This window comes from Leisingera sp. SA32, assembly GCF_056033425.1.
In genome coordinates, this window is record NZ_JBVYHB010000001.1 from 119,388 (window position 1) to 174,051 (window position 54,664).

59 protein-coding genes and 2 tRNA genes (2 of these 61 only partly in view) are annotated in these 54,664 nt (G+C 62.5%); 33 read left to right on the forward strand and 28 right to left on the reverse strand.

The window, feature by feature from the left end; translation table 11 throughout:
• From AC0IPL_RS00570 to AC0IPL_RS00585, 4 genes are all read right to left on the reverse strand, one after another.
• On the reverse strand, window positions 1-284 hold the 5' portion of the coding sequence (locus AC0IPL_RS00570) for an extracellular solute-binding protein (protein WP_474271177.1). The gene continues 817 nt to the left of window position 1, outside the view; the window shows 284 of its 1,101 coding nt (coding positions 1-284); the start codon lies at window positions 282-284; its stop codon lies off the left edge, out of view.
• Between the two features lie 76 nt (window positions 285-360).
• Window positions 361-1,461 carry an ABC transporter ATP-binding protein gene (locus tag AC0IPL_RS00575; RefSeq protein ID WP_474271179.1) on the reverse strand — a complete coding sequence of 367 codons (1,101 nt, stop codon included), beginning with the start codon at window positions 1,459-1,461 and terminating at the stop codon, window positions 361-363.
• 378 nt (window positions 1,462-1,839) lie between these two features.
• Complete coding sequence (locus AC0IPL_RS00580; protein ID WP_474271181.1) at window positions 1,840-3,234, reverse strand: aspartate aminotransferase family protein; 1,395 nt, start codon at window positions 3,232-3,234, stop codon at window positions 1,840-1,842.
• A 66-nt stretch (window positions 3,235-3,300) separates the two neighbouring features.
• Window positions 3,301-4,026, reverse strand: coding sequence for a GntR family transcriptional regulator (locus AC0IPL_RS00585; RefSeq protein WP_474271183.1), 726 nt, complete (start codon window positions 4,024-4,026; stop codon window positions 3,301-3,303).
• A gap of 103 nt (window positions 4,027-4,129) precedes the next feature.
• On the opposite strand from AC0IPL_RS00585, the gene AC0IPL_RS00590 reads away from it, so the two are divergent.
• From AC0IPL_RS00590 to AC0IPL_RS00610, 5 genes are all read left to right on the forward strand, one after another.
• Window positions 4,130-5,218 carry a polyamine ABC transporter substrate-binding protein gene (locus AC0IPL_RS00590; protein WP_474271185.1) on the forward strand — a complete coding sequence of 363 codons (1,089 nt, stop codon included), beginning with the start codon at window positions 4,130-4,132 and terminating at the stop codon, window positions 5,216-5,218.
• A gap of 134 nt (window positions 5,219-5,352) precedes the next feature.
• On the forward strand, window positions 5,353-6,480 hold the full coding sequence (locus AC0IPL_RS00595) for an ABC transporter ATP-binding protein (protein ID WP_474271186.1): 1,128 nt from the start codon (window positions 5,353-5,355) through the stop codon (window positions 6,478-6,480).
• Window positions 6,480-7,361 (forward strand): ABC transporter permease subunit, encoded by an 882-nt coding sequence (locus AC0IPL_RS00600; RefSeq protein WP_474271935.1) that lies wholly within the window; start codon window positions 6,480-6,482, stop codon window positions 7,359-7,361. The genes AC0IPL_RS00595 and AC0IPL_RS00600 overlap by 1 nt, the downstream gene beginning before the upstream one ends.
• Entirely contained in the window at window positions 7,358-8,173 is an 816-nt protein-coding gene (locus tag AC0IPL_RS00605) for an ABC transporter permease (protein WP_474271187.1), read from the forward strand. The genes AC0IPL_RS00600 and AC0IPL_RS00605 overlap by 4 nt, the downstream gene beginning before the upstream one ends.
• On the forward strand, window positions 8,173-9,492 hold the full coding sequence (locus tag AC0IPL_RS00610; RefSeq protein ID WP_474271189.1) for an NAD(P)/FAD-dependent oxidoreductase: 1,320 nt from the start codon (window positions 8,173-8,175) through the stop codon (window positions 9,490-9,492). Before AC0IPL_RS00605 ends, AC0IPL_RS00610 begins: the two co-directional genes overlap by 1 nt.
• Here AC0IPL_RS00610 and AC0IPL_RS00615 read toward each other — a convergent pair.
• From AC0IPL_RS00615 to fliK, 3 genes are all read right to left on the reverse strand, one after another.
• Window positions 9,465-10,265, reverse strand: a complete 801-nt coding sequence (locus AC0IPL_RS00615; RefSeq protein ID WP_474271937.1) for a phosphotransferase family protein — start codon at window positions 10,263-10,265, stop codon at window positions 9,465-9,467. The two genes, AC0IPL_RS00610 and AC0IPL_RS00615, sit on opposite strands and share 28 nt — an antisense overlap.
• 123 nt (window positions 10,266-10,388) lie before the next feature.
• Window positions 10,389-11,069 (reverse strand): flagellar hook capping FlgD N-terminal domain-containing protein, encoded by a 681-nt coding sequence (locus tag AC0IPL_RS00620; RefSeq protein ID WP_474271191.1) that lies wholly within the window; start codon window positions 11,067-11,069, stop codon window positions 10,389-10,391.
• Window positions 11,070-11,073: 4 nt separating this feature from the next.
• The gene (gene fliK, locus AC0IPL_RS00625) at window positions 11,074-13,047 is read right to left on the reverse strand and encodes a flagellar hook-length control protein FliK (protein ID WP_474271193.1); all 1,974 of its coding nucleotides are present in this window, start codon (window positions 13,045-13,047) and stop codon (window positions 11,074-11,076) included.
• A 127-nt stretch (window positions 13,048-13,174) separates the two neighbouring features.
• Between fliK and AC0IPL_RS00630 the strand changes: the two genes are divergently transcribed.
• The 5 genes from AC0IPL_RS00630 (at window position 13,175) to flbT (ending at window position 15,691) form a co-directional block, all read left to right on the forward strand.
• Window positions 13,175-13,468 carry a rod-binding protein gene (locus AC0IPL_RS00630; RefSeq protein WP_474271195.1) on the forward strand — a complete coding sequence of 98 codons (294 nt, stop codon included), beginning with the start codon at window positions 13,175-13,177 and terminating at the stop codon, window positions 13,466-13,468.
• Window positions 13,461-13,820, forward strand: coding sequence for a flagellar biosynthesis protein FlgN (locus AC0IPL_RS00635; protein ID WP_474271197.1), 360 nt, complete (start codon window positions 13,461-13,463; stop codon window positions 13,818-13,820). The genes AC0IPL_RS00630 and AC0IPL_RS00635 overlap by 8 nt, the downstream gene beginning before the upstream one ends.
• 204 nt (window positions 13,821-14,024) lie before the next feature.
• Window positions 14,025-14,834, forward strand: coding sequence for a flagellin (locus tag AC0IPL_RS00640; protein ID WP_474271199.1), 810 nt, complete (start codon window positions 14,025-14,027; stop codon window positions 14,832-14,834).
• Window positions 14,835-14,912: 78 nt separating this feature from the next.
• The gene (gene flaF, locus AC0IPL_RS00645) at window positions 14,913-15,284 is read left to right on the forward strand and encodes a flagellar biosynthesis regulator FlaF (protein ID WP_474271201.1); all 372 of its coding nucleotides are present in this window, start codon (window positions 14,913-14,915) and stop codon (window positions 15,282-15,284) included.
• Between the two features lie 2 nt (window positions 15,285-15,286).
• Window positions 15,287-15,691: a flagellar biosynthesis repressor FlbT gene (gene flbT, locus AC0IPL_RS00650; protein ID WP_474271203.1), complete on the forward strand. Its 405-nt coding sequence runs from the start codon at window positions 15,287-15,289 to the stop codon at window positions 15,689-15,691.
• Between the two features lie 147 nt (window positions 15,692-15,838).
• Here flbT and AC0IPL_RS00655 read toward each other — a convergent pair whose 3' ends face one another.
• Window positions 15,839-17,167 (reverse strand): FliI/YscN family ATPase, encoded by a 1,329-nt coding sequence (locus tag AC0IPL_RS00655; protein ID WP_474271205.1) that lies wholly within the window; start codon window positions 17,165-17,167, stop codon window positions 15,839-15,841.
• A gap of 88 nt (window positions 17,168-17,255) precedes the next feature.
• Between AC0IPL_RS00655 and AC0IPL_RS00660 the strand changes: the two genes are divergently transcribed.
• From AC0IPL_RS00660 to AC0IPL_RS00700, 9 genes are read left to right on the forward strand one after another with little or no spacing between them, the layout of a single operon-like run.
• A complete protein-coding gene (locus AC0IPL_RS00660; protein WP_474271207.1) occupies window positions 17,256-17,645 on the forward strand; it encodes a FlgB family protein in 390 nt (129 codons plus the stop codon).
• Window positions 17,646-17,659: 14 nt separating this feature from the next.
• Entirely contained in the window at window positions 17,660-18,052 is a 393-nt protein-coding gene (flgC, locus tag AC0IPL_RS00665; protein WP_474271209.1) for a flagellar basal body rod protein FlgC, read from the forward strand.
• Window positions 18,053-18,081: 29 nt separating this feature from the next.
• A complete protein-coding gene (fliE, locus tag AC0IPL_RS00670; RefSeq protein WP_474271211.1) occupies window positions 18,082-18,378 on the forward strand; it encodes a flagellar hook-basal body complex protein FliE in 297 nt (98 codons plus the stop codon).
• A 3-nt stretch (window positions 18,379-18,381) separates the two neighbouring features.
• Window positions 18,382-18,654, forward strand: coding sequence for a flagellar biosynthetic protein FliQ (locus AC0IPL_RS00675; RefSeq protein ID WP_474271213.1), 273 nt, complete (start codon window positions 18,382-18,384; stop codon window positions 18,652-18,654).
• A complete protein-coding gene (locus tag AC0IPL_RS00680) occupies window positions 18,654-19,370 on the forward strand; it encodes a flagellar hook-basal body complex protein (RefSeq protein ID WP_474271215.1) in 717 nt (238 codons plus the stop codon). Before AC0IPL_RS00675 ends, AC0IPL_RS00680 begins: the two co-directional genes overlap by 1 nt.
• A 10-nt stretch (window positions 19,371-19,380) precedes the next feature.
• Complete coding sequence (gene flgG / locus AC0IPL_RS00685; RefSeq protein WP_474271217.1) at window positions 19,381-20,166, forward strand: flagellar basal-body rod protein FlgG; 786 nt, start codon at window positions 19,381-19,383, stop codon at window positions 20,164-20,166.
• The gene (flgA, locus tag AC0IPL_RS00690) at window positions 20,166-20,588 is read left to right on the forward strand and encodes a flagellar basal body P-ring formation chaperone FlgA (RefSeq protein WP_474271219.1); all 423 of its coding nucleotides are present in this window, start codon (window positions 20,166-20,168) and stop codon (window positions 20,586-20,588) included. Before flgG ends, flgA begins: the two co-directional genes overlap by 1 nt.
• Complete coding sequence (gene flgH / locus AC0IPL_RS00695; protein ID WP_474271220.1) at window positions 20,588-21,328, forward strand: flagellar basal body L-ring protein FlgH; 741 nt, start codon at window positions 20,588-20,590, stop codon at window positions 21,326-21,328. The genes flgA and flgH overlap by 1 nt, the downstream gene beginning before the upstream one ends.
• A gap of 8 nt (window positions 21,329-21,336) precedes the next feature.
• Window positions 21,337-21,831 (forward strand): flagellar basal body-associated FliL family protein, encoded by a 495-nt coding sequence (locus AC0IPL_RS00700; protein ID WP_474271221.1) that lies wholly within the window; start codon window positions 21,337-21,339, stop codon window positions 21,829-21,831.
• Between the two features lie 72 nt (window positions 21,832-21,903).
• On the opposite strand, the gene AC0IPL_RS00705 is transcribed toward AC0IPL_RS00700, so the two are convergent.
• The 9 genes from AC0IPL_RS00705 to AC0IPL_RS00745 all read right to left on the reverse strand — a co-directional run bounded on the left by AC0IPL_RS00705 (window position 21,904) and on the right by AC0IPL_RS00745 (window position 31,595).
• Window positions 21,904-22,302: a hypothetical protein gene (locus AC0IPL_RS00705; RefSeq protein WP_474271223.1), complete on the reverse strand. Its 399-nt coding sequence runs from the start codon at window positions 22,300-22,302 to the stop codon at window positions 21,904-21,906.
• Complete coding sequence (gene flhB, locus AC0IPL_RS00710) at window positions 22,299-23,387, reverse strand: flagellar type III secretion system protein FlhB (RefSeq protein WP_474271225.1); 1,089 nt, start codon at window positions 23,385-23,387, stop codon at window positions 22,299-22,301. The genes AC0IPL_RS00705 and flhB overlap by 4 nt, the downstream gene beginning before the upstream one ends.
• On the reverse strand, window positions 23,384-24,163 hold the full coding sequence (locus AC0IPL_RS00715) for a flagellar biosynthetic protein FliR (RefSeq protein WP_474271227.1): 780 nt from the start codon (window positions 24,161-24,163) through the stop codon (window positions 23,384-23,386). Before AC0IPL_RS00715 ends, flhB begins: the two co-directional genes overlap by 4 nt.
• Window positions 24,160-26,193, reverse strand: a complete 2,034-nt coding sequence (gene flhA / locus AC0IPL_RS00720) for a flagellar biosynthesis protein FlhA (protein ID WP_474271938.1) — start codon at window positions 26,191-26,193, stop codon at window positions 24,160-24,162. The genes AC0IPL_RS00715 and flhA overlap by 4 nt, the downstream gene beginning before the upstream one ends.
• A 353-nt stretch (window positions 26,194-26,546) precedes the next feature.
• Entirely contained in the window at window positions 26,547-29,030 is a 2,484-nt protein-coding gene (locus AC0IPL_RS00725; RefSeq protein ID WP_474271229.1) for a hypothetical protein, read from the reverse strand.
• Window positions 29,027-29,896 (reverse strand): flagellar motor stator protein MotA, encoded by an 870-nt coding sequence (gene motA / locus AC0IPL_RS00730; RefSeq protein WP_474271230.1) that lies wholly within the window; start codon window positions 29,894-29,896, stop codon window positions 29,027-29,029. Before motA ends, AC0IPL_RS00725 begins: the two co-directional genes overlap by 4 nt.
• Window positions 29,897-29,973: 77 nt before the next feature.
• Complete coding sequence (locus AC0IPL_RS00735) at window positions 29,974-30,594, reverse strand: MotE family protein (RefSeq protein WP_474271232.1); 621 nt, start codon at window positions 30,592-30,594, stop codon at window positions 29,974-29,976.
• The gene (locus AC0IPL_RS00740) at window positions 30,594-31,061 is read right to left on the reverse strand and encodes a hypothetical protein (RefSeq protein ID WP_474271234.1); all 468 of its coding nucleotides are present in this window, start codon (window positions 31,059-31,061) and stop codon (window positions 30,594-30,596) included. Before AC0IPL_RS00740 ends, AC0IPL_RS00735 begins: the two co-directional genes overlap by 1 nt.
• Before the next feature lie 9 nt (window positions 31,062-31,070).
• Window positions 31,071-31,595, reverse strand: coding sequence for a flagellar basal body-associated FliL family protein (locus tag AC0IPL_RS00745; RefSeq protein ID WP_474271939.1), 525 nt, complete (start codon window positions 31,593-31,595; stop codon window positions 31,071-31,073).
• A 119-nt stretch (window positions 31,596-31,714) separates the two neighbouring features.
• Here AC0IPL_RS00745 and fliF point away from each other — a divergent pair, with 119 nt between their 5' ends.
• From fliF to fliP, 4 genes are read left to right on the forward strand one after another with little or no spacing between them, the layout of a single operon-like run.
• A complete protein-coding gene (fliF, locus tag AC0IPL_RS00750; protein WP_474271236.1) occupies window positions 31,715-33,394 on the forward strand; it encodes a flagellar basal-body MS-ring/collar protein FliF in 1,680 nt (559 codons plus the stop codon).
• Entirely contained in the window at window positions 33,394-33,993 is a 600-nt protein-coding gene (locus AC0IPL_RS00755) for a FliH/SctL family protein (RefSeq protein ID WP_474271238.1), read from the forward strand. The genes fliF and AC0IPL_RS00755 overlap by 1 nt, the downstream gene beginning before the upstream one ends.
• Complete coding sequence (locus AC0IPL_RS00760) at window positions 33,986-34,282, forward strand: FliM/FliN family flagellar motor switch protein (RefSeq protein ID WP_474271239.1); 297 nt, start codon at window positions 33,986-33,988, stop codon at window positions 34,280-34,282. Before AC0IPL_RS00755 ends, AC0IPL_RS00760 begins: the two co-directional genes overlap by 8 nt.
• A complete protein-coding gene (fliP, locus tag AC0IPL_RS00765) occupies window positions 34,279-35,022 on the forward strand; it encodes a flagellar type III secretion system pore protein FliP (protein WP_474271241.1) in 744 nt (247 codons plus the stop codon). The genes AC0IPL_RS00760 and fliP overlap by 4 nt, the downstream gene beginning before the upstream one ends.
• Window positions 35,023-35,451: 429 nt before the next feature.
• Here the strand turns inward: fliP and AC0IPL_RS00770 are convergent, their stop codons facing one another.
• The 6 genes from AC0IPL_RS00770 to hemN form a co-directional block, all read right to left on the reverse strand.
• Window positions 35,452-36,558, reverse strand: a complete 1,107-nt coding sequence (locus AC0IPL_RS00770; protein ID WP_474271243.1) for a flagellar basal body P-ring protein FlgI — start codon at window positions 36,556-36,558, stop codon at window positions 35,452-35,454.
• Entirely contained in the window at window positions 36,555-37,562 is a 1,008-nt protein-coding gene (locus AC0IPL_RS00775; RefSeq protein WP_474271245.1) for a flagellin, read from the reverse strand. Before AC0IPL_RS00775 ends, AC0IPL_RS00770 begins: the two co-directional genes overlap by 4 nt.
• Window positions 37,563-37,565: 3 nt before the next feature.
• Window positions 37,566-39,014: a flagellar hook-associated protein FlgK gene (gene flgK / locus AC0IPL_RS00780; protein WP_474271246.1), complete on the reverse strand. Its 1,449-nt coding sequence runs from the start codon at window positions 39,012-39,014 to the stop codon at window positions 37,566-37,568.
• 46 nt (window positions 39,015-39,060) lie between these two features.
• On the reverse strand, window positions 39,061-40,368 hold the full coding sequence (locus tag AC0IPL_RS00785) for a flagellar hook protein FlgE (protein ID WP_474271248.1): 1,308 nt from the start codon (window positions 40,366-40,368) through the stop codon (window positions 39,061-39,063).
• Between the two features lie 123 nt (window positions 40,369-40,491).
• Window positions 40,492-41,328 carry a flagellar motor protein MotB gene (locus tag AC0IPL_RS00790; protein ID WP_474271941.1) on the reverse strand — a complete coding sequence of 279 codons (837 nt, stop codon included), beginning with the start codon at window positions 41,326-41,328 and terminating at the stop codon, window positions 40,492-40,494.
• Window positions 41,329-41,582: 254 nt separating this feature from the next.
• Window positions 41,583-42,938: an oxygen-independent coproporphyrinogen III oxidase gene (gene hemN / locus AC0IPL_RS00795; protein ID WP_474271249.1), complete on the reverse strand. Its 1,356-nt coding sequence runs from the start codon at window positions 42,936-42,938 to the stop codon at window positions 41,583-41,585.
• Window positions 42,939-43,155: 217 nt separating this feature from the next.
• On the opposite strand from hemN, the gene AC0IPL_RS00800 reads away from it, so the two are divergent.
• A tRNA-Leu gene (locus tag AC0IPL_RS00800) sits at window positions 43,156-43,242 on the forward strand.
• A 170-nt stretch (window positions 43,243-43,412) separates the two neighbouring features.
• Window positions 43,413-43,488: transfer RNA gene (locus tag AC0IPL_RS00805), tRNA-Thr, on the forward strand.
• Between the two features lie 42 nt (window positions 43,489-43,530).
• Here AC0IPL_RS00805 and urtE read toward each other — a convergent pair.
• The 5 genes from urtE to urtA form a co-directional block, all read right to left on the reverse strand.
• Complete coding sequence (gene urtE / locus AC0IPL_RS00810) at window positions 43,531-44,226, reverse strand: urea ABC transporter ATP-binding subunit UrtE (protein WP_474271251.1); 696 nt, start codon at window positions 44,224-44,226, stop codon at window positions 43,531-43,533.
• A gap of 3 nt (window positions 44,227-44,229) precedes the next feature.
• Window positions 44,230-44,970, reverse strand: coding sequence for an urea ABC transporter ATP-binding protein UrtD (gene urtD / locus AC0IPL_RS00815; protein ID WP_474271253.1), 741 nt, complete (start codon window positions 44,968-44,970; stop codon window positions 44,230-44,232).
• The gene (urtC, locus tag AC0IPL_RS00820; protein WP_474271255.1) at window positions 44,967-46,193 is read right to left on the reverse strand and encodes an urea ABC transporter permease subunit UrtC; all 1,227 of its coding nucleotides are present in this window, start codon (window positions 46,191-46,193) and stop codon (window positions 44,967-44,969) included. Before urtC ends, urtD begins: the two co-directional genes overlap by 4 nt.
• A gap of 3 nt (window positions 46,194-46,196) precedes the next feature.
• Window positions 46,197-48,149: an urea ABC transporter permease subunit UrtB gene (urtB, locus tag AC0IPL_RS00825; RefSeq protein WP_474271257.1), complete on the reverse strand. Its 1,953-nt coding sequence runs from the start codon at window positions 48,147-48,149 to the stop codon at window positions 46,197-46,199.
• 72 nt (window positions 48,150-48,221) lie between these two features.
• Entirely contained in the window at window positions 48,222-49,502 is a 1,281-nt protein-coding gene (gene urtA, locus AC0IPL_RS00830) for an urea ABC transporter substrate-binding protein (RefSeq protein ID WP_474271259.1), read from the reverse strand.
• A 431-nt stretch (window positions 49,503-49,933) separates the two neighbouring features.
• Between urtA and AC0IPL_RS00835 the strand changes: the two genes are divergently transcribed.
• From AC0IPL_RS00835 to AC0IPL_RS00870, 8 genes are all read left to right on the forward strand, one after another.
• Window positions 49,934-50,731 (forward strand): urease accessory protein UreD, encoded by a 798-nt coding sequence (locus AC0IPL_RS00835; RefSeq protein WP_474271261.1) that lies wholly within the window; start codon window positions 49,934-49,936, stop codon window positions 50,729-50,731.
• Between the two features lies 1 nt (window position 50,732).
• Complete coding sequence (locus AC0IPL_RS00840; protein WP_474271263.1) at window positions 50,733-51,035, forward strand: urease subunit gamma; 303 nt, start codon at window positions 50,733-50,735, stop codon at window positions 51,033-51,035.
• 20 nt (window positions 51,036-51,055) lie between these two features.
• Complete coding sequence (locus tag AC0IPL_RS00845; protein ID WP_474271265.1) at window positions 51,056-51,217, forward strand: hypothetical protein; 162 nt, start codon at window positions 51,056-51,058, stop codon at window positions 51,215-51,217.
• Window positions 51,214-51,519 (forward strand): urease subunit beta, encoded by a 306-nt coding sequence (locus AC0IPL_RS00850; RefSeq protein ID WP_474271266.1) that lies wholly within the window; start codon window positions 51,214-51,216, stop codon window positions 51,517-51,519. Before AC0IPL_RS00845 ends, AC0IPL_RS00850 begins: the two co-directional genes overlap by 4 nt.
• A complete protein-coding gene (gene ureC / locus AC0IPL_RS00855; protein WP_474271268.1) occupies window positions 51,519-53,228 on the forward strand; it encodes an urease subunit alpha in 1,710 nt (569 codons plus the stop codon). The genes AC0IPL_RS00850 and ureC overlap by 1 nt, the downstream gene beginning before the upstream one ends.
• A gap of 149 nt (window positions 53,229-53,377) precedes the next feature.
• Window positions 53,378-53,605: a DUF1127 domain-containing protein gene (locus tag AC0IPL_RS00860; protein ID WP_474271270.1), complete on the forward strand. Its 228-nt coding sequence runs from the start codon at window positions 53,378-53,380 to the stop codon at window positions 53,603-53,605.
• Between the two features lie 43 nt (window positions 53,606-53,648).
• Window positions 53,649-54,089 (forward strand): urease accessory protein UreE, encoded by a 441-nt coding sequence (ureE, locus tag AC0IPL_RS00865; RefSeq protein WP_474271272.1) that lies wholly within the window; start codon window positions 53,649-53,651, stop codon window positions 54,087-54,089.
• Window positions 54,073-54,664: the 5' portion of an urease accessory protein UreF gene (locus AC0IPL_RS00870; protein ID WP_474271274.1), read on the forward strand. Its footprint extends 62 nt past the window's final position; 592 of the gene's 654 nt are visible here — the first part of the coding sequence; its start codon is at window positions 54,073-54,075; its stop codon lies beyond the right edge, outside the window. Before ureE ends, AC0IPL_RS00870 begins: the two co-directional genes overlap by 17 nt.

A 54,664-nucleotide genomic window follows, 5' to 3' on the forward strand; every position in this document is an offset into this window, starting at 1 on the left:
CGCATCGCATCCGAGGCCACGGCGTCGACCAGATCCCAGGTCACGTTGCCCGCTTCATTCATCGCGCGCAGCTTGGCAACAGCTTCCGCCGAGCTTTCGTCCCAGACGATTTTGACGTCGGGATTGGCTTCCAGATAGGGCTCGACATAGGCTTTGTTCTGGCTGGCCTGATAGGCACCACCCCAGGACACCAAGGTCAGCTCATTGGCCATTTCCTGTGCAAAGGCCGACGGCGCACACAGCGCTGTGGTCGCTACCAGTGCAGACATTTTGCTGAGTTTCATAGAGTATCTCTCCTTGTTGATTTCACGAATGTGAGACCCCCGGTCGTTCGGTTGCCGGGGGTTCGGCGCGCGCGGATCAGGCGTCCAGCGCGCGGCAATCTTCCGGCAGCCAACCGATTTCGATCTGCTGACCGGGCTGCAACCGGACCTGGTCCGGCGCGTTGCGGGTCTTGATGATGAACTCATCATTGCCCGCCACCCGAAGACGGGTGCGGAAAATGTCACCCATATAGATGAACTCCAGCACTTCCGCCTTGAGCGTGTGAACGCCTTCTTGAAGGCGCTCACGGTTGTATTCCACCCGTTCCGGGCGGATCGACACGCGGGTGCGCTCGCCAGGCTTCGAGACATTGACCGGCTTGCAGTCGATCAGACCGCCATCGTCCAGCTGCACCAGCGCAATTCCGTTGTTGATTTCCTTGACCGTGCCTTCCAGCGTGTTGTTCTCGCCGATGAACTGGGCAACAAAACTGTTTTCCGGGCTTTCATACAGCTGATCCGGCGGCGCGATCTGCTGGATGCGGCCATCGTCAAACACGGCCACACGGTCAGACATCGTCAAAGCCTCTGTCTGATCGTGGGTCACATAGACGGTGGTGATACCCAACTGGTGCGCCAGATGCGTGATCTCGAACTGCATCTTTTCCCGCAGCTGTTTGTCGAGCGCGCCCAGCGGCTCATCCATCAGCACCAGTTCGGGCTCGAACACCAGTGCGCGGGCCAGCGCGACACGCTGTTGCTGACCACCAGACAGCTGCGACGGGCGTCGGCCGCCAAAGGCGCCCATTTCCACCATGTCCAGCGCCCGCTTCACCTTGGCTTCGCGCTCGGATTTTCCGATCTTGCGCACTTCCAGCGGGAACGACAGGTTTTCCGCGATCGTCATATGCGGAAACAGCGCATAGTTCTGGAACACCATCCCGATGCCGCGCTTATGCGGCGGGATGTTGTTGATCGAGGTGCCCCCGAGGCGAATGTCGCCATGGGTTGCGGTCTCGAATCCCGCCAGCATCATCAGACATGTTGTCTTGCCCGAACCTGACGGGCCAAGCATCGTCAGAAATTCGCCTCTGGGCATGGTGAGGTTCAGGTCTTTGACGACGAGATTTTCGCCGTCATAGCTCTTTTGGACGCGTTCGAATTCAACGAACGCATCAACATTAGACGCATCAGCCAAAGCAGGCTCCCCGTGTTTTGTCAGTCTGGCAGATTAGCTCTGCACTTGTTCTGGAGTTAATCACACCAGCGCCATCCAACGCTAGATACGAAAAAATATTCTTTCCAAGGCAGGTTACCGGCACTCCAAACCGCGCACGCCTCCGTTCGACAAGACCTACCCTAACGTGATCTTAGGGCCGATTTCGAGAGCGAAAACAGACTTTTTGCGACGCAGTCGGGACGTTTTGCGCCGCTCCGGCGGTTCGTGAGACAGATTTTGACCTGCGGCACGGAAAAACCGAAACAAAAATACCCGGCCATCTCAGGCCGGGCAGTCCCGAGTCGCGGCAATTACCGCCTCGGTTTTCCGTGATAGTGCTGCCGAAGTGCGCTGTTTTCAGGCGCTGTGCATCAGATCCTGCTTCTTCAGTTCTGCGTGGCATTCATCCAGCGACCGGGTGGCGCGCTCGATCAACACGTCGATCTGTTCCGGCGTGATCACCAGCGGCGGCGAAATAATCATCCGGTCGCCGACGTGACGCATCACCAGATCATTGGCAAAGCAGCGCTCGCGGCAGATGTAGCCTACAGTGCCCGCATCGGCGGCAAAGGCCGCGCGGGCTGCCTTGTTCGGCGTCAGTGCAATCGACCCCATCATGCCGACGATTTTTGCCTCACCAACCAGAGGATGATCGGCCAACGCTTCCCATTTCCGTTTCAGATGCGGCGCCGCCACGTCGCGCACATGACCAAGGATGTTTTCCTCCTCGATGATGCGCAGGTTTTCCAGCGCCACGGCTGCCGCCACCGGATGGCCGGAATAGGTGTAGCCGTGGTTGAACTCGTCGCCGGCGATGACACCCGCGATTTCGTCGCTGACAATGGACCCGCCAATCGGCGCGTAGCCGGAGCTCAGCCCCTTGGCGATGGTCATGATGTCGGGGCGGATGTCCAGGGTCTGGCTGCCGAACCAATTGCCGGTGCGCCCGAAACCGCAGATCACCTCATCCGCGATCAGCAGGATTTCATATTTGTCGCAGATCCGCTGGATTTCCGGCCAGTAGCTGGCAGGCGGCACAATCACGCCACCGGCGCCCTGCACCGGTTCCGCGATAAAGGCGGCGACCCGGTCCTCGCCCAGCTCCAGAATTGCCTCCTCCAGCTCGCGTGCGCGTTGCAGGCCAAAGTCCTCTTCGGGCATGTCGCCGCCCTCTGCCCACCAGTTGGGCTGGTTGATGTGGTGGATATCCGGGATCGGCAGACCGCCTTGCGCATGCATGCCGCTCATACCGCCCAGCGAGCCGCTGCCAACGGAGGACCCGTGGTAGGCATTCTTGCGGCTGATGATGATAGATTTGCCAGGCTTGCCCTTTTGCGCCCAGTAATGGCGCACCATGCGGATGTTGGTGTCATTGGCTTCAGAGCCGGAGCCGGCAAAGAACACATTGTTCAGATCACCCGGCGCCAGCTCCGCGATCTTGGCGGCCAGTGCAATGGCGGGCACGTGGCTGGTCTGGAAGAAGGTGTTGTAATAGGGCAGCTCGCGCATCTGGCGGGCAGCGACCTCGGCCAGTTCGTGACGGCCATAGCCGATGTTGACGCACCACAGCCCCGCCATCGCATCAAGGATCTGATGCCCCTCGCTGTCCGTCAGATGCACCCCGTCGGCCCGGGTTATGATGCGCGCGCCCTTCTGGGCCAGCTCGCCATTTGCGGTGAAGGGATGCATGTGGTGGGCGGCATCCAGCGCCTGAAGCTCGGCCGTTGGCATGTGATTGGTGATCACGGTCATGGGAGGCACTCCTGCGAAAATCAGATTGCGCCTAGAATATGATCAAATTGCCGCGTGTCAATCGAATCAGTGCGCCACCTGCAACCCCTGCACCACCTGCTCCATGCCCTGGCAGACGTCCCGTTCCATGGCCAGCGCCGCCATTTCTGGGTCCTGACGCCGCAGTGCCTCTAAAATGTCCTTGTGCCTATCCGGGAAGCTTTGCGTTCCCAGGCGGCCACTGACCACCCGCAAAGAAGGGCCGAAGCGCAGCCAGAGCCGGTCAGCGATATCACTGAGAACCGGGGAGTCGGCATGGGCGTAAAGCGTCGAGTGAAAGCTGTAGTTCTGCACCAGGTACCCCGCCACGTCGCCCGTTGCGATGGCCGTATCCAGAGCGGTGTCGATGGCGGTCAACTGCGTGACGACAGCGGGGGTGACATGCGGGGTCGCCCGCCGAGCAAGCTCGCACTCTATTGTTTTTCTTGCGAAAATAAGCTCTTCTAGATCCTTTGGACCAAGCAGAGGCACCGAAACGCGGCGGTTGCCCTGGAACATCAGCGCACCATCAGAGATCAACCGGCGGATCGCTTCGCGCACCGGCGTCATGCCGGCCTCCAGCGTTTCGACCAGCCCCTGGATGGTCACCGCCTGACCCGGCACCAGCTCACCAAACAGAATCTGCGACCGCAGTTTCTGGTACACAATCTCATGCGCGGGCAGTTTCGCCGCGCTGTCCTGCGTGCTGCCGACCCCTGAATGCGTCTCGCTCACCTGTGGAAATCCTCCTTGGTTTTCGTCAGCTTGCACCATCCCGAACCAAGTGAAAACATAAAGAGTATTGCCGAACGCGGCAAAACTTGATCAAATCCTTCTACAGCCGGACATTGAAGCCGGCACCCACAGGGAGAACTTCATGACACTGAAAACGATGACCATGACCGCCGCTGTTGCCCTGGGCGCAGCTGCCGCCGCTTCTGCCGAAGAGGTGCGGGTCTACAACTGGTCCGACTATATCGACGAAGGCCTGCTGGAGAAATTCGAGGCCGAAACCGGCATCGATCTTATCTATGACGTCTTCGACAGCAACGAGCTGTTGGAAACCAAGATGCTGGCGGGCGGCTCCGGCTATGACGTTGTGGTGCCCTCCGGCACCTTCCTGCAGCGCCAGATCCAGGCCGGCGCCTTTCAGAAGCTGGACATGTCCAAACTGCCCAACCACGAAAACATGTGGGATGTGGTTTCCAGCCGGACCGAGCAGTACGATCCGGACAACGCCTATTCCATCAACTACATGTGGGGCACCACCGGCATTGGCGTGAATGTCCCGAAGGTGAAGGAACTTCTGGGCGACGACGCGCCGATCAACTCGCTTGAGCTGGTGTTCAACCCGGAGAACATGGAAAAGCTGGCCGAATGCGGCGTGCATTTCCTGGATGCCCCGGCAGAGATGATTCCCGCGGCGCTAAAATTCATCGGCGAAGACCCCGACAGCCATGACCCCAAGGTCATCGCCAAGGCCGAAGAGGTCTTTATGCCGGTGCGCCCCTACATCCAGAAATTCCACTCTTCGGAATACATCAACGCGCTGGCCAATGGCGATATCTGCGTCGCGGTCGGCTGGTCCGGCGACATCCTGCAGGCCCGCGACCGCGCCGCCGAGGCCGACAACGGCGTTGAAATCGCCTATAACGCACCGGTCGAAGGCGCCCAGATGTGGTTCGACCAGATGGCGATCCCGGTCGACGCCCCGAACCCCGACGGCGCCCACAAGTTTCTGAACTTCATCATGGATCCCGAAAACATGGCGGCGGCATCCAACTACGTCTACTACGCCAACGGCAACAAGGCCTCGCAAGAACACCTGGTCGAGGATGTGATCGACGACCCGGCCATCTACCCGGACGAGGCGACACTGAACAACCTGTTCACCACCACGCCCTACCCGCCGAAGGTGCAGCGTGTCGTCACCCGCCTGTGGACCAAGATCAAATCCGGTACCTGATCGCGCTTCAGCAGACCCGCGGGGCGGTTACGCCGCCCCGCACCGCTTGACACCCCGCATCGCCTGACGCGCCCGGTCATCTGGGGCGCGGTAATCCCAGACATGCTTGCGAGACATCGCAGAAGAGGCCCGGCTTGACTGCTTCCGTATTCGAACCCTGGAACGATCCTGAGGCTAAGCCCTTGATCCACTTCCAGAACGTCACCAAACGATTTGGTGAATTCACCGCCATCGACAACCTGACCATCGACATCTACGAGCGGGAATTCTACGCGCTGCTGGGCCCCTCGGGCTGCGGCAAGACCACGCTGATGCGGATGCTGGCGGGGTTTGAGACCCCGACCGAGGGCAAGATCTTCCTCGCCGGGCAGGACATCGCGCCGGTGCCACCGAACAAGCGCGCGGTGAACATGATGTTTCAGTCCTACGCGCTGTTTCCACACCTGTCGATCTGGGAAAACATCGCCTTTGGCCTCAAGCGTGAGGGCATGGCCAAGCCAGACATCCAGAACCGGGTCGAGGAAATGCTGCGGCTCACCCGGCTGGAGCAGTTTGCCCGACGCAAGCCGCATCAGATTTCCGGCGGCCAGCGGCAGCGGGTGGCGCTGGCGCGCTCGCTGGCCAAGGCACCGAAGCTGCTGCTGCTTGACGAACCGCTGGGCGCGCTGGACAAGAAGCTGCGCCAAGACACCCAGTTCGAGCTGATGGACATCCAGGAGAAGACCGGCACCACCTTCGTCATCGTGACCCACGACCAGGAAGAAGCGATGACCGTGGCCTCCCGCGTAGCGGTGATGGACCATGGCAAGATCAAGCAGGTGGCCACCCCGGACAAGATCTACGAGACACCGAATTCCGTCTATGTCGCGGATTTCATCGGCGATGTGAACCTGATCGAAGGCACCGCCAAACCCAATGGCGCAGACTCTTACACGATGGACTGGCACGACGGCCTGCCGCCTTTGAACGTGCAGTCCCCGAACGTGCTGAGCGAGGGGCAGAAATGCCATCTTGCGATCCGCCCCGAAAAGGTCGCGATCAGCGCCGAACAGCCCGCCGGCGCCGACAACGCCGTGCAGGGACGCATTCTCGACATTGCTTACCTCGGCAATATCTCCACCTACCACGTGGAGCTGCCGACCGGCGCGGTGATCAAGGCGCAGACCGCCAACACCCGCCGCATCGCCCGCCGCGCCTACACCTGGGAAGACCCTGTCTGGCTGTCCTGGACCGCCACGGCAGGTGTTCTGCTGGCTGAATGATGCGCCGTTTTTTCCTGATCGCCATCCCCTATGCCTGGCTTCTGGCGCTGTTCCTGGTGCCTTTCGCCATCGTGCTGAAAATTTCACTGTCGGATTATGCGGTGTCGATCCCGCCCTATGTGCCGCAATTCGACTGGACCGAGGGCATCGCCGCCTTCATCGCCGAACTGGATTTCGAGAACTTCATCTGGCTGACCGAAGATGACCTCTACTGGAAGGCCTATCTCAGCTCGCTGAAAATTGCGCTGATCTCGACCTTTCTGACGCTGCTGGCGGGCTATCCCATCGCCTATGGCATGGCGCGCGCCCCGGATGAGTGGCGCCCGACCCTGATGATGCTGGTGATCCTGCCGTTCTGGACCTCCTTCCTGATCCGCGTCTACGCCTGGATGGGGATCCTGTCGAACGAAGGTTTCCTGAACCAGTTCCTGATGTGGACCGGCGTGATCTCCGAGCCGCTGACCATCCTCAACACCAACACCGCCGTCTACATCGGCGTGGTCTACACCTATCTGCCCTTCATGATCCTGCCGATCTATTCGGCGCTGGAACGGCTCGACGGCTCGCTGATCGAGGCGGCCGAGGATCTGGGCTGCTCGCGGCTGACGGCCTTCTGGCTGGTCACCATTCCGCTGTCGAAGAACGGCATCATTGCCGGCAGCTTTCTGGTGTTCATCCCGGTGCTGGGTGAGTTCGTGATCCCCTCGCTCCTGGGTGGCTCTGATACGCTGATGATCGGCAAGGTGCTGTGGGAAGAATTCTTCTCCAACCGCGACTGGCCGGTGGCCTCGGCGGTGGCGGTGGTCCTGCTGCTTTTGCTCATCATTCCGATCGTGCTGTTCCAGCGCAACCAGCAGAAACAGCAGGAGGCCGAGCAATGAACCGCCTAAGCTGGTTTAACACCGTGTCGCTGACACTTGGTTTTGCCTTTCTTTATATCCCGATGGTGATCCTGGTGATCTTCAGCTTCAACGAGAGCAAGCTGGTCACCGTCTGGGCCGGGTTCTCAACCCGCTGGTACGCCGAGCTGATGCAGAACGAGGCGTTTCTGAACGCCGCCTGGGTGACCATCAAGGTGGCCGTGTTCTCCTCGACGCTGGCCACCGTGTTGGGCACCATCGCCGCCTATGTGCTGGTGCGCGGCGGACGCTTCATGGGGCGGACGCTGTTTTCCGGCATGATCTATGCCCCCCTGGTGATGCCAGAGGTGATCACCGGCCTATCGCTTCTGCTCTTGTTCATCGGCATCGGGTTGGACCGTGGCGTGCTGACCATCGTGCTGGCGCATACCACATTTTCGATGTGCTACGTCTCGGTCGTGGTGTCGTCGCGGCTGGTCAGCTTCGACCGCTCGTTGGAGGAAGCGGCGCTGGACCTTGGTTGCTCGGCCGCCGAGGCCTTTCGCCTGGTGACCCTGCCGATCATTGCGCCCGCAGTGATTTCCGGCTGGCTTTTGGCCTTCACCCTGTCGCTGGACGATCTGGTGATCGCCTCCTTTACCTCCGGCCCCGCCGCAACGACCCTGCCGATCAAGATCTTCTCGGCGGTGCGTCTTGGCGTCAGCCCCGAGATCAACGCGCTGTCGACGATCATGATCGCCGTGGTGACAGTTGGGGTCATCACCGCCTCGCTGGTGACCAAGCATCAGGTCGCCCGACAGCGGCGCGAGGAGACGGAAGCGGTGCGCAACTGATGCGCCGGATCTATTCCGACTACGCCTATGGGCCAGGCCCCCGCAGCAACTGCTGGTGGGATGACACCATCGCCGCACCGGACTGGCCGCGTTACGACGGCGGGACCAGCGCCGATGTGGCGGTGATCGGCGGCGGCTTCACCGGCCTGTCGGCGGCGTTGCACCTGGCGCAAAGAGGCGTGTCCGTCGCGGTGCTAGAGGCTGGCACGCCCGGGTGGGGCGCGTCGGGGCGAAACGGCGGTTTCTGCTGTCTGGGTGGTTCAAAACTCTCCGGCCCGGCGCTACGGCGTTTTTTCGGCCCGCAAGCCAGCGAGACCTATGAGGCCAGCGAAAGCGCGGCCATCGAACTGGTGCGTGGCCTGTTGGATACGCATGGCATCAATGCCGATACGCACTCGCACGGCGAAACCCAAATGGCCCACAGCCCGCGCGCCGCGCGACGGCTTGCAGCGCAGGCAGAGCAGCTGAGCAAGGCCGGCGAGACACCGCAGTTCGTTCGCCGCGACCAGCTGGCCGATCACGGGCTCAACGGCCAGTTTCACGCCGCCCTGACCACCCCGGAAGGTTTTGCGCTGAACCCGCGCAAATACCTCTTCGGTCTGGCGGCAGCGGCCCGGAAGGCCGGCGCGGCCCTCTACCAACGAAGCCCTGCCCGCCGTGTGGAGAAATCCGGCGACGGCTTTGGTATAGACACTGATAGGGGCATTATGCGGGCTTCTCAGGTGGTCATCGCCACCAACGGCTACTCTAGCGAGGATCTGCCCAGCTGGCTGGCAGGCCGCTACATGCCCGCACAATCCACCGTCATGGTGACCCGCCCGCTGACCGATGCAGAGCTGCAAGCGCAGGGCTGGTTCTCTGACCAGATGGCCTATGACACGCGCAACCTGCTGCATTACTTTCGGCTGATGCCGGACCGGCGGTTCTTGTTCGGCATGCGCGGCGGCTTGCTGGCCTCCCCCCGTGCAGAGGCCGGGATCCGGCGCAAATTGCGGTGTAACTTCGAGGCGATGTTCCCCGCCTGGCGCGACGTGGAAGCCACGCATTGCTGGTCCGGCATGGTCTGCCTGTCGCGCAACCTGGTCCCTTTCATCGGGCCGCTGCCGGGCCAAGCGGGCCTGTTTGCGGGCCTGTGCTATCATGGCAACGGGGTGGCGATGGGCAGCTATGCGGGGCGGCTGCTCAGCGATCTGGTGCAGGGGCGACAGCCCGACTTGCCGTATTCGGCAGCGGTGCAAAAGATGCCGCGCTTCCCCTTCGGTCGGGCGCGGCGGGTTCTGATGCCCCCCGCCTATGCGGCCCTCGGGCTGATGGACTGAAGCGCCGCGCGCTCCAGCTCCAGGGCCTGCCGGTCGGCCGCACTGCCCTGCTCCATCCGCCACAGGCAATAGGCCGCCATGCGCCAGTGATACCAAGGGCGCAGGGACAGATAGCGGCCAACGATACGCGGATCGGGATAGGCGCGCAAAAAGATGTCCTCCTCGGACCGGCTCAGCGGTGCACCGCGGTACGTCAGCTGCATGGCAGGTGACAGGAACAGTGCCAGATCTTCCGCCGGGTCGCCGATTTGGGGACACTGCCAGTCAATCAGCGTCAGGGTGCCGTGATGCGCCAGCAAGTTGCCCGGCACCGGATCGCCATGGATCAGCACCGGCTTCGACAGCGGCGGAACCCGACCCAGCGGCCGCAAATCCGCCAACTCATCGCGTCCCCTGCAATGTCGCAGAATGTCGGCGACCTGCGCCTCCAGGGCCAGGCTACCATTCACGCCCTGCGGCAAACCCGCAGGCGGTGCGCAATCATGCAGACGTCCCAGAACCTGCGCCACATGACCGGGATCTTCGCGCCAGGGCTGGCCATTGATATGCGCATAGCTCAGCCATTGATGCCCCTCGAACGAACCGGCCTGTATCAACGGCGGCACCATGCCGGTACCGGACAGCGCCGCCAGCACCGCATGTTCCCGTGCCGGATCATTGGCGAACAAGGGGTTTTCCCGGCGGTCGGCGTAGAGCTTGATCACCACTGCCCCGGCGCGCCAGACGTGGTTCGACCGGCCGCCTTCGAGACGTCGCGGCGCCGGAACATGCAGCCCCAGCGCGGCGAGATGCGCGAAAAAACGGGCTTCGAAATCTGCGGAAAGGGGTTGCAGGGCGGTCTCCGGTGTCTGACCGCCCCGTTCTAAACCGATTTACCGGCAGCGCCTACCACCCAATCAGGATCCAGGATCGCGCAGCGCGCTGACCGACGACGCCTGGACCACCGAGCCACCCTCAGTGATCAGGCCGACCTCGCCACCCTGCATCCGGGTTTCGTTCACCTTGAAATAAATCTCGGCGTATTCCTGCAACAGCACGTCATCACCTTTGAGGCTTTCCACCATAAAGGCGTACTCTCCGGCTTCCAGCAGGTTCCCGTCATCATCCATGCCGTTCCATTCATAGGGTTCGGCGGAAACTGGGAGGGTGACGCGCTGGACTTCCTGGCCGTTTTTGTCCTGCACAACCAGCGACACGCTGTCCGCCGCCGCTGCGGGGTTGGGCGCAATCGTGATGGCGCTGCTGCCATCAAAATATCCGGGCGCCACCGCCCGCGCCTCCATCCCGACCCAGCCCGACAAGGCGGCCATATTGGCCAAGCCCAGCTGGGACTGAAGCCCCTCCAGCAGGGTGTTGCTCTTGGTTTGCTGTTCCACCATGGAAAACTGCGCCAGCTGCGCGGCATACTCGGTGGAATCCAGCGGCTCCAACGGATCCTGATTCGTCGCCTGCGCCGTCAGCATCTTCACGAACGTCTCAAAGTCTGACGACAGACCAGAGGTTTTCGCAGAAGCGGACGAAGACGTCTGCGTCTGTTGCAGCGGATTGGCGTTTACGGAAGTAACTGCTGTTGTCATGTTCTCAGACCCTCATGTCCAGCCCGGCGGCGCCAAGCTGCAAATTTTGCGTGTTGGCGTTGGCGTTCGCGGTGACGTCATTCTGAGACGATTCGCCCATGCCCCGAGACGCTGAGTCCGACCCCTGTCCGGACCCGCTGCCGCTCTGGCCTCCATCCGCCTCGCCGCCGCTGAACTCGAAAGAGATGTCCTCATATCCCATGCGACGGAATTCTTCTGCCAACTCGTTGATATGGCGGCGCATCAGATCACCCGTTTCCGGGCGTTCAGTATGGATGATCATCGTGATACCCGTTTCGCTGGCGGCAACGCGCATCTTCACTTGGCCCAGCTCCTGCGGATTCAGTGAGATTTCGACCTTTTGCTCACCCTTGGCAGCAAAAGCCTCGGCCATCTGGGCGGCGATCATGCGCGGCGTTTCCGGCCTGTGACTGGCCCCTGATCCAATCACAGCCTCGGTCAGCATCTGCGACAGCCCCGGCATCTCGTTGAAACGATCGAGCGGAGTGTCCAGAAGGTCCCGCACCTCCCCGTCCATCAGGCCATTGGCCAGCATCGCCTGAGACATGACGGGCGAAGCCTGCACGGCCGGGGACGCCATGATCGCAGCCCCAGCGCGCACTGCATTGGCCCGAGCGTTGGTTTCAGCCGCGCGGATGGACTGCATTGCACTATCCAGATCCGCAGCCGCTTCATCTATGGCATCAAGGGCCGCAGCCGCTTCCACTTTTTGCGTCGAGGCACCGGGTCGGTTCTCCACCGAGGGCTGGCGCATCAGGGCCGCCTGCGCGGTCGCCATTGTGTTGGTTTTTGTCTGTTGTACAAAGCCCGTGACCGGCTCCTGCGCGACCTCGGCCACCGACGTCTCACGCGCAATGGCCGCTTCCGCGGTCGCACCACCGGCGATGGCACTCGCCAACGGCCGCCCTTGTGTGCTCAGTCCGGCTTGGGTGAATTGCGCTGGCGTCATGACCTGGGCGCTGGTGTTGTGCCGCGTGGGTTCTGGCGCGCCGTCCAAACTGGGCCTCGCTCTCAGCGTGTCCGCATCCGCCGCCGGGGTCTGCCTGCCGGTCATATCGGGTTCAACCCCAGCCATACGGGCGGGTTGAGTGCGCCGTGCGATCGCTGCATCGGCCTGCTGCCCGGCCTCAGACCGGGATCCGATGGTCTGCGATGTACTCTTTGCAGACGCTGCGTCCGATTCGCCGACCGGGGAGGTTTCCCCAGCAAGGCGCGGTTCGCCCGCGGCCTGCGCGACCTTGGCCGCATCGGCGCGCTCTGGCGCAACCGCCGCGGCGTGTTGCGCGGAAAGTGCTGCTGTCCGTTCGCCCACAGGCGCGCGTGTTGTCTCGCGCCCACCAGCTTGCGCCGTGACCTGGGAGCCGGTGGCGTCAGGCGAACTGGCGGAAACAGGGGAAGCAACCGCCCTGTCCGTAGACTTAGGGGTAATAGCAGAGGCCGCGCTCACTGCGGCAGTCAGACCAGTCATCGGCGCCCGTTGCGCCAGGCCATCAGACTGATCCGGTTTCATAAGGCCAAACATCGCAGAACCGGACATGTCGGTGTCACGACGTGCAACGTGCCTGTGTTCACCGGTGACCGGGTAACCTGCTCCCTCTGCCACATCCGGTGCAGCGGGCGTGTCGGCAACGTCTGCCTGGTCCGCTGCCACTGGCTGACCAGTTTTTCCGGGCTCACCCTCGGTAACGATATCAGAGGTTTCCTTGCCAGCGGCGGTTTGGGCGGCCTTGTCGCCCTGCACCGTGACCGCCGCACCCGATTTCGCAGGGGAAGGAGAATCAGCCATCTCAGCCTGCCCTTCGGCATCGCCAGATGTCACGTCTCCCTGTCCTGCCCCATCGGACAATACATCTTGGAACGTCTTACTTTTAATAGGTTTTTCAACTTCACTTACGGAAGGCGATCGCGCTTTTCCGATTGGGCCTGCTTCCGGGCCAAGGACTGAATTCATCATCATGATCGGCTTCCAGATATTCTATCTCGACCCGGTCAACTTACTTCAAAGCGGTTACGGCAATTTTAACCGGTTCCGCCGCAAACTGTAAAAACTCGATGAAATTCGATGAACAACCGGAGAACCGGCCATGTCAGACCCTCTGACCACCCATATACAAACTGCGCATTCGTATACCCCTGTGCGCAAGCCCCCCGCCGACCCGCTGCGCGAAGCCGCGGTGGAACTGGAGGCATCGTTTCTCGCGCAAATGCTCAAATCCGCAGGTCTTGGCGAATCACGCGAGGGCTTTGGCGGAGGCGCGGGCGAAGATCAGTTTTCCAGCTTTCTCGTCCGCGAACAGGCCAACCAGATCGCCAGATCCGGCGGCATCGGACTGGCGGAATCCCTATACCACGCATTGAAGGAGACCCAAGGTGACTAACTCCGAAGCTCAAAAGCTCATTGATGAACTGGATCAGATCCTGGACCGCGAACGCGCGGCGTTGATGAAGGGGGATCTCGGCAAGCTGGAAGATTTTCTGGCGAAGAAAGAAAAGATCATCGCCAAGCTGAACTCCATGTCGGACCTGGAACGGGACGCGCTGGAAAAGGTCCAGACCAAGGTAACCCGCAATCAGGATCTGCTGGACAGTGCAATGGAGGGCATCCGCTCCGTGGCCACACGCATGGGTGAGCTGCGCCGGATCCGCAAAGGCCTGGACGTCTATGACCAGACCGGACGCCGCGCCCGCTACGGCACCCGCAACATGGGAAAACTGGAGAAGAAGGCCTGAATGCAATTTGGAGAAAATTCTACGGAAGCAAATCTCCGCATTAGCACTCCTTTAGCAACTGATGGGCCAATGTCTCCTTGCACCTGATGATGGGTGGCGCGGAAGCCGGACGGCGGAACGCACAGTCAGAAAGACGTCACAAAACGCCCCTTAGGGGCACAGAAAAATAGGGGCCAAAGCGCTCCACAGCTAAAGGAAAAAGCTATGACCAGCATTCTGACCAACAACGGCGCAATGGTTGCTCTGCAGACCCTGAAGTCCGTGAACAACAACCTGGAAGACACCCAGAACCAGATCTCGACCGGTAAAGAGGTTGGCACCGCAAAAGACAACTCCGCTGTCTGGGCAATCTCCAAATCCATGGAATCCGACATCCAGGCATACGAAGCCGTGTCCGATTCTTTGGACTTTGGTGAAGCCACCGTTGCTGTTGCGTCCTCCGGCATGGAGCAGATCGTCGACACCCTGAAAGAAATGCGTGAGCTGGCGGTTGCCGGTGTTTCGCAAAACGTCGACCACGCCAAGATCGAAGCTGACCTGGCCAAGAAGCGCGAGCAGATCGACTCGATCATCTCCTCCGCTTCGTTCAACGGCGCCAACCTGCTGGACGACACCGTCACCGCGCAATTGGATGTTCTGGGCGGCCTGGAAGCCGGCACCGACAACATTGTCATCACCGGGATCGACAGCGCTACCAACCTGAGCACCGGCGGCATGACCACGCTGACCGCCGCCACCGCCGAGACCGTGATGGGCGAAATCGAAACAATGCTGGCGTTCGCAATCGACAGCGCCGCGCAACTGGGTGCTGACAGCAACCGTCTGAGCGACCAGAACGATTTCGTGTCGAAACTGAACGACTCGCTGAAGTCCGGTGTCAGCTCCATGTCCGACACCAACATGGAAGAAGCGTCGGCGCGACTGAAGGCATTGCAGACCCAGCAGCAGCTGGCGGTGCAGTCGCTCTCTATCGCGAACCAGGCGCCTTCGACCCTGCAGCAGCTGTTCCGCTAACAGCTCCAACCGGGGCGCTAATGGCGCCCCGGTCTTCCCCTCTCAGAGAATCTGAAGAATAATACGTTAGGAAAACACGTGAATGCCCTTCTGAAGGCGAAGAGTGCCTATTCGGCGGCAAAGGCCCCGACCCGGACAGCAAAGAATTTCGAATACGAAGTGATCGCCCGCATCACGCGCCGCATGATCACCTCTGCCCAACAAGGCAGCGATGGGTTCCAGGATCTGGTCGCCGCCCTGAACGACAACCGCAAACTTTGGTCCATTTTCACAGTCGATCTTGCCTCCAAGGGAAACCCCTACCCGGATGAGCTGAAGCTGAGCCTCTTAGAACTGGCGGAATTCACGAGACAACACACCAGCAAAGTGCTGCAACGCAAGGCGAACGTTCGTCCGCTGGTGGAAATCAATACGGCCATCATGCGTGGCCTCCGCAGCGGAGCAACCTGAATATGAGCGGACTTGTCCTGAAACTTGCCCCCAAGGAGCGTGTCCTTGTGAACGGCGCGGTGATTGAAAACGGCGACCGCCGCAGCCGCCTGTCGATTGTCACCCCGGACGCCAACATCCTGCGTCTGCGCGATGCGATCCACCCCGAAGAGGCCAATACCCCGGTGCGCCGGGTGTGCTATGCGGCCCAGCTGATCCTGACCGGTGACGTCGACCCCGAAGAGGAGCGCCTGCCGATGCTGCGCCGGATCGAGGAACTGAGCCAGGTCTTTACCGACCCCGACAGCCGTGCATCTCTGGCCGAGGCAACCGAAGCGCTTATTGGCGACAACCATTATCGCTGCCTGAAGGCACTGCGCACCCTGTTGGCGCGCGAAGACCGACTGTTCGCGGTCCGCCCCGCCTGACGCGCACCCCGGCCGCAGCTGAGGCTGCGGCACGGGCGTCCCCAGCGCCGGTTTTACGTCCCTGAATGAAAAGGGCTCCCAGTTCACACCGGGAGCCTTTTTGCTGTCTGATGGGGGGCTGCGCCCGTCTCGCCGCGGGCCTTTGCCTCAGCGACCCGCCTTGGCGCGGCGCAAGAGCAACAGCAAGCGGTTGAAGCTGCTGGTGATCCCGTCCGGATCTTCGCGGCCGAAAAACGCGTCCAGCTCCGGCCACAGCTTGACCGCCTGATCCAGCACCGCGTCGTTGCCCTCGGCATAGAGACCGGCCCGGATCATCACCTCAGATTGTTCATACGCGCCCAGAAACTTGCGCACGTCCTGTATTGTGGCGTTCTCCTCCGCCGTCGCCGCGGCTGGCAGGCTGCGCGAAACCGAACGCGAGACATCAATGGCCGGAAAGCGGCCACGCTCGGCGATTTCACGGTTCAGCACGATATGGCCATCGAGCACCCCGCGCAGGATGTCCGCGATCGGCTCATCCATGTCGGACCCTGCCACCAGCACGCTGAACACTGCCGTGATGTCACCCTGCTTCGCACTGCCTGGCCCGGCGCGTTCGCACAGGCCGGTAATCAGCGGCGTCACCGAGGGCGGATAGCCGCGCAGGGCTGGCGCCTCACCGGAGGCGGCGGAAATCTCGCGGTGGGCCTCGGCAAAGCGGGTGACGCTGTCGGCCAGGAACAGCACATGTTTGCCCTGATCCCGGAAATGTTCTGCCACGGTCATGGCTGACCAGGCGCAGCGTCGGCGCACCAGTGCGGACTGGTCGGATGTGGCTGCCACAACAATTGCGCGGCTCATGCCCTCCGGGCCCAGCACGTCCTCGACAAAGTGATTCACTTCGCGGCCCCGTTCGCCGACCAGCGCCATCACCACGACATCCGCGTCCATGCTCTTGGCCAACTTGGCCAGCAGCGAGGATTTACCGACGCCGGAACCTGCAAAAAGGCCGACTCGCTGCCCCCGGACGATCGGGAGAATCGTATTCAGGACGGCCTGCCCGGTGGCCAGGCGCTCTCCCAAGGGGCGCCGCTCGGCGGCTTTGGGCGGCGCGGCCATCAGGTCCCGCGGGGCCGCGCCGGGCAGCAGCGGTCGCCCGTCCAGCGGCTCGCCGAAGGGGTCGATGACCCGACCGATCCAGTGGTCGCTGGGTGCAAAATCTGGGGAGGGGCGCAAAAGAACCGGATCTCCGATCGCCACGCGATCTGGCGCACGATCTGGTAACATGCTGATTTTTCTACCGCTAATTTTCAGAACTTCGCCGTGAAGCTCATCACCGGGGCCGCGGCGCAGGATCAGCCTGTCCCCGATTCGCGCCACCGATGCCAGGCCGGAGATTTCAATCTCTCCACCGGAGATTCCGGCGACCCTGCCCATCTGGGTGGTCAGCCGCTTGCCAGCAATCTGACGGGTCAGTGCATTCAGCTCTGCTTTCATCGCGGCAGTCTCCATTCCTGTCCTGAAAACAATTTCTAAAGGAATCGGGGTTAAGCCTTGATTGAAATCGATCAAGGGAGAAACCCTGGTGTTCACAGAATTGAACGTATTCAAAATTGCCTACTCCATGGCAACCCATGCCGGCACCCGCCAGGCACTGGTGTCGCAGAATATCGCCAATGCCGACACGCCTGGCTACCACGCCAAGGACATCAAGCCCTTCACGGAAGTCTTTGCCACGGGCGAACGCCCCGGCAACATGGTCGCAACCCGCAGCAGCCATCTGAACGGCTCGGCAGGTAGCGGCATGGATTGGGCGATCACCAGTTCCGACGCCGGCAGTGACCCCAACGACAACTCGGTCTCGGTTGAAACCGAGATGCTGAAAGGTGTCGAGGTGGCCCGCCAGCACAAGCGCGCCATGGCGATTTACAAGTCTTCCATGAACATCCTGCGCGCCAGCCTGGGCAAGTCCTGAGGAGGATCTGATCGATGAGTGAATTTTCCCGCGCTCTTTCCGTTACGGCCAGCGGCCTCAAGGCACAGGCTGCACGTCTGCGCCACGTGTCGGAAAACATTTCCAACGCCGACACGCCCGGCTACCGCCGCAAGACGGTTCCGTTCGAATCGGTTCGCGAATTGCAGACCAACGTGGAACACGTGCGGACAGGCCGTGTCTCCCTGGATCGCAGCGATCTGGATAAAATCTACGATCCCTCGCATCCGCTGGCCAATGAAAGCGGCCATTACGAGGGCTCCAATGTCGATCTGATGATCGAGATTGCCGACGCCCGCGAAGCACAGCGCAGCTATGAGGCGAACCTGAAGATGTTTGAGCAAACCCGCTCCATGTCCGCCTCTCTCATGGACCTTTTGAGACGTTAACCCCCCCCCGAGCCAATTGGAGATCCAGAATGGATATTCGCAGTCTTTCCGCCGCCACCGGCTATGCCGCGGCCCGTCCCGCCACCAAGGTCGACCCTGACTACACCGGCAACAGCGCCGGTGCCCAGCTCAAGCAGAGCTTTCAGGATTTCGCCACCACCCTGCAGCAAAGCGAGCAAGTCTCGGTACAGGCGATGACCTCGCAGGCGGATCCGCATGCTCTGGTGCAGGCGCTGGCGCAGACCGAACTGGCAGTCGAGACCGCGGTAACCGTGCGCAACAAGGTGGTCGAGGCCTACCAGGAAATCCTGAGAATGCCGGTCTGAGCCATGATGAGCGAGAGCCTGTTCTACGACACGCTGCGTCAGGCCCTGTGGGCCGCCGTCACCATGTCGACGCCGATCCTGCTGGTGGCCCTGATCGTGGGTCTGGTCATCGGCCTGTTTCAGGCGCTGACCTCGGTGCAGGAGATGACGCTGACGTTCGTGCCGAAACTGACCGCGATTCTGGTCGTCTTCTGGATGACCATGGGGTTCATGACCCAAACTCTGGTCGCCTTTTTTGACGGTCACGTCGTTCCGATGATTGCTGGAGGTCTGTAATGGAAACCACAGGTTACGCCACGCTGTCTCGCCAGTCCGGCCTGATGCGCGAAATGCGGGTGATCGCAAACAACATCGCCAACTCCGCCACCACTGGCTACCGCCAGGAGGGGCTGATCTTCTCTGAGTTCGTGAAGACCTCGCCGGGCGAGGAGTCGCTGTCGATGTCGCGGGCCAATATCTTCAACACCTCCATGGAGCAGGGTCAGCTGACCCAGACCGGCGGCGATTTCGACTTTGCAATCGAGGGCGACGGCTTCTTCATGGTGGAAACCCCGCAGGGCGAGCGGCTGACCCGCTCGGGCGCCTTTTCCGCCAATGCGGCAGGCGATCTGGTCACCATGGATGGCCACCGGGTGCTGGATGCAGGCCGCGCGCCGGTCTTCGTGCCGCCGGATGCGGGCAAGATCGAGGTTGGCTCAGATGGCTCGCTCAGCGCCAATGGTCGCCTTTTGGGCCAGCTGGGCCTGTTCCAGCCGGTCGAGCAGCACACGCTGGTGCGTGAAGACGGCGTGATGTTCCGCGTCGAAGGCGACATTGAAGAAAACTTCGACTCGAAGGTGCTGCAAGGCTTCCTCGAAGGCTCGAACGTGAACGCGATTTCAGAAGTGTCGCGCATGATCGAAGTCCAGCGGGCCTATGAAATGGGCCAGAGCTTTTTGCAGGCGGAAGATGAACGCGTCCGCAATGCCATCAAAAACCTGATCAAGACCTAGGAGAATCCAGATGCGCGCCTTGAAGATCGCAGCAACCGGCATGAGCGCCCAGCAACTGCGGGTGGAGACCATCTCCAACAACCTCGCCAACATGAACACCACCGCCTACAACGCTCGGCGGGCCGAGTTCGCCGACCTGCATTACCAGCAGGTGTCGCGGGCAGGCTCGGTGAATGCCTCGGACGGCACCGTGCTGCCAACCGGCGTTCAGGTCGGTCTGGGCGTACGCCCGGCAGCCGTCTCCGTGCACCTGTCTCAGGGGGCCCTGCAACAGACCAACAACGATCTGGATATTGCCATTGATGGCAACGGTTATCTGGAAGTCACCCTGCCGTCGGGTCAGGCGGCCTATACCCGCGATGGCTCGCTGAAACGCTCTGCCGAAGGGCTGATCGTCACCTCGGACGGGTTCCCGGTCTCCCCCGAGGTGACCATTCCCGACGATGCAAAAAGCATTTCGATCAACGCCGAGGGGGAGGTTTACGGCTATTTCGATGAAACCTCCGCAGGCCAGCTGCTGGGTCAGTTCACCCTCGCCGGCTTTACCAACCCCAAGGGGCTGGAAGCGATCGGCAGCAACCTGTTCACCGAGACCGAGGCCTCTGGCCCGGCAGCCGTGGCCACCGCGGGTGAGGACGGGCTCGGCACCCTGCGCCAGGGCTACCTCGAGGCCAGCTCGGTGGATGCGGTGCGCGAAGTGACAGAGCTGATCGCGGCGCAGCGCGGTTATGAAATGAACGCCAAGGTCATCTCGGCAGTCGACCAGATGATGAGCGCAACCACGCAGGTCCGCTGATGAAACAGATCTTCGCCCTCCTGATCGCCGGCGCCTTTTGCGCGCCCCCTGCCCTGGCGGACTATCTTGTCCCGCTGCGCACGATCCGCGCCAAGGACATCGTCAACCCCGAGGATCTGGCGTTGAAGAAGGGCGAGATCATGGGCGCGCTGAGCAACCCCTCCGAGGTCATCGGCATGGAAGCGCGCGTCGCGCTTTATGCCGGTCGGCCGCTGCGGCCCGGCGACATCGGGCCCCCCGCTATCATTGAACGCAACGACCTGGTGACCCTGACATTTCGTCAGGGCAGCCTGACCATCGCCGCCGAAGGCCGCTCGCTTGGCCGCGGCTCCGTCGGCGAAGCTGTCCGGGTCATGAACCTTTCTTCCCGCACCACCGTCACCGGCCGGGTGAAACAAGACGGCTCCGTAGAGGTAAACTGATGACCATGAAATTCTCCCCCGTCAAACCGCTGCTTCTTGGGCTGGTCGTACTCGGCGCCTGTGGCCGCATGGACCATTTGGGCAAGGCACCCTCCTTCACCCCGGCCAACGAATCGAACGAGCATGTTGCGATGCTGTATCAAGGGCTGCCCACCGACACCCAAACACGGCGTTCTGTCGATGGTGCCTCGTTGTGGAGCGGCGGACAGCAGTCGCTGCTGGGCGATCGACGCGCGATCAAACGCGGCGACATCATGACCGTGGTCATCGAAATCGATGAAGAGGCCGAAATCTCCAACGATACCCAGCGCTCGCGCTCCGGTTCCGAAAGCCTGAACATGCCGCAACTTCTGGGCCTGCCCCAGCGCCTGGACGAGAAACTGCCCACCGGCGCCTCCTCCGCGGATGCGGTGGAGCTGGGAAGCTCCAGCTCCTCGGGTGGCAAGGGGTCGGTCAAGCGCAGCGAGAAACTGGAGCTGCGGGTTGCGGCAACCGTTGTCGATGTGCTGCCAAACGGGGTTCTGGCGATCAGCGGCACCCAGGAACTGCGGGTAAACTTCGAACTGCGCGAGCTGTTGGTGACCGGCTATGTCCGGCCCCAGGACATCAGCCGCCAGAACGAGATCACCTATGACAAGATTGCTCAGGCACGGGTTTCCTATGGTGGCCGCGGCCAGATCACCGACGTACAGCAGCCGCGCTACGGCCAGCAGCTGCTCGACGTCGTCCTGCCGTTCTGAGGTTTGTCATGTTGTCCAAACTTTTACCTGTCATCCTTCTGATCCTCGGAACCGGGGGCGGTATTGGCGCCGGCATCATGCTGGCGCCTGCCCCGGACCCGGTCGAGGGTGCCGACGCGAGCAAAGCCGCCGCGCCCAAACCCAAAGCTGAAGAACCCGAGGAAATCAGCGAGGAGAACCAGCGCGAGTACATCAAGATCAGCAACCAGTTCGTGGTGCCTGTGGTCGAGCGCGACAGCCTCACCTCCCTGGTGGTGATGTCGCTGAGCCTGGAAGCCAAGAAAGGCACCTCAGAGAAAGTTCACGCCTATGAGCCCAAGCTGCGTGACGTCTTCCTTCAGGTTCTGTTCGATCACGCCAACATGGGCGGGTTTCGCGGTGCCTTTACCCGCTCCGACGTGTTGGAGCCTTTGCGGACGGCCCTGCGCGAAGCGGCCCAGAAACATCTCGGCGAGGACGTTTATGACGTTTTGATCATGGAGATCTCCCGCCAAGACGTCTGAGCGCGAAGCTGCCCCAAGAAAAAAGGCCGACCCGGAATGCGGTTCGGCCTTTTTCCGTTTTCCCACAAAGGTTTATTGCCCCAAGAGCTGGTCCAGAAAGGCCTTGGACTTCTCCGCCTTGTGGCGCTTGCGCTCTTCTGTTGCCATGGTTTCCACCGCATGTTTGCGGCCGAACGCCTGCCGCAGCTGGTCCATCATGCGCAACTTTTGCGCCGTGGCCTTGGCCAGGTCCTGGTTCAGCTGGCGGCGCGTCCGCGTGTGCCAACCCTGCCACAGCAGATCGGCGCCCAACGCCTTCATGGCGTGATCACCCGCGCCCTGCTCACGCGCCGACTGAACTTGCGTGTTCAGCTGCGCCAGCTGTCCGCGCAGCTGCGCCTCGCGGGCCAGAACGGGCTGCACCTTGGCGTGTTCTTTCATGTATTGCGCGGCGGTGACTGCCGCCATCTGATCCAGCATTTTCTGCTTCATGTGACTTTCCCCTTGGCGCGCTTGCGCATCTCCTCAGCAAAGCGGATGGCTGCTGCGACCGGTGCGTAATGTTCTTCCTGGACTTCATCGCCGATCTCGATTGTCGCGTGCAGCGCCCGTGCAGTCGGCGGGTCGCTGTGGATCGGAACGCCGTTTTCACTGGCCACCCGCCGGATCGCCGCGGCCACCTCGTCGACGCCCTTGGCCACGCAGACCGGGGCGCTGCCCTTGTCGCGGCTCCATTTCAACGCCACAGCGTAGTGGGTCGGGTTGACGACCACGACATCGGCCTTGGGCACATCGGCCAGCATCTGGCCCATGGCAATCTCCATGCCGCGCTGGCGCCGTTGGCTCTTGGTGTGCGGATCGCCCTCGGAATCCTTCATCTCGTCCTGGATTTCCTTGCGCGACATCATGTTCTTGCGGTGATGTTCAGCATGCTGAAAGACCGCGTCGATGATGCCGATGGACAATGCGATGATCAGGGCCATAAACAGGAACTCCAGCGACAACTGCGCCAGCATCATCACCACCGACTGCGGCCCGGTTCCGGCTGATGCGATCATCTCTGGCAGCCGATACGACAGATAGACCCCCAGGCTGATGGAATAGAGCACCAGCTTCACGAAGCTCTTGAAGAACTCAAACAGGCCGGAGCGGCCGAACTTGTTCTTGGCGTTGGAAACGATTGAGATCCGGGACAGTTTCGGTTCCAGCTTGGTGGGTGCAAAGACCATTGCGCGCTGGCCGATGATCGACAGCAGCACCAGCACGAACGGCACCAGGAACCAGGGCAGGATCGGCTTGATCGCACTGGTGGCAAAGCCACCGGAAGGGGCCGCAGCTGAGCCGTCAAAAAACAGCGGAGCCAGCCGGTCGGGCTGGTCCAGAAACGCCATCAGCGCCGTGCCGAACCCCTCCACGCTGCCGCTGCCAGCTGCGTAGAATGCCACGATAAGACCGAGATAGGCCGCAGCCACCGACAAGTCAGTGGATTTTGCCACCTCGCCTTTCTCGCGGGCCTTGCGGAGCTTCTGTTCCGTTGGCTCGAATGACTTGTCTGAGTCGTCGTCCTGACCGCTCATGGCATGCCGCCTCCCGGGTTGGCGAAGAATGTCATCAATGCCCGTGACCAAACGTCCAGGATCATCGGGCTTCCGATCATCAGAATGAACAACCCGCCAAAGGTGATGACCGGTGCGCCGACCATGGCCACCATCAACTGCGGCATCGCCCGGTTGATGACCCCCAACGCCAGGTTATAGATCACCGCAGTGATCACAAAAGGTGCCGCCAGGGTAAAGGCCAGCGAGAAGCTCTGGGAAATTCGGTACACGCCCCACTCCGCCACGCCTGCCGCAGCCGGCAACTGGCCGGCGGGAAACAGCTGATAGGAGCGGATCATCAGCTCCGCCACCCGCACATGCAGGCCCATCATGACGGCCAGCGTAACGCCCGCGATCATCAGCACCGCGCCCAGCGCGGGCATCGGCTCGGCCCCGATGCCGCCCAGAACCTGCGAAAGCGACGTGCTTTGCGCCGCCATCGTGCCCGCTGTCTGCAAGGCCAGCACGAACAGCCGCACCCCCAGACCCAACGCCAGACCGATGAGCGCCTCTGTCGCGGCAAAACGGGCGAAGCCCATCACCCCGTCAGGTTCCGCAAAGGCCGGCAAGGCCGGCGCCACGATAAAGGTGAACGCGATTGAAACCGCCAGTTTGACCCGTGTGGGCACGTACAGCTCTCCCATCGCGGGCAGCACCGACACCATCGCCGCCACCCGCAGAAAAACAATCGCCGCGTGCCAGAAACCGGCCCCCAGCAGCATGATCAGCTCCGGGGGCAAGAAGTTCAGGGTCATGCTTGCACCATGCCGACCAGCGCCGGCTGTGCCTCCAGTCCGATTTCCTCGAAGGACAGGACCGGATTGCTGATGCCGCGCGATTTCAGAATGGTGCGCAGGTAGCGACGGCGGCGGGTAGAGGTGACCACCGCAGCAAAGACACCCTGATCGGTGATCCCCGACAGTTTTTCGGTCAGCCCGTCTGCCAACCGGTTGAACAGATCCGGCGGCAGCGCGATGTCCAGCCCGGCGCCATGGCCATCCACCTGGTAGGTCGAGAACTTGTCCTCCCATTCCGGTGCCAGCTGCACCAGCGGGATGCTGCCGTCCTCGCGCTTCATCTCCGCCACCAGCTGGAAGCCCAGCCGCTGACGCACATGTTCGCAGATCAACTCCGGCTGCGTCACATGCTGGCGTGCCTCGGCGATGGCCTCCAGGATCAGCGGCATGTTGCGGATCGAGACCCGTTCCTCCAGCAGCAGACGCAGCACCGCATGCAACGTGTCCATCGGCACCTTTTCCGGCACCAGCGCATCCAGCAGCTTGCGGTTGGCCTCTGCCCGGTAGGTGTCGGACAGCTGGGTCATCTCGTCCAGCAGGCGGCGCAGCGATTTCAGGGTCAGCAGACGACCGAAGTTCTGCTTGATGATCTCCAGCAGGTGGGTCGCCAGGATTTCCGGCGGGCTGACCACCGTGGCGCCGGACAACGCCGCCTGTTCCTGCGCCTTGGCCGGGATCCAGCGGGCCGGTGCCCCATAGACCGGTTCGGTCACATCGGTGCCAGCCGGCAAGGAGTCATGATCGTCGGGCATCAGCGCCAGAACCATGTCGGGGTGCAGGAAGCCGCGCACCTGCTCTACCCCCTGCACCTTGATGACATAGGTGCCCTTTTCCAGATCATGCTGGTCGGTGAGGCGGATCTCCGGCAGGATCAAACCAAAGGAAGTTGCCACATGCGAGCGCATGTTGGCGATGCGCGCATCCAGACCGGTACCTGCATCCAGAACCATGCTGACCAGGTCCGGCGCGAATTCCAGGTGCAGGTCATCCAGATCAAGGATGTCACCCAGGGGCCGCGTCGTTGTCGGATCGGAGGCTTCCTCGATCTTCTCCTCAATCTCGGCTTCCGCATCATCCTGCTTTTTCTTGGCCATTCTGAATGCCGCGTACCCCAGCACGCTCCCGCCCAGAACAAAGGGCAGAAATGGCAGGCCCGGCACCAGCCCAAAGAGCACCATCAGCACCGCCACGGTTGTCAGCGCCGCGGGGTGGCGGCCAAACTGTTCCAGCAGCGCGGTGTCGGTGGCCCCGGTGGCACCGCCGCGGGCCAGCAGCAGCGCCGCCGCGATCGAGATGATGACCGAGGGGATCTGCGACACGAGCCCGTCGCCAACCGTCAGGATGGCGTAGGTCTCAAAGGCAGTCCCCACCGGCATGCCATGGATCAGAACGCCCATGATCAGCCCCATCACCAGGTTCAGCAAGGTAATAAGGAGACCGGCGACCGCATCGCCCTTGACGAACTTCGACGCACCGTCGAGCGAGCCAAAGAAGGTGGTTTCCTGTTGATCGCGCTCGCGGCGTTCCTTGGCGGTCTGGTGGTCGATGGCGCCGGCCGACATGTCGGCATCAATGGCCAGCTGCTTGCCCGGCATTCCGTCGAGGGCAAAACGCGCGCCCACTTCGGCCATCCGCGCCGCACCTTTGGTGATCACCATGAAATTGACGATCAGCAGCACCCCAAACACCACAAGGCCCAGGAACACGCTGCCGCCCATCACGAATTGGGCAAAGCCTTCGATCACATTGCCGGCGGCGTCGGTGCCGGAGTGGCCCTGGCCGATGATCAGCTTGGTCGAGGAAATGTTCAGCGACAGCCGCAACATCAGCGAGGCCAGCAGGATCGTCGGAAAGGACGAGAAATCCAGCGGCCGTTCGATGAACAGGGTGATGGTGAAGATCAGGATGGCCAGCGCAAAAGAGGCCGCCAGCCCCACATCCAGCACCCAGGCAGGCATTGGAAGGATCATCATCACGATGATCGCCATCAAGGCCAATGCCAGCAGCACCGTGGGACTGAACAGTTGTTCTGTAGACAGCTTAGGCAAAGCACTGCCCCCGCTGGTTCTCTGTCGCGGCCACATTCGGCAGCCCTGGTGCGATTCTCTGCGAAGCTGCACCGGTGCAAACATTGGCCTGCGCGCGCGGCTCAGCGCCCGCTACACACAGATTCGGCCCATGCAGGCCTTGTTTTGAATAGTTTTCCGGCATTCTGCCCATTCCAAATCAGGATTCACCCGATCTTCAGATTACCGACAGGCCGTTGACAAAGTGTTATCACAACGATTGCAGGCCGCCCTTGCGGTGGCGGCCTGCGGGATAAGATTGCGGGTGAGACGGATCAGTTTACTTCGGCCGCGCCCTGCCCGGCGCCGACCTTTCGCAGCAAGTCGGTTATGCCGCCGCGTGTGCCTTCGCTGCTTTCCACCAGCGCCCGCGCATGGGCCAGCGGCGACAGCCCCTCCGGATCGCGTGCCGTCTCGCTGATCTGGGAGGTCACAGTGGCAACCGCCTCGAACTGCGCCTCGCCCCCGGTTCCCATCGCCTCGATCGCGTCCAGATCTTCAGAATGCCAGAACCCGCGCGCTGCTGCATTGGCATCGTTCTCGGCCAGCAAGTATTCTCCGGCCCGGCCGTATTCCCCATTGCGCCACAGCGCTTCGGCGCGCAGACGGTTGGCCTCTGGTCCTTCCAGGCCCATCAGCTCCACCAAGGCACGGTGGGGTTTGCCCAGCTCCAGCGCCGCTTCCGCCATCATCAGGCGGCGGCGCTCGTCCTCCGGCTCCAGTGCCAGCTTGTTCAACATCGACTGCGCCTGTTCGGCGAAGCCGAGATCCAACAGTCGGCGGGACACATCTGCGGCAAAAGGTGCCGCCTCAGCAGCCGGAGCCTGATTGGCGTACACCAGCGCATATTGCAAGAAAGTCACATCGTCGGCGCGTTCAGTCAGCAGCAACATCAGCGGGTGTATCGCGGCCGCCCGCGCCGCCGGTCCATCCCGGTCCGACAGATCTTTCAGCTCTTCGAAGGCCTCATGGAATTGCCCCATCAGCGCAAGGGAGGAAACCAGCGCCAAACGAAGGTCCGGACCCAGTTCAGTGTCGCGGTTTTCAAGCTCGTAGGAAGCCACCAGGTCGGGCACGTCCGGCGACAACGCCTTGCGCTCCTTGACGCTCAGCGCGACCAGCTCGACCAATGCGGTCGGCGCGCTGCCAGAGCGTTCCGCCACCTCGTCGGTCAGCTCTTCGGCAACCTTATCGGTGTCGCCCTCCAGCTCGGCAATGGCGGCCTCGGCCAGGTTGATCTCTGGCACATCTTCGACCCCCGTGCGGTCAACGGCGCGCAGGATGGATTCGGCAACATGGTGGTCGCCGGTCTTTGCAAACATCTTGCTGACCCGCGGCCCCAGGTGGACGCGCAAATGCGTCGGCAGCTTCGAAAACGCCTGCTGAATGGCGTCGGAGCTGGCGTTTTTCTTGATTTCACCATCCGCCAGCGCGCCCCAGAGCGCGCTGTCGCCCTCGCAGCTTTGCTGGCCGGAGAACGGGTGATTGACAGGCAGCGATGCACCGTCGATCAGCCGGGCCATTGCAGTCAACAACTCCGCGTCGGGATCACCGCGGCCGGCCTCAGGCAGAATTGTCAGCATGGCCCGGGATTCGGCACCGAAGCCGAAGTACAGGTAAATGCGCGCCAACGCATAAACGCTGGCCGGGTTCACATCGTCAAATTCCCGCACCAGCGCACTGCGCAGCGCAGAGACCTGATCCGCAAACGGGCTGTCGTTGCCCCACCGGTGAATGGCGACCGCGCGATTCGGCAGACAGTGCATCTGCTGGTTCGCCGCCGTATCCAGCCCCGCTGTCAAACCGGTTTCCCGGTCGATCGCAGATGAAACAGCTATGTGATCCAGCGGGTTCAGCGGCCGGTCGCTGCGGCCCAGTGGGTCCAGCCCCGCAATTGCGGCATCGGGCAGCCCACCATCGCCGATCTCCAGCAACCCCTGGCGCGCGGCGCGGCCGATCTGCTGCAAGAGACGCTGCTCGGATTCGTTGACCACCGCGGCACGTTCGGTTTCCACCATGTCCAACAGGAACCCGGTGTCCGGCAGCGCGGTTTCCGTGGTTTCCACGGTGTCAGGCTCGGCCAGAGGCGCAGGTCTCGCAGCGACCTCATCCGCGCGCTGGCTGCCACGGGCCTGGGACAACATCACATCGCCCAAATCCTCAATCCGCGCCTCCGGCAGGTCCGCGGCGGCCGGTGCGGGCACGGGCGCAGGCCGGACAGTCGGTGCGGGCGCGGGCGCGCTTTGGGTCGTGGTCGCGGCAAGTTCAAGCGCCATGCGCGCATCTGTGGCCGCCGTTCCGGGAAACCGGAAGCGATAGCCCGAACCGGGCGGGGTCAGGGGCAGAACGCTGCTGCCGATCGAGACCGACGCCACGGTCGCGCCGCGCGGCACCGGTACGCCATCGTCGCGGATGTCCACCACCAGATAGCCGTTCTCCTGCACATAGGAGGTCACCTTGCAGTCACACCCCAGTTGCAGCCGCAGCGGCTGGCCGGGGCTGATCTGTCCCAGCGACTGTAGGCGGGTGCGCGGGATCATATTGAACACACGGGACGTGTCAAAGACCACCTCCGGCGCATCAATGTTTACCGTCGCGGTGGTGCCGCTTTGGGTCAGGGACCAATCCGCGCTCGCAGGCAGCCGCATGACGAGCCGGGTAAAGCCGTCATGCTCTCCCGACCGTGTCACGATGGTCTGCGCCTGGGCGCTCGCGGCCGTCAGAAGGGTGGCCGTTATGGCAAGTGCACGCCAGATCATGCTGCGTCCTGTTTCACCGATTTAAGCGCCTCTTCCAGCTCCGAGAAGCCAGGGCGGAAATGCGAGGGTGTGTTCTGGCGGCCCACTTCGATGCAGATCGCCGCCGCGTGGTTGTGCAAGTTTGCCACCAACACCTCGCGGATGAGTTGATAGAAATGCGCATCTTCTTCGACCACATTCTTCACCTTGCCGGCAAAAGGCGCGGCCAGGCAGTAGGCCAGAAAGATGCCGAGGAAGGTCCCCACGAGGGCGCCACCGATCATCTTGCCCAGAACCTCTGGCGGCTGGTCGATGGACCCCATGGTCTTGATCACGCCCAGAACCGCCGCAACGATGCCCAGTGCAGGCAGGCCGTCGGCCAGCGTTTGCAGCGCGTGGCTGCCATGCATGGCATGGTGATGGTTGGCCTCGATGCGTTTTTCCAGAACCTCCTCCACCTGATGCGGGTCGTCATAGTTCATGGAGGCGGACCGCATGGTGTCGCAGATCAGGTTGATGGCTTCCTTGTCGGCCATGATCTTGGGGTACTTGTTGAACACGGCAGAGTTTTCCGGGTCTTCGATATGCTGCTCCACCTCAACCGGGTTGGCGCGGGCGATCCGGATCAGGGCAAACAGCAGACACAGCAGATCCCTGTAGTCATCCGGCTTCCACTTGGGCCCCTTGAAGACCTTGCCGACATCCTTGAGCGTGTGCTTGATCCCACCCATGTCGTTGCTGATCAGGAAGGTGCCGACGGCAGCGCCCCCGATCATCATCATTTCAAACGGCAGCGCCTTGATGATGATCGCCAGTTTACCGCCAGCCAGAAGGTAGCCGCCAAATACCATGGCAAAGATCACCACGATGCCTACAATACCGATCATAGGTCCACTCCAAATTCCATTGGTTTTTATCAGTCTAGGCGAGTCGTCCTAAGGAAAGACTAAACCGGCGCCTGCTGTCATTCCTTGGGTACGGCACCATTGCGCCCGGCCAGGACCACGCTGATCGTATAGGCAGCTTCCGGACTCAGACCCGCCATGATGCCCGCAGCGGCCTCCGGTTGCATCCGGGCGAGAAAGCCTGCCGCGAATCCGGGATCCATTTCCTCGAACAGGGCAGCAGCGTCCTTGGGCTTCATCTGCTCATAGACCGTGGTCAGACGCGTGACATCCGCCTCGGTGGCGCCATCGGCCATCGACAGGGTTTCCCGCAGTCGTGCTTCGGCCTCTTCCAGCGCCGCCAGTTTCGTTTCGATCGCCTGATCCGCGATCTCCAGCGCCTTGGTCCGGTCCTGGATCTCCGCCTCACGCGCGGCCAGCGCGGCCTCGCGCTCCTTGAAGGCGGACAGCATGGTTTGCAGCTCCGCCGAAGAAGGCATCGATTCGCGCTGCGGCGCGCCCTTGTGGTCCACCACGTCCTCGTTGGTGTCCTGCAGGCTCGCGACCTCGCGGGCGATGGCCGGCCCTGCCTCCAGCGCCAGGCGAACCGCCGCCGAGCCCATCAGCAGAATTGCGAGCATCATCAGGGTGCCGCTGCGCCGAAACCGGCGCGGCTTTTTTGTCTTGGTCTTGCTCGCCATCACGCCACCCGATTCTGACTGCGGTTGTGGCGGACAAACATCAGGCCGGCAGGTTTTGCTTCACCCGCAGCATCCTGTTCGCCGTCCTGCGGCTTCGATTCGGCCTCATAGGCGGCCGCCATCGCGGCATCTTCCGCTGCCGGAGCAACCGGAGCAACCGGAGCCTGCGCCTGCGGGGCGGCCTCGTCGATGTCGTGCATCGACGCCATCATCAGCTCCAGACGCTGCGCCACCGTTTCGGCGCGGCCCGTCAACTGCTGCAGCGCCTTGCTGGAGCCATCGGAGATCTGCTGCGCCGATTGCAGAGATTTGTTCAGGTCATCAACCTGGGCGGACAGTACGGCAACCGCACCGCCAACGCCTTTTTCAAGGTCATTGAACCGCTTAAGCCGGCGCGACAGCACCAGGCAATAGAATCCGGCGCCCAGCGCGCCGGCCGCAAGCAGGATATCAGCAATAATGTCCATCCCGTCCTCCTAGTTCAGTACGAAATCCATAATCAGCAGATCGCGCACCCGGCCCTGGCCGGTGGCAATGTTGATCCGCCGCAGCATCTGCGCTCTCAGTTTTGGCAGAGCCATCGGATCGGTCAGATCGTCAAGCTCCAAGGCTCTCAGGTAGCTGTTCAGGACATCGACAACCCGCGGGAGGATTTTTTCGACCTCGGCCTGATGGACCAGGTCGACCTCAAGTTGCGCGCGGAACCGCAAATGCTTCAAACCACTGGCTTTGCGCAGGGTTATCACAATGGGGTCCATTTCGATAAAAGCGAGATTGGCGATATCCTCCGCCGACTCACCCGTGTCCACGCCTTCTGGCGCCTCTTCGGTCGCAGCCACCGGTTCTGGTGCTGCTTTTTGACCAAAGGGAAGAAGGCCTGACTGAACGGCGAAGAATCCTCCGCCTGCGCCTGCCAGTCCCAGCACCACCCCGATGATCAGGGGCAGTTTGCTTTTCTTGGTCGGTGCTTCTGCGTTTGTGTCTACTGCAGCGTCTGTCATGGCTATCCCTAAAACGTCGTGCAGCATCTTCATAACCTGCGAGGGACTAACCGAATGTTAAGGCCGATCCGTCAAAAGGGTTGCAGACCGGACAGAACGCCGGTGCGACGGAGGTTAATGTGCAGCAGATCAAGAATGTCTGGGCAGAAATGGATATGCGGAAGCGTCTGATTGTCGTGGGGGCCACGGTCATCATGTTTCTCAGCGTCATCGCCATGTCCCATGTGGCAAGCAAGCCAACAATGACACTGCTTTACGCCGGGCTGGAAAGCGGCACGGCCGGAGATGTGGTGCGCTCGCTGGAACAGCGCGGCACCCAATATGAAGTACGCGGCGGCTCGATCTACGTGCCGTCGGTGCAACGCGACGAACTTCGCATGACCCTGGCCAGCGAAGGCCTGCCCGCGAATGGCGGCAAAGGGTACGAACTACTTGATTCTCTTAGCGGTTTTGGGACGACATCACAGATGTTCGACGCCGCTTACTGGCGCGCCAAGGAAGGCGAACTGGCCCGCACCATCGTGGCCAGCCCGCATGTCAGCCAGGCGCGCGTGCATCTGGCCAACACCGGGTCGAATCCCTTTCAGCGCACGGTCGAACCCACCGCTTCGGTGTCGATCGTGCCGATGGGCTCTCCGATCACCCCGCCACAGGCCAACGCGATTCGCTTTCTGGTGGCCTCTGCGGTCACCGGCCTGGCTGTGGACAATGTCGCCGTCATCGACGCGAATGGCGCGCTGATCGGATCCCCCGACGCCGCCGCAGCGGCCGGTGCAGGCACAGATGACCGCTCCCAGACGATTCGGGATCGGGTGCTGCGCCTGGTCGAAGCGCGCGTCGGACAGGGCAATGCCGTGGTCGAAGTCAGCGTCGAGACCGTCACCGACACCGAATCGATCCGCGAAAAGCGCGTTGACCCCAAAAGCCGGGTTGCCGTCAGCACCGATGTCGAAGAACGCGCCGACTCGTCCACCAACCAATCCGGCGAAGTCACCGTTGCCTCCAACATTCCAGACGGTGATGCGGCCTCCGGCCAGGGGTCCAAGGCAAACACGAGCGCGACCCGTGAACGGATCAACTATGAAATCTCGGAAACCGAGAAGGAAATCGTGCGCGGCCCCGGGGCGATCAAGCGCCTGACGGTCGCGGTTCTGGTCAACGGTGCCACGGTCACCAATGACGAGGGTCAAACCGTCTTCGAACCCCGTCCCGAAGACGAACTGAACGCCATGCGCGAGCTGATCTCCGCAGCCGTCGGCTTTGATGCGGACCGCGGTGATGTCATCACGCTCAAGTCGATGGACCTGCCCGCCATCGAACCCCAGGGCGCGGTGGCAACCAGCTCCTTCATGGACAACCTCTATTTCGACGCGATGTCGCTGATCCAGATCGCAGCGCTGGCGATCGTCAGCCTGATCCTGGGGCTGTTCGTGGTCCGCCCGATCCTGTCCGGCCAGCCTTCGGCGGCGTCGGCAGCACTGGAAGGACCCGATCCGAATGCCTTGCCGGCCTTGCCCGGCATGGGCGGCGGCGGCTTCATGACACCGCCCGATATGGGGGCTGACCTGGCGCTGGATGGCGAGATTGAAAACAACGAAACCGGCCAGTTTGAACCGATGGGTGATCTGCCCGCCATGGGCACCGCTGGTGACATGATGGGCGCCGCTGGCTTCCCCGCACTGGGCGGCGGTAACAGCGGTGACCCGGTTGACCGACTGCGCAGCATGATCGGCGAGCGGCAGGAAGAAACCGTTCAGATCCTGCGCGGCTGGCTGGAAGAAAATGAGGAGCGTGCCTGATGACCATTGCGCATCTTTTGGAAAACTTTGGAATCGACACCACGGCAGAGCCTGCGCTGCCAACCGTGCCCGAAGAGCTGGCCGAGGAGCAGCGCCTGGCCTCCTTTGAGAGCGGCTACAGCGCCGGGTGGGATGATGCCGTCACCGCCAAAGACAAGGAAAGCAACCGTATCTCGACGGAGTTGGCCAGCTCGCTGGAGGATCTCAACTTCACCTATCACGAGGCGCAAAACCAGCTGCTCGAATCGCTGGACCCGATGTTCAAGGTGCTCACCAGCGCCATTCTGCCCGACGCCATGGCCGCGTCCTTTGGCCACCACATCGTTGACCAGCTGAGCGAAATGGCCAAGGGACAGACCGATCAGCCGATGCAGATCGTGGTCTCACCCGGCGAAAGCACCCCGGTGCGCAACCTGCTGCCGCAGAATTTCTCGGTACCGGTCGCGGTGAAGGAGGACAGCGTCCTCTCCGCCGGCCAGGCCTATCTGCGGGTGGGGTCCACCGAGTGCGAAATCAACTGCGATGCGCTGCTCGAATCGATCCAGGACTCGATCGAAGCCTTTACCTATCACGCAAAAGAGGACAGCCAATATGGATGACGCTGCCGATCTCAACATGAAATCCGCCGACGCCGGCAATCCCTTTGTCTCCGTTCCGGTCGAAGTCACCGTCTCGGTCGGCAAGGCCCGGCCCTTGATCCGCGATCTGGTCAGCCTCGGCGAAAATGCGGTTCTGACGCTGGACAAACGGGTCGAAGACCCGGTTGATCTTTACGTCGGGGACCGGCTGGTCGCGCGCGGCCAGCTCGAAGAACTGGAGGGCGACCAGGCAGGCCAGCTTGCAGTCCGCCTGACAGAGATTGCCGATCTGCAAAGCGGGCTGGGATGACACACACGACCTTTGTGCGGGCGGCACTGGTGGCAGCGATCCTGCTCGCCATGCCGCAGACCGCCCTGGCTCAAGAATTGAGCCTTTCGCTGGCAGACGGCGAGTCGATTTCGGCGCGTTCGATCCAGTTGATCCTTCTGATTACCGTGCTCAGCCTGGCCCCCGGCCTGCTGATCATGATCACCTGTTTCCCGTTTCTGGTGACGGTTCTGTCGATCCTGCGTCAGGGTCTGGGGCTGCAACAGGCGCCGCCCAACATGATGATGATCAGCCTGGCGCTGTTCCTGACTTACTTTGTGATGGAACCGGTGTTCACCGAGGCCTGGGAAACCGGAATAGGCCCGTTGCTGGAAGAGCGTCTGGAACCCGGCGAGGCCATCACCCGCAGCCTGGAACCTTTCCGCGGGTTCATGGCCAATCGGCTGGATCCGGACACGTTTTACGCCATTGCAGATCTGCGCCCGGCGTCCCAGGGCATTGACCCCACGGCCGAGGCACCGCTGTCAGCGCTGATTCCCAGCTTCATGCTGTCGGAAATCGCCCGCGCTTTTCAGATCGGCTTTCTGGTGTTCCTGCCCTTCCTGGTGATTGACCTGGTGGTCGCTGCGATCCTGATGTCGATGGGCATGATGATGGTGCCGCCGGCCATCGTCTCGCTGCCATTCAAACTGGCATTCTTTGTGGTTGCCGACGGCTGGAGCTTGATCGCAAGCGCCCTTGTGCGCAGCTACTACCCCTGAACCAACTGACAAGAAGCGACGGAAAACCGGGTATCCAATACCCGGTTTTTTTGTGCCCGCACGGCTGAGCGGCACAGGGGGGGGGGCGGGTGCACCAGCCCTGTGGTCCGGTTGTCCACCGCATGACTTCATGCGTGTGACCAGTCATCGCCTGCCTCGGCTTATACAAATGCCCGCCGCTGGTGGCCTTCGTGTCCGACGGCCGGTCCGGCCATTGGACAGGTGCCACTGAGGCACATTCTGCCCGGTGACGACATGCCACGCGACGCCAGAAAGCTGTACCACACGGGCGCACCACAGCGCGACTGCGGTTGCGGACCATACCCCGCCCAGGCTGTTTTACCGCTTTGAACGGTGGTGCTGCCGCACAAAAAAGCCCCGGCTGCGATATGCAGAACCGGGGCTTTTGGGTTGGCGTCAGGCAAACACTCAGCGGACGACAAACTCCGCGTGCAGCGCTCCGGCGGCCTTCAGGCTCTTGAGGATGTCGATCATGTCACGCGGCGACACGCCCAGCGCATTCAGTCCGGATACGACCTCAGACAGAGAGGTGGTTTCCGGCACTTCGGCCAGCTGGATGCCCTCTTCCTCCTCGATGGCGGCGCCGGTGCGTGGCACTACAACCGTTTCGCCATCGGCAAAGGGGTTGGGTTGCACAACCAACGGTGTTTCCTCGATCCGCAGCGTCAGGTTGCCCTGGGCCACCGCAACCCGGGAGATCCGCACGTCGCTGCCCATGACGATGGTGCCCGACCGCTGATCAACCACCACCCGCGCCTTGCGCTGCGGCTCCACCAGGATGTTTTCGATCCGCCCGACAGCATGGGCCGTCGAACGGGTGTTGGTACGCTTGATGTCGACCTCGACCGTGCCGGAATCCCGCATCATGGCCACGTCGCGACCAAACTCATTGTTGATTGCCCGCTCAATCCGACCCGCGGTGGTGAAATCCGGTTCGCGCAGCGCCAGCCGCATGGAGCTGAGCGAGGCGAGATCGAACTCGATCTCCCGTTCAACCCGCGCCCCGGAGGGAATCACACCGGCCGTCGGCACCCCTTGGGTCACTGTTGCCGCCGCGCCTTCGGCCACGGCACCACCGGCCAGGATGGTGCCCTGCGCCACGGCGTATATCTGCCCATCTGCCGCATTCAGCGGTGTCATGATCAGCGTGCCACCCAGCAGGCTCTTGGAATCGCCGATGGCTGACACGGTGACGTCGATGGTGCTGCCAACGCGGGCAAAAGGCGGCAATGTCGAGGTGACGAAGACCGCGGCCACGTTCTTGGGGCGGAACTGCTCGCCGGTCACGTTGACCCCGAGCCGTTCCAGAATGTTCGACATGATTTCCTCAGTGAAGGGCGAGTTGCGCAGCCCGTCGCCGGTGCCGTCCAGCCCCACCACCAGGCCATAGCCGACCAGGTCATTGCCCCGAACCCCGTCGAATTCGACCAGATCCTTGAGCCGGATGGTATTGGCCTGCGCCAATGCGGGCAGCAGCAGCAGGCAGCTGAGAAGAACGCGAAAAAAGACCATCATGAGATATACTTCAGCAGGGACAGCTGGGAGCTGCGCGCGGTGATCGTGTAAAGACCTTCCAATTGCGTCTGCGCTTCCTCCAGCCGGGTGTAGGTTTCATAAGGATCGGCAGACACCAGGTTGTTCTTGACGATACTCAGGCTGGTCTTGGAGGCCTCGTTTCGGGTGTTGACCGCTTCCAGCTGGCCTTCGATGAAGCCAACATCCGCCTGCAGCTTGACCAGCCGGTCTTCGCTTTCGGTCAGCTCGGTGCTGGCCTCGATGACGAGGTCGATGCGCACGTCATCACTCAGCCCCAGGGCCGGCTCGTCGGCCAGAGCGGTAATGACATAGCTTTGCAGCGTGTGCTTCAGGTTATCATCATTGGCGCGGATCCCCATGGAGACCTGCTGCCCCTCACCCACCGTGACCGGCTGCAAATCCGTGAAGGAACCGCGATACATGACGCTGTCGAACCCGGCCGGATCGGCGAACCAATCCTTGACCTCCTGAATGATGTCGGCACTGGTTGTCAGTCCCGACACCTCGGTCAGGATGCTCGCCATCAAGGTGCTCGCACCATTCAGCGGCTTCGTGTCAGTGGCGGTACCGGCAAAGATCGTGCGGCCGCCGACCTCTGAGTTGATGAGGTTGATGGCACTGGACATGCGTTGCTTGGCCTGACCGCCAAACTGCATGGCATTGTCGATATCCATCGCCGGTGACAGTCGCAGCACGTCGTTGCGCAGCGCCTGCACCTGGTGCTGCACCGTCGACAGGCTGTTCTGAGTGGCCGTTGCGAACAGCTGAACCTCGCCGTTGGCCACCATGTAGCTGTCGAGCCGGTCCAACGTGTTTTCGAGATCCGCCAGATAGGTGAAATCGCCGCCCAGCCGTTCGGTCAGATTCGCGGACTTGCCGGTAGAAAACTCGTCCGACAGAGTGGCGACGGTATTTTTCAGCTCGGTGTTGCGGCTGCGCAGGAAGAGATGCTGCGCCATGTCTCCAAAAGAATTCAAAATCATGCATCACATCCTAATCAGCGTATCCATAAGTTCATCGATCACAGAGATCATCCGCGCATTGGCAGCGTAGTATTTCTCCACCAGCATCAGGCTCTGCAGCTCCGCATCGGTATCCACGCCCAGCGCCAGCTCGGCTTGGCTCATCTCGTTGAAACTGGTGGCCGCGAATGTCGATGTGCGCGCGGCAGTCTCGTTGTCCTGCGCAAACCGAGACAGCAGGTTCGCCGTCAGTGTCGAGGCCGACATGTTTGACGTCCCCAGACCGACCGAGGAAACGCTGCGGGTTTCGGCCAAAGCATCCGTGTAGGATTGCAGCAGGCTGGAATCGCCCGGATCGCCCGTCGTGGCCGCATAGAGCCCGTCCCGGAACCGCCAGGTCTCGCCAGTGCCGCCCAGGGACACCAAATCGTTCAGCTCGATCCGGTTGGCAATGCCGACCGTATTCGCCGGATCAAAGAAGCTGCCGTCGTCCGTGAAAATCCCCGCATCTCCAGCGCCGATGGTGGCGTCCAGTGCCGGATCCTGGAAACGTTCGATCAGGTCCTTGGCCGTGGCGTCCAGATCCTCTTGCGCGTCCACAGCGGTCACGTCTCGGATCTCGAACTGCGCGGTCAGCGTCCCGCCCCGCAAGGGCCCGTCGGCGCTGGTGTCGATCGCCTTTCCGTTGACCTCCAGACCGGAAATCATGCCGTTGCCTTGGGTCATGTGCGGCATGATATCGCGAGTGCGGCTGAAGCTCAGCTCGGAGGCTTTGCCGTCCAGCAGCATGATCCCGCCGGTGGAATACAGCGACACCTGACCATTGTCCCGACGCACCACGTTGACCGGGATAATCTCGTTCACCTGGTCAATCAGCTGATCGCGCTGATCGTGCATTGACGCGACGTCCATGCCGCCGGCCTCGACCACCATGATGCGCGCGTTCAGTTTTTCTATGTCTTTCAGCGCCTGGTTGACGGTGTCCACCTGATTGCCGATCGCGCTATCCGCATTGATGCGCAGATCACGCAGGCCCTCGGCGGTGCGCGAAATCGATTCCGCCAGCGTGTTGGCCCTCACCGACAGATCGTTGAGTCGCGGTTGCGAGTCCGGTCTGGACACGACTTCAATCAGAGACGACTGGAATTCGGACATGTGTGAGGCCAGCGACATCTCATCATCGACAGTTCCCACCAGGTCGGACATGCGCTGGAAGAAATCCGTCTGCGCCTTGGCCGCTCCGTATTCGGCCTCAGCGACGCGGCGGTTGGCCATGATGACCGGATCGGTGATGCGTTGCACATTCCCGATCCGGACACCTGATACGCCGACACCAGGGCTGTTCACGTCCAGAACCCGGCGCGAATAGCCGGGGGTGAGGGCATTGGACAGGTTCTCAGAGACCACTTGCGAGGAACGACCTGCCGCAGTCAGCCCGCTCATCGCGCTGTTAAGGGCGGAGTAAATAGACATGTTCAGCCTGCTTTCGTGAAACCGGGGTCAGGGAACATCAAGCGCGTTAGCGCTTGATGTTAGTGGTTTCCTGCAACATTTCATCGACCGTCTGGATGACCTTGGCGTTCGACGAATAGGCCCGCTGGGTCTGGATCATATTCGTCAGCTCAGTTGCCACGTCGACGGCGGATTCTTCCTGGGCATAGCTCAGGATTTCGCCGGTCGGCCCGTCGCCTGCATCCCACAGGTAGAAATCGCCAGCCTCATCGGTTGGCACATAGGTCTGGGAGTCCAGGGCAAGCATGCCATTGATGTTGGAAACATCCGCCAGCGGCACCTTGTAGATCACGCGGGTGTCGCCGGAGTCATATTTGGCAATGACTTCGCCGCTTTCATTGACTTCGGCAGAGACGAAGGACCCGACGGGTGTACCGTCTTTTTCAGTGGTGCCGGGCACAAAGTTCTCACCCAGCTGGCTCATTCCGTTCTGCTCGCCGATGACGCCGATGTTGATTTCTACCGGCCCGCCAGCCACGTTGATGGTCACCGACCCGGCCGTCGCATCGTAGGCGCCGCCGGTCGTGGTGGCCACGCTTTGCAGAGTGCCGGCCGTGGATGCGCTGTCGTCAAAGACCATCGTGTATTCACCGATCACCGCACCACCACTCGCAGAATCGGCGATTTGCATCGTCCATTCATTGCTTCCGGTTGTCGCCGGCGCGACGGCAACGGTCGGCGTGTAGGTGATCGTCAGCTCCTCGGCGCGGCCCATGCTGTCATAGTAGCGCACCACCTGCTCTTCCGGCGTGCCGGCTGCGCCGACATCGGTGGCCGAGGCCGGCAGGTTTGCGGTCAGGCTGATCTCGGTTGTCGGCTCTGCCGACAGCCGGTTCAGGTCAATCAGGATCGGCTCCAGAGAATCACTGCTGTCGCGGGCCGCATTTGTCACGCTGCCATCGGCATTGGCCGGCCACCCCATCAGCGCCAGTCCCGACTCGGTGGTCAGATAGCCGTTGGAGTCGGTCCGGAACGACCCAGTGGTGGTCAGCATCATCGATGTGTTGCCACCCGCCTCGATATCGGTGACAGAGGCCACCGGCAGCATGCCACGGCCGCGCACTGCCAGGTCAGTGGCATTGCTGGTGGTGACCAACGGTCCGCGCTCGTCGATCAGACGCACATTGGTCGTGCGCACACCACCCGCCGCATATGTTCCGCCGGAACCTGCGTTCACCATGGAATGGAAGTCGGTTTGCACCCGCTTGTACCCGCGAGTCGAGGAGTTGGCGATATTATCCGAGATGGAGGCCAACCGGCTGGCGTTGGCACTCAATCCAGAGACACCCGCGTTCAGCGACGAAGAAATGGTCATAGCGCGCCTTTCTGCTGCATCTAATCATTCTGATGCAACAGCTAGCGCATGAGCGATTAACGGGCGGCTAACAGAACCAAGATGAGTGGTCCGTCAGCCGCCATAGCCAGTGAATCCAGCCGGTTAGTCGCGCAGAAGTATGATTTCAATTCGATCGTTGCGGGCGGCCATCGGGTTCGCCACCGCCAGATCACGGTCCGCATGGCCCGTCACCCGGTCAATTCGCCGGGCCGTCAGCCCACCTGATTCGAGCAACCGACGGGTCTGATCGGCTCGCGAATGCGACAATTCCCAGACAGGACTGTTGGCCAGAACAACAGGATGCGACCGGATATGGCCGCCCACCGCGATATCGCTGCCAGTACCGCCGGCAACCCGCGCGATCATCCGCACCAGGTCGCGAAACAGTGGCGTCGGCTCGGCATTGCCGTCACCGAACAATGGCACATCCTCGGTTGCGAACAACTCGACGATCAGCCCTTCGTCCGTCACACGCGTCACGATATGGCGCGCCATCGCGATGGAGATCATGCTCTCGCCGCCGCGCCCCGACAATTCTTCCTCGATGGCCCGGAACTTGCTGTCCTCGGCATCCCGCTTGTCGCTGGCATCGATGCCGGTATCACCCTGTGCCCGCTGGGCATCCATGGGATTGATATCGGTCGCACCGGTACCGGACTGCGGCTGGATGTCCTCGGTGAACATGCTGTCACCTTGGAACGCCCCGTTGCCGCCGCCGGAGACCCGGCTCAGCGGGATCGACGGAGAGAAGTAATCCGCCAGACCCTTGCGTTGTTTTTCTGTCGTCGCATTCAGGAGCCACATCAACATGAAGAAGGCCATCATCGCGGTCACGAAGTCGGCATAAGCCACCTTCCACGCACCACCGTGATGGCCATCGCCACCACTGACTTTTTTCTTCTTGATGATAATGGGCGCCACATTGCTTTGTGCGCTCATATCCACCACCACTATTTTCACCCAACACCGGAATAGCAGCCAGGCTGTTAAATGGGGCTTAACAATTAAACTTGCCGGCAGTTCCTGATGACAGGTGTGCAGCGCACCCAAGGCGCCTGTTTCGCCGGGCCAAGCGGACGCGTGGCACTGGCAACGCCCGCAACCGCACTGCGCCCACGGGCGCAGTGCCAGTCCCAACTGTGAACGGGCATTCCACGAATGCCTTTGAACAGGCGGGAGCCCCCCGCATCAGGTCAGGACGCCCGGCTGTAGCGCGCGCCATCCGGCATATGGGCGTCGAACTGACTAGCGATGATCCGTGTCAGCGGCCGCCCCTGCGGCAGAATTTCCAGGGCGTCGCCGGTCAACTGTACCAGATCGCCAAAGCGCGCTGACAGGGTCTTCAGCGTCCCGTCCAATTCCGCTGTTGCGACGCCAAAGCGCCGCAACAATTCGGCCCGGTCCAGCCGAAAATCGCACATCAGCATCTCAATCGCACTGCCGCGCATCAGGTCATCCGGGCTCAGCACATGCCCGCGCGTGCCGCCCAGCTCGCCCGCTTCGATCCGCTGCACATAGGCAGGCGTCATCGCCGCGTTCTGGACATAGCCGCTCGGGAACCGCGATATGGACGAGGCGCCAAATCCGATCAGCGTCGGACAGGTGTCATCTGTATAGCCCTGAAAATTCCGCCGCAGGCGACCGTTGCGCGCGGCCCATGCCAGGCTGTCCGTCGGCTTGGCAAAGTGGTCGATGCCAATCGTTTCATAGCCCGCGGCGCCAAATCGTTCCGCCGCCAACCCGGCCAGCCGGAACCGCGCTGGATCATTCGGCAGGGTGTCCTCCTTGATCAGCTTCTGCCGTTTGGCCATCCAGGGTACATGCGCATAGCCAAACAACGCCAGCCGGTCGGGATCGAGGCTCAGCACCTTATCCACCGTATCCGCCATGCGGGACAGGCTCTGATGCGGCAGGCCGTATACCAAGTCCGCATTCAGCGAGCCTATGCCCGCCGCCCGCAGATCCGCGACACAGGCCCGCGTCACCTCAAACGGCTGCGTACGACCAATGGCCTGTTGCACCAGCGGGTCGAAATCCTGGATGCCAAGGCTGACGCGGTTCATCCCCTCTGCCGCCAGTGCCGCAATCTTATCGCTGTCCACCAGCGTCGGGTCGATCTCGACCGAGAACTCCCAATCCGCGGTCTGGGGAAACACCGCCTTTACCGCCTGCGCCAGGCGGTGGATCATCGGCGGTGTCAGGATCGTCGGCGTGCCGCCGCCCCAGTGCATCCGGCCCATGGTCAGCCCCTTTGGCAGCAGCCGCGCGACCTGTTGCAGCTCCTTCACCAAAGTCTCCAGATAGCTTTCAACGGGACTCAGTGTCTGGGTGCCCTGGGTACGGCACGCGCAAAACCAGCACAGCCGTTCACAAAACGGGATGTGCACATAGACCGAAACCGGCACGCCCGGGTCCAGATCCTGAAGGGCACGCGCCTGTTCGGCCGCACCGATTTCAGCCGAGAAAACCGGCGCGGTGGGATAAGAGGTGTAGCGGGGCACCCGGCTGTCAAACAGCCCAAGGGCTTGGAGGCGGTCAATCTGTTTCATGTCTGCTCTATGCGCCATCCGGGCCGCGCCAACTTTGCGCAGGATCAAACCGCCCGGATCTGGTCCGCATTTCCTGCGAGCAATCGTGCCTGGAGCAACCCACTGGTTTAAATCGCGAATACCCGCTCTTTGGTGGGGCGGAACTTTTCTTGCACCGGCTGTCATTTTCCGTTTGACGCCCCCGGCATTGCGCCTTATACGCGCCGTCACGACACCTGCCCAGGTGGCGGAATTGGTAGACGCGCTAGCTTCAGGTGCTAGTGTCCGTATGGACGTGGAGGTTCGAGTCCTCTCCTGGGCACCATTTACCCGACATTTCAGCCTTCGACAGCCCAAGGCACCGCTTTGGCTGCGCCCCATGTGCTGTGCGTCGGCGTGGGCGTCGCCCTGTATCTTCGCCACTTGCGCCAAGACTGGACAGGGTTTAAACGAGCGTCATCCACGCTGCCGTCACGGCGCGCGGACAGGAAGAATGCCGGTGTAGCTCAGCTGGTAGAGCACGTCATTCGTAATGATGGGGTCGTAGGTTCGAGTCCTATCACCGGCACCATTCTTCCGCTGCCGCTGCCGTATAATTCCCGCAACCGTTCTGCTAGACGCTGACCCCCTGTAGCGCCACGTCGCGTGAAAGCTCGGCCTTGGTTCCGCTGTGCATCACCGCGCCGCGCCGCAGGATCACCAGACGGTCAGCCAGCGCATAGGCGAAATCGAAATACTGCTCGACCAGCACGATCGCCATGCCGCCGCTGGCGCGCAGGTGGCGGATCACCTCGCCGATCTGCTGGATGATGTTGGGCTGGATGCCCTCCGTCGGCTCGTCCAGCAACAAGAGGCGCGGCTTGGTAATCAACGCCCGTGCAATCGCCAGCTGCTGCTGCTGACCGCCTGACAGATCCCCGCCGCGGCGATTCTCCATTTTCTTCAGCACCGGAAACAGCTCGAAAGTCTCGTCCGCGATGAAATGTTCGGCGGCGGGCAAACAGGAAAACCCGGTCTCCAGATTCTCGCGCACCGTCAGCAGCGGAAAGATCTCGCGACCCTGCGGCACATAGGCGACGCCTTTCCACGCCATCCGGTGCGCCGGCAAAACGCCCAAGCGCTCGCCGCCCAGCTCCAGACTGCCACCAGAGCGCGGATGCGCGCCCGAGATCGCCTTCATCAGGCTGGTCTTGCCGACGCCATTGGTGCCCATCACGCAAGTTACCTCGCCCTCGCGGGCCTCCATCGAAATCCCGTTGAGGATTTGCGAATGCCCGTAGTGCAGGGTCAGATCGGTCAGTTTCAGCATCTCTCAGCGCCCCAGATAGACGTCGATGACGTCCTGATTGGAAGTAACATGGGTCAGGCTGCCCTCGGCCAGAACCGACCCTTCGTGCAGCACCGTGACCTTGCAGTTCAGCCGCCGCACGAACTCCATGTCGTGCTCGACCACCACCACGGCGCGGGTCTTGGCCGCCTGCACCAGCAGCTCGGTCGTGTGTTCGCGTTCCTGCGGGGTCATGCCGGCCGCGGGCTCATCCACCAGCAGCAGGCGCGGCTCCTGCGCCAGCAACATGCCGATTTCCAGCCATTGCTTCTGGCCATGGCTCAACTCGCCGGACCTGCGTCGCAGCGCGTCCTTCAGGCCAATCTCCTCGGCCAGGTCCGCCACCCGGTCCAGATCCTCGGGGCTGGGCCGGTAGAACAGCACCCCCAGCCAGCCGCGCGCATTCTTCAGCGCCATCAGCAGGTTTTCCTGCACCGTCTGGTCTTCGAACACCGTGGGTTTCTGGAACTTGCGCCCGACGCCCGCCTGGGCAATCGCCGCTTCGCTCATGCGCAGCAACGACTGGGATTTCTCGCCCCAGATCACCCGGCCCTCGTCCGGGCGGGTCTTGCCGGTGATGATGTCCATGAAGGTGGTCTTGCCCGCCCCATTTGGGCCGATCACCGCGCGCAGCTCGGCCTCTGCGATGCGGAAGGACAGGTTGTTGATGGCGCGGAACCCGTCAAAGCTGACGGAGACGCCGCTGACCTCCAGTAGCGTGCTCATTGGCTTGCCTCTCTCTCGCGCAGCGCCCCATCGTCCGGGCCAAGGTCTGCGCCATGGCGATCCACCCGCCGCCGCGCCCAAAGGTCAAACAGCCCGCCGATGCCTTGCGGCGCAAACAGGGTGACCAGCACAAAGGACACGCCCAGCAGCACCTGCCACCAGTCGACCCATTTGATCGTGTAGAAACCCAAGGGCACGTCGGGCGCCTGCCCGCCGGTGAACCAGGTGCTGAGCAGGCTGACGAAGGCCGCCCCGATGATCGCGCCGTAGAGCCGCCCACGCCCGCCGATGGCGACCCAGACCGCCAGGTAGATCGAGGCGATAGGGGCCATTTCCTCAGGGTTGATGATGCCCGCCTGCGGGTAATACAGCGCCCCCGCGATGGCGGCGATACAGGCGGTCAGGGTAAAGATCGCCAGCTTGTACACCTCGACCGAATAGCCCAGGAAACGCACGCGGGCCTCGTTGTCTCGGATGCCGCGAATGACAGAACCGAACTTGCCCGAGACCAGCCAGGCGGACAGCAGGAACCCCAGTCCCAACGCCGCGGCGGAGGCCCACAGGAACCATACCGACACCACGTCCTGCGGGGCGCTTACGCCGGGCAGGTTCTGCAAGCCCGACAGCCCGTTGTTGCCGCGCAGGCCACTGTCGTTCTGAAACAGATACAGCGCCAGCGCTAGGGTCATCGCCTGGGTCAGGATCGACAGGTACACGCCGGTCACCCGGCTGCGGAACGCCAGCCAGCCGAACAGCAGCGCCAGCACCCCCGGCACCAGAACCACCAGCGCCAGCTGCAATGCCAGACTGTCGGCAAAGGCCCAGATCAGCGGAAACTCGGACGAGCCCACGACGCCGAAGATCTGGTTGCCGATGGCGTCCGTGACCTCTGCCGTGGTGGGCGGGATGTCTCCCTGGGCCAGCGACTCGGCCACGATCAGCCGGGTGCGCTCATACATCAGCCACATGCCGATCATGTAGCCGCCCAGCCCGAAAAAGGCGAAATGCCCCAGCGACAGGATACCGGCAAAGCCCCAGACCAGATCCATCGCCACCGCGATCAGGCACAGGCACAGGGTCTTGCCCAAGGTCTTGACGAAGCTGGTGGAGATCACCCCGATGCCAAAGCCCTCCGACAGGACGGTGATGCCAAAGGTGAGCAACGACAGGATGGCCAGAAAGATCAGAACCGAGGGGTTCTTGGCGATAAAGCTGCGGTGCATGGTTCAATCCCCCGCCGCACGACCCTTGAGGGCGATGATCCCCCGCGGCCGGAATTGGATGAAAATGATGATGAAGACGATCATGTAGGTCTGCGCCGCCAGGGTGTTCGAGGGGTTCATCCACTCAATCCCCTTTTGCAGGAAACCGATCATCCCGGCCCCGGCCAGCGCCCCCCAGATGTTGCCGACACCGCCGACAACCACGGTCATGAAGCTCTGCACGATGTAGTCATTGCCCAGATCCGAGGTCACCTTGGCAAAGAGGCCGATGGCCACTCCCGCGATCCCCGCGATGCCCGAGCCCAGCCCGAAGGTCAGCATGTTGACGCGCCCCGGGTTGACCCCCATCGACCCCGCCATGCGCGGGTTTTGCGTCACCGCGCGCATCTCAAGCCCCAGCCGGGTGCGTTTCATGATGAACAGAAAAAGCCCCAGGAAAATCAATGCCAGCACCACAATCGCGATGCGGATGTAGCTGATCGACACCACGTCATTCAGTACCCATGCGCCGTCCAGCCAGCCCGGCGCGGTCAGCGGCCGGGCCTGGGTGCCAAAGATGTTCTTGGCCAGCTGTTGCAGCGCGATCGAGATCCCGAAAGTCGCCAGCAGCGTCTCCAGCGGCCGGGCGTACAGCCAGCGGATCACCAGCCGCTCCATCGCCACGCCCATGGCAAAGGTCACCGCAAAGGCCATCGGGATCGCCACGATGATCGACGCCGTGTGGTCGGGGATGACCTGCTGCACCACATAGCCGGTATAGGCCCCCATCATGATGAATTCGCCATGCGCCATGTTGATGACACCCATCACGCCAAAGGTGATCGCCAGGCCGATCGCCGCCAGGAAGTAAATCGACGCCAGCGACACCGCATCCAGCGTCAGGTCCAGCGTCTGGTTCATCCCGACCTTCAGCGCGATCTCCTTCAGCGCGGCGTCGGCGGCGGCGGTCACCTCTGGGGAGGGTTCGGCGTAGGTGTCAAAGAACACATGCGCGGCCAGCGCGGCGTCCACATCCGCCTCGGTCACCGGCGGTGGCACCTGTCCGACAGCGGCCAGCGCCGCATAGGCCCGGTTGCGGCCCTCCTCGGCGCCCAGCTGTGCCAGCGGCACGCCACCGACCCGGCCGCCGACGATGTTCTCCGCCAATGCCGCGCGGATGCCCGCCGCCGACAGGCCCGGCGGTGCGAGGTCGTTTTCCACAAGCAGGTCATAGGCTTGCGCCTTGGGCAGATCCTCTGACCCCGGTGTCAGCACCGCGGCCAGGTTGGCATCCGTCGGCAGCTCAATCGCAGCCTGCCGTGTGGTCGCCACCAGCGGGTTCAACGCCCCGCGCACGTCCAGGCCCAGGTCGCCCGACATCTCCTCGATTGCCGCAACGCGGGCGGCGGTATCGTCGTCATAGCCAATGGTCAAAAGCCGCTCTAGCCGCTGTTTCTGCGCCTTGATCTGCGCATCAGCCTCGCCGTCGATCGAGGCGCGCAGCGGTGCCAGCAGCGATGCCTCCGGGTCGCGGGCAATCGAGTCCAGCGCATCCAGCCGTTTGGAGCGGTCCGGGTCGCTCAGCTGGAATTGCACCAGGGCGGTGGCGATCAGCGCCCGCACGCCGCTGTTGGGTTTCAGCTGTTTGAGGTCGGATTTTTCATAGGTGCCGACGCTCTCGCCGGTGTCGAAATCGCGCAGGACATAGCTGCGGCTCTCACCCTTTGACCCCGCAAAGAACTGACCGTCCGCCTTGCGCATCCACATATCCTTGGCGGCCCAGGTCTCCAGCATGGTCTGCGCCTGTGGCAGCCCGCTGGAGGCAATTGCGTCGATTGCCGACTGGATTGTCTTGCGCGAGCTTTTGGCGATGACTGCCTGATGCTCCTGCAGGATGGGCCGCAGCCCGGCCTCCTGCGCGTTGGCCGTCAGGCAGGTGCACAACAGTGCGAGCCCTGCGAGGAAATGTTTTAACATGTGCTGAAACCCGCGTGTCCTGTGAATAGTCGCGCGGCAAGGCGGATGCGCGCACCCGCCTTGCCCAATGGATCAGTAGTTCGACAGGGTCTGAACGCAGGTCTCGGTTTCGGTGTTGTACATACCGCAGCCCAGATCCTTCCAATCCGACTTCAGAACAGCGGATTCGGGCAGGAAATCGGTCCAGGCATCGCCCGGCACCACGTCGGTTTCGCTGATGATGTCAAACTGGCCGTCCGCCTGGATTTCACCGATCAGCACCGGCTTGGCCAAGTGGTGGTTCGGCAGCATCACCGCGGTGCCGCCGGTCAGGTTCGGGAATTCCTGCCCGTACATGGCCGCGCGCACCGCATCCACCTCGGTCGAGCCGGCCTCCGCCGCCGCGTTCACCCACATGTTGAAGCCGATGTAATGCGCCTCCATCGGGTCGTTGGTCACGCGCTCTTCGCCCATGGTCGCCTTCCAGGTTTCGACGAACTCGGCATTCGCTTCGGTGTCGGCCGACTGAAAATAGTTCCAGGCCGCCAGATGCCCGACCAGATTGGCGGTATCCAGGCCCGACAGCTCTTCCTCGCCGACCGAGAAGGCCACCACCGGAATGTCATCTGCCGACACGCCCGCCGCCGCCAGCTCCTTGTAGAAGCCGATGTTGGCGTCGCCGTTGATGGTCGAGATCACCCCGACCTTCTTGCCGTCCGCACCCAGCGCCACCACGTCGGCGACGATCTTGGACCAATCGGAATGGCCAAAGGGCGTGTAGTTCACGAAGATGTCTGAATCCGCCACGCCCTTCTGCTTGAGATAGCTTTCAAGAATGTTGTTGGTGGTCCTGGGGTAAACATAGTCCGTGCCGAGCAGGGCAAATTTCTCGACCCCCAGTTCCTCCAGGAAATAATCGGTGGCCGGGATGGCCTGCTGGTTCGGGGCGGCGCCGGTGTAGAAGACGTTCTTGGACGATTCCTCGCCCTCGTATTGCACCGGGTAGAACAACAGCCCGTTCAGCTCCTCGATCACCGGCAGCACCGATTTGCGGCTGACGGAGGTCCAGTTGCCGAAGATCACATCGACCTCATGCACGGTCAGCAGCTCGCGCGCCTTTTCCGCAAACAGCGGCCAGTCGGAGGCCGGGTCGACCACCACCGCCTCCAGCTGCTTGCCCAAAAGTCCGCCCTTGGCGTTCTGCTGGTCGATCAGCATCAGCATGGTGTCCTTCAGCGTGGTTTCCGAAATCGCCATGGTTCCCGACAGCGAATGCAGCACGCCAACCTTGATGGTGTCGTCATCGGCCAGCGCGGCAGTGGCCATGGCAGCAAAAACAACCGAACCGGCGAGCGTGGATTTGAAAGAAGTCATATAGTCCTCCTGGCGGGGCCGACACGAGGGGCTTGCGCAGCTGCGCAGATTCCCCCTAGCTGGTCCCCGCAACTGTTGTTGCGATCCGTGCGGCGGTTGTGTTCGAGGTCCAATTCGCGCAGCCGCCGTACACCCCCCGGGCGTTTTCGCCTCTCTGGGTGGCTTCACGCTCTCTGCATTGCAGCGAAGTTGGCAACTGGCCCGTGCCGGGTTTCCGGCAATCAGCGGCGTCTGCCCAATTTTTCATCTCCTGACGGGGGTTTTGTCCAAAATTCAGTCACCACCGGGGATTTAGCCTTACCGCTGCACGACACATTGGCATCCGCAGGCCACAGCGAGGAAACAAGAGGCACGCAATACTTTCGCACAGGTGCCCGATCACACAGCTTGCCCCCATAACGCCCGAAACCGCCGCGGATTGCGCACCGGCGATGCAGCCACGGGCGCGTGGCGCGGTGCAGCTTGCCGCAAAACTGCTGGGCCGGCGCTCTGTGTTGGACGATCTGCGCCAGTCCGGCTCTTTCAGATGCCTGTTTCCGCGCCACTCCTCCGACGCGCTGGAGGCGGTGCTGCTGAACACTGCAGGCGGGATCACCGGCGGCGATACGTTTGATCTGACGGCACAGGCAGGGACGGGCACCACCCTGACCCTGACCACCCAAGCCTGTGAGCGCGCCTACCTCGCGCAGCCCGGCCCCTTTGGGCAGGTGCGCAACCATCTTCAGGTCGCGCCGGGTGCACGGCTGAACTGGCTGCCGCAGGAAACCATCCTGTTTAACGGCAGCGCGCTGGACCGCCAGTTGCGGGCCGACCTGGCCGCGGATGCCAGCCTGCTGCTGGTGGAACCCATGGTGTTCGGCCGCGCCGCCATGGGTGAACGGCTCAGCACCATCAGGCTGCGCGACCGGATCGAGATCCGGCGCGATGGCCGTGCCGTTTTTCTGGACGCAATGCGCTTTGCCGGAGATCTCAGCGCGCATCTGGCGCGACCGCATCTGGCGAACGGCGCCGACGCGATGGCGCTGATCGTCTATGCCGCCATCAACGCAGAGGCGCAGCTGGAGCCCGTCCGCCAGAGGCTGCCCGACAGCGCCGGCGCCAGCCTGCTGGCACCCGACCTGTTGGTGGTTCGGCTGCTTGCCGCCGACAGTTTCGAGCTGCGCCGCACCATGCTGCCGGTGCTGCGCCAACTGAACACCGACCCTCTCCCCCGATGCTGGATGATATGACATGAACCTGACCCCGCGTGAAAAAGACAAGCTCCTGGTCGCCATGGCCGCCGAGGTCGCCCGCAAACGGCTGGCGCGCGGCGTCCGGCTGAACCACCCCGAGGCCATCGCCCTGATCACCGACGCGGTGGTCGAAGGCGCCCGTGACGGCCGGTCGGTGGCGGACATGATGCAGGCCGGTGCCGAGGTGATCCGCCGCGCCGACTGCATGGAGGGCGTGCCGGAAATGATTCACGAGGTTCAGGTCGAGGCCACCTTTCCGGATGGCACCAAGCTGGTCACCGTCCACAACCCCATCCGCTAACCTGTCATAGGAGACTCCCCATGAACCGCATCCTGTTCCCCGCGCTTGTCCTCTCCGGTCCCGCGATGGCCCACAGCCAGCCGCATGTGCACGCCCATGGCATCGACTATGCAACGTTGGGCGTCGGTCTGGTGGTGGTGGCCGCGGTTGCCGTCCTGCTGCTGTCGAAGCTGCCGAAATGATCCCCGGAGAGCTGTTCCCGGCCGCGGGCGAGATCACCCTGAACGCGGGGGCCGAGTCGATCACCCTGATGGTGGCCAACACCGGCGATCGCCCGGTGCAGGTCGGCTCGCATTATCATTTCGCCGAAACCAACCCGGCGCTGGAGTTTGACCGCGCCGCCGCACGCGGGCTGCGGCTGGACATCGCGCCGGGCACCGCGGTGCGCTTCGAGCCGGGCCAACGCCGCGAAGTGCAGCTGATCCCGATCGGCGGCGCACGCCGCGTCTTCGGGTTCAATCAACAGGTCATGGGGGCGCTCTGATGCCGGCAACAATCAACCGAGCGGATTACGCCGCTATGTTCGGCCCCACCACCGGCGACCGGCTGCGGCTGGCGGACACCGATCTGGTGATCGAGGTGGAACGCGACATGACCACCTATGGCGAGGAGGTCAAGTTCGGCGGCGGCAAGGTGATCCGCGACGGCATGGGCCAGTCGCAGGCCACCCGCGCCGAGGGCGCGATGGACACGGTCATCACCAATGCGCTGATCATCGACCACTCCGGCATCTTCAAGGCCGACGTCGGGCTGAAGGACGGGCGCATCGCCCGGATCGGCAAGGCCGGCAATCCGGACACCCAGTCCGGCGTCGATATCATCGCAGGTCCCGGCACCGAGGTGATCGCCGGCGAGGGCCGCATCCTGACCGCGGGTGGCTTTGACAGCCACATCCATTTCATTTGCCCGCAGCAGATCGAGGACGCGCTGCATTCGGGCCTCACCACCATGCTGGGCGGCGGCACCGGCCCGGCCCATGGCACCCTCGCCACCACCTGTACCCCCGGCCCCTGGCACATCGGGCGGATGTTGCAGGCGGCGGACGCCTTTCCGATGAACCTCGCTTTTGCCGGCAAGGGCAACGCCTCGCTGCCCGCCGCAATCGAGGAACAGGTTCTGGCCGGCGCCTGCGCGCTGAAGCTGCACGAGGACTGGGGCACCACCCCCGCCGCCATCGACTGCTGCCTTGGCGTCGCGGACGCGATGGACGTGCAGGTGATGATCCACACCGATACGCTGAATGAGAGCGGCTTTGTAGAACATACGGTCGGCGCCATGAAGGGCCGCACGATACACGCCTTCCACACCGAAGGCGCCGGCGGCGGCCACGCGCCGGACATCATCAAGATTTGCGGCGAGAACCACGTCCTGCCGTCCTCGACCAACCCGACGCGTCCCTTCACGGTGAACACAATCGAAGAACATCTGGACATGCTGATGGTCTGCCATCACCTGGACAAGTCGATCCCCGAAGACGTCGCCTTTGCCGAAAGCCGCATCCGGCGCGAAACCATCGCGGCAGAAGATATCCTGCACGACATGGGCGCGTTTTCGATTATCGCCAGTGACAGCCAGGCCATGGGCCGGGTGGGCGAGGTGCTGATCCGCACCTGGCAGACCGCCGACAAGATGAAAAAGCAGCGCGGTCGCCTGGCCGAGGAAACCGGCGACAACGACAACATGCGCGTGCGCCGCTACATCGCGAAATACACCATCAACCCGGCCATCGCCCATGGGCTCAGCCATGAAATCGGCAGCATCGAGCCGGGCAAGCGCGCCGATCTGGTGCTGTGGGATCCCGCGTTCTTTGGGGTGAAGCCGGAGATGGTGCTGCTGGGTGGCACCATTGCCTGCGCCCAGATGGGCGATCCCAATGCCTCCATCCCGACGCCGCAGCCGGTCTACAGCCGTCCGATGTTCGGTGCCTACGGGCGGGCGGTGGAACAGTCGGCCGTCACCTTTGTCTCCGAGGCCGCGCAGGCCGACGGCGTCGCCGCCCGGCTGGGGCTGGCCAAGCAGACCGTGGCGGTGCGCAACACCCGCGACATCGGCAAGCAGGATCTGCGGCTGAACACCGCCACCCCGCAGGTGGAGGTCGACCCCGAAACCTACGAGGTGCGCGCCGATGGCGAGTTGCTCACCTGCCAGCCCGCGGAGGTGCTGCCGATGGCGCAGCGCTATTTCCTGTACTGAAATGAAGCATCGGGAGCAAAAGATGACCAAAAACATGGCATTGCACTGGACACATCCCCGCCTTGCGCAGACAGACCTACAAAATGCTGCACCTGCAATATACATCTGGTCGCAGAGGGAGGAGTTCACTGAAAAAGGAGTGACCTCCAATGGCAAACTACGCAACGCAAATCACCGCACCGGCTTTCGATCTGGCAGGCATTCTGCGCCGTGGCGCGTCGGCAATCGGCCGGGTTATGGTCGCGATGTCGGAATCCAACGCCCGCATGCAGGCGGTCCAGCGGCTCAACGAGATGAGCGATGCCCAGCTGGCCGAACGCGGCCTGAAGCGCGAGGACATCGTGCACCACGTGTTCCGCGACACCTACTACGTCTGACATTTCCGTTGGTCAGCATCCGGCCCCGCGCAGGTGGTGTCGGATGCTGACCGCGCATATCTACCACGACCATGGCCACGGCCAGCCACAGGCCCAGGTTTCACTGGACTACGATGGCCGTTTCCTGCGCCGCAAAGTGCTGACCACCGATGCGGGCGAGCGCTTTCTGGTCGATCTGGCGCAGACACGCTCGCTCGACCATGGTGGCGTACTGCGGCTGGAGGATGGCCGAGAGATCGAGGTCATCGCCGCCCCCGAGGCGCTTCTGGAGGTGCGCGGGGACACGCTTTTGCAGCTGGCGTGGCATATTGGCAACCGCCACACCCCCTGCCAGATCGAGGCCGACAGGCTGCTGATCCAGCGCGATCATGTGATCCGTGACATGCTGGAAAAACTGGGCGCCGTGCTGCGCGAGGTGGTGGAGCCTTTCACCCCCGAAGGCGGCGCATACGGGCACGGACGGACCCATGGCCACGCCCACTGACGCCGCCATCCTGACGCTAACGCAATGGCTGTCGCCCGCCTATCCGGTGGGCGGCTTTGCCTATTCGCACGGGCTGGAGGCGGCGATCGACGCGGGCACCGTGGCCTCGGCACAGGCCGCCGGGGACTGGATCACCGAGGTTCTGCAACACGGCTCGGGCCGGTCGGATGCGCTGCTCCTGGCGGCGGCCCACCGCGCAGCGGATGCCGACAAACTGGCCGAAATCGACGCCACCGCCCGGGCTTTCTGCGCCTCGGCCGAACGGCTGAAGGAGACGTCTCTGCTGGGGCAGGCTTTTGGCAGCGTGACCGGCGATGTCTGGGCGCTGGAGCTGGACGGACTGTCCTATCCGGTGGCTGTGGGGCGCGCCGCACGGCTGCAGGACCTGCCGCTGCTGCTGACCGCACAGATGTTCCTGCAGGGCTTTGCCGCCAACCTCGTCGCCGTGGCCACCCGGCTGGTGCCGCTGGGCCAGACCGACGCCCAGCGCCTGATCCGCGACCTGACGCCGCTGTGCGCGCAGGTCGCCCGGCAGGCGCTGCAGGGCAGCCTGCAGGATCTGAGCTCCACCGCCT

Bases quoted from the DNA above. Each gene is read 5' to 3' on its own strand.
- AC0IPL_RS00580 (WP_474271181.1), bottom strand. From the start codon at position 3,234: ATGACCGTGATCACCAATCACATGCCAACGGCCGAGCTTCAGGCGCTG.
- AC0IPL_RS00585 (WP_474271183.1), bottom strand. From the start codon at position 4,026: ATGGTGCAAGCTGACGAAAACCAAGGAGGATTTCCACAGGTGAGCGAG.
- AC0IPL_RS00590 (WP_474271185.1), top strand. From the start codon at position 4,130: ATGACACTGAAAACGATGACCATGACCGCCGCTGTTGCCCTGGGCGCA.
- AC0IPL_RS00600 (WP_474271935.1), top strand. From the start codon at position 6,480: ATGCGCCGTTTTTTCCTGATCGCCATCCCCTATGCCTGGCTTCTGGCG.
- AC0IPL_RS00605 (WP_474271187.1), top strand. From the start codon at position 7,358: ATGAACCGCCTAAGCTGGTTTAACACCGTGTCGCTGACACTTGGTTTT.
- AC0IPL_RS00610 (WP_474271189.1), top strand. From the start codon at position 8,173: ATGCGCCGGATCTATTCCGACTACGCCTATGGGCCAGGCCCCCGCAGC.
- AC0IPL_RS00620 (WP_474271191.1), bottom strand. From the start codon at position 11,069: ATGACAACAGCAGTTACTTCCGTAAACGCCAATCCGCTGCAACAGACG.
- fliK (WP_474271193.1), bottom strand. From the start codon at position 13,047: ATGATGATGAATTCAGTCCTTGGCCCGGAAGCAGGCCCAATCGGAAAA.
- AC0IPL_RS00630 (WP_474271195.1), top strand. From the start codon at position 13,175: ATGTCAGACCCTCTGACCACCCATATACAAACTGCGCATTCGTATACC.
- AC0IPL_RS00640 (WP_474271199.1), top strand. From the start codon at position 14,025: ATGACCAGCATTCTGACCAACAACGGCGCAATGGTTGCTCTGCAGACC.
- flbT (WP_474271203.1), top strand. From the start codon at position 15,287: ATGAGCGGACTTGTCCTGAAACTTGCCCCCAAGGAGCGTGTCCTTGTG.
- AC0IPL_RS00655 (WP_474271205.1), bottom strand. From the start codon at position 17,167: ATGAAAGCAGAGCTGAATGCACTGACCCGTCAGATTGCTGGCAAGCGG.
- flgC (WP_474271209.1), top strand. From the start codon at position 17,660: ATGAGTGAATTTTCCCGCGCTCTTTCCGTTACGGCCAGCGGCCTCAAG.
- fliE (WP_474271211.1), top strand. From the start codon at position 18,082: ATGGATATTCGCAGTCTTTCCGCCGCCACCGGCTATGCCGCGGCCCGT.
- AC0IPL_RS00675 (WP_474271213.1), top strand. From the start codon at position 18,382: ATGATGAGCGAGAGCCTGTTCTACGACACGCTGCGTCAGGCCCTGTGG.
- AC0IPL_RS00680 (WP_474271215.1), top strand. From the start codon at position 18,654: ATGGAAACCACAGGTTACGCCACGCTGTCTCGCCAGTCCGGCCTGATG.
- flgG (WP_474271217.1), top strand. From the start codon at position 19,381: ATGCGCGCCTTGAAGATCGCAGCAACCGGCATGAGCGCCCAGCAACTG.
- flgA (WP_474271219.1), top strand. From the start codon at position 20,166: ATGAAACAGATCTTCGCCCTCCTGATCGCCGGCGCCTTTTGCGCGCCC.
- flgH (WP_474271220.1), top strand. From the start codon at position 20,588: ATGACCATGAAATTCTCCCCCGTCAAACCGCTGCTTCTTGGGCTGGTC.
- AC0IPL_RS00700 (WP_474271221.1), top strand. From the start codon at position 21,337: ATGTTGTCCAAACTTTTACCTGTCATCCTTCTGATCCTCGGAACCGGG.
- AC0IPL_RS00705 (WP_474271223.1), bottom strand. From the start codon at position 22,302: ATGAAGCAGAAAATGCTGGATCAGATGGCGGCAGTCACCGCCGCGCAA.
- flhB (WP_474271225.1), bottom strand. From the start codon at position 23,387: ATGAGCGGTCAGGACGACGACTCAGACAAGTCATTCGAGCCAACGGAA.
- AC0IPL_RS00715 (WP_474271227.1), bottom strand. From the start codon at position 24,163: ATGACCCTGAACTTCTTGCCCCCGGAGCTGATCATGCTGCTGGGGGCC.
- flhA (WP_474271938.1), bottom strand. From the start codon at position 26,193: ATGGCGATCATCGTGATGATGATCCTTCCAATGCCTGCCTGGGTGCTG.
- AC0IPL_RS00725 (WP_474271229.1), bottom strand. From the start codon at position 29,030: ATGATCTGGCGTGCACTTGCCATAACGGCCACCCTTCTGACGGCCGCG.
- motA (WP_474271230.1), bottom strand. From the start codon at position 29,896: ATGATCGGTATTGTAGGCATCGTGGTGATCTTTGCCATGGTATTTGGC.
- AC0IPL_RS00735 (WP_474271232.1), bottom strand. From the start codon at position 30,594: ATGGCGAGCAAGACCAAGACAAAAAAGCCGCGCCGGTTTCGGCGCAGC.
- AC0IPL_RS00740 (WP_474271234.1), bottom strand. From the start codon at position 31,061: ATGGACATTATTGCTGATATCCTGCTTGCGGCCGGCGCGCTGGGCGCC.
- AC0IPL_RS00745 (WP_474271939.1), bottom strand. From the start codon at position 31,595: ATGACAGACGCTGCAGTAGACACAAACGCAGAAGCACCGACCAAGAAA.
- AC0IPL_RS00755 (WP_474271238.1), top strand. From the start codon at position 33,394: ATGACCATTGCGCATCTTTTGGAAAACTTTGGAATCGACACCACGGCA.
- AC0IPL_RS00760 (WP_474271239.1), top strand. From the start codon at position 33,986: ATGGATGACGCTGCCGATCTCAACATGAAATCCGCCGACGCCGGCAAT.
- fliP (WP_474271241.1), top strand. From the start codon at position 34,279: ATGACACACACGACCTTTGTGCGGGCGGCACTGGTGGCAGCGATCCTG.
- AC0IPL_RS00770 (WP_474271243.1), bottom strand. From the start codon at position 36,558: ATGATGGTCTTTTTTCGCGTTCTTCTCAGCTGCCTGCTGCTGCTGCCC.
- AC0IPL_RS00775 (WP_474271245.1), bottom strand. From the start codon at position 37,562: ATGATTTTGAATTCTTTTGGAGACATGGCGCAGCATCTCTTCCTGCGC.
- flgK (WP_474271246.1), bottom strand. From the start codon at position 39,014: ATGTCTATTTACTCCGCCCTTAACAGCGCGATGAGCGGGCTGACTGCG.
- AC0IPL_RS00785 (WP_474271248.1), bottom strand. From the start codon at position 40,368: ATGACCATTTCTTCGTCGCTGAACGCGGGTGTCTCTGGATTGAGTGCC.
- AC0IPL_RS00790 (WP_474271941.1), bottom strand. From the start codon at position 41,328: ATGAGCGCACAAAGCAATGTGGCGCCCATTATCATCAAGAAGAAAAAA.
- hemN (WP_474271249.1), bottom strand. From the start codon at position 42,938: ATGAAACAGATTGACCGCCTCCAAGCCCTTGGGCTGTTTGACAGCCGG.
- urtE (WP_474271251.1), bottom strand. From the start codon at position 44,226: ATGCTGAAACTGACCGATCTGACCCTGCACTACGGGCATTCGCAAATC.
- urtD (WP_474271253.1), bottom strand. From the start codon at position 44,970: ATGAGCACGCTACTGGAGGTCAGCGGCGTCTCCGTCAGCTTTGACGGG.
- urtC (WP_474271255.1), bottom strand. From the start codon at position 46,193: ATGCACCGCAGCTTTATCGCCAAGAACCCCTCGGTTCTGATCTTTCTG.
- urtB (WP_474271257.1), bottom strand. From the start codon at position 48,149: ATGTTAAAACATTTCCTCGCAGGGCTCGCACTGTTGTGCACCTGCCTG.
- urtA (WP_474271259.1), bottom strand. From the start codon at position 49,502: ATGACTTCTTTCAAATCCACGCTCGCCGGTTCGGTTGTTTTTGCTGCC.
- AC0IPL_RS00835 (WP_474271261.1), top strand. From the start codon at position 49,934: ATGCAGCCACGGGCGCGTGGCGCGGTGCAGCTTGCCGCAAAACTGCTG.
- AC0IPL_RS00840 (WP_474271263.1), top strand. From the start codon at position 50,733: ATGAACCTGACCCCGCGTGAAAAAGACAAGCTCCTGGTCGCCATGGCC.
- AC0IPL_RS00845 (WP_474271265.1), top strand. From the start codon at position 51,056: ATGAACCGCATCCTGTTCCCCGCGCTTGTCCTCTCCGGTCCCGCGATG.
- AC0IPL_RS00850 (WP_474271266.1), top strand. From the start codon at position 51,214: ATGATCCCCGGAGAGCTGTTCCCGGCCGCGGGCGAGATCACCCTGAAC.
- ureC (WP_474271268.1), top strand. From the start codon at position 51,519: ATGCCGGCAACAATCAACCGAGCGGATTACGCCGCTATGTTCGGCCCC.
- AC0IPL_RS00860 (WP_474271270.1), top strand. From the start codon at position 53,378: ATGGCAAACTACGCAACGCAAATCACCGCACCGGCTTTCGATCTGGCA.
- ureE (WP_474271272.1), top strand. From the start codon at position 53,649: ATGCTGACCGCGCATATCTACCACGACCATGGCCACGGCCAGCCACAG.